This is a genomic window from Brevundimonas sp. P7753 (assembly GCF_013386595.1).
GTDB classification, from domain to species: Bacteria; Pseudomonadota; Alphaproteobacteria; order Caulobacterales; family Caulobacteraceae; genus Brevundimonas; species Brevundimonas bullata.
Genome location: NZ_JACARP010000058.1, coordinates 1 through 57,671 on the forward strand (window position 1 = coordinate 1; position 57,671 = coordinate 57,671).

Here is a 57,671-nt window from a genome sequence, read left to right on the forward strand (position 1 = left end):
TTAAGAGGGCAAGATAAAAGAGGGGCGTGTTCGCTTCGCTTTTGTCCTTTCGTTTCCACTCATTAGCGAGCGCTCCCGACCGGTTCTGCGACTTGTGACGACTTGCGGCGGTTGAGAGCGGCTTCGCTTCCCTGGGAGGCGTCGTCATGACCGTCCGCAGCATCATCGAAGACCGCATGTCCGCCTTGCCGGCGACGGCGGATGAAGAACTTCAGGTCCGTCTCGCGACAAGTCTGAAGCGCGACGGCTCTGTGCGGACATCGATGCTGAAGCGGCTCTCGTCGTCGATGCGGTTCAGCTACGGCGCGAGGGCGGGCGCGCTGAAGACGGCCGCGAAGCGATCCGGCAGCGCCTTCCGCATGGACGTGCGTCAGCGGGTCATCGTCAAGGCGCTGGTGTCGCGACACATGGGAAAAGGCATGGCGCGCGCCGGGGCGCTGGCCGCCCATGTCCGCTATCTCGGTCGTGAGGGCGCAGGCCACGAAGGGGAGGCAGGAACCTTCTTCGACCGGAACGAGGAGGCGATGGACGGTACGGAGCGCATCAAGGACTGGGCCGGGCATCGGCACCATTTCCGCTTCATCATCTCGCCGGAGCACGGCGACCGGATCGCCGACCTTCAGGACTACGTGCGCGACGTGATGGGCAGGGTCTGCGCCGATCTCGGCGAACCGGAACTCCCCTGGATGGCGGTTTGCCACTACGACACCGACCAGCCCCATGCCCATGTGCTCATGCCGGGACGTCGGGCGAGCGGACGGGATCTGGTCATTCCCCGCGACTATGTCGCCTACGGCTTCCGGGCGCGCGCCCAGGAGGCGGCGCAGGAACGGCTGGGCGACCTGTCACGGCTCGACGCGGAGCGCCGCGTCTGGCGCGAGACGCAGAGGGACGGCTTCACCAGCTTCGACCGGAGGCTGCTGGCGTCGATGGACGGGGAAGGGATGGTCGCGGACGCGGTGGGCGGCAAGAGCGCTTGGGCGGCGCTGACCCGGGGTCGGTTGGCCCATCTGGAGGCTCTGGGTCTCGCGGAGCGTCAGGGGCGGGGCTTCAGGCTCGACGAGGATCTGGAGGGCCAGCTGCGGCGGCTGCAGATTTCGAAGGACGTCATCCGCACCCTCAACCAGCGTCGGCTGGAGACAGGCCAGACCGCCGAGGTCTTCCGGCAGGGCAGGGTGACCGGAAAGGTGATGAAGGCTGGCTTCCACGACGAGCTCGGCGTTTCGCCGTTTGCGGTTGTCAGGGATGCCCAAGGCGTCGAGCATTATGCGCGGCTGGCGGTAGGGGCGGCCTTGCCGGCGGTCGGCGCCCCGGCGACGCTGGGCATGGACGCACGCGGCGTGGCGCAGGTCATCCCGGGCATGGGGCGAGGCGGGGAGGGCCTGGGGTTGTAAGCCGAAGCTGCGCCTCAGTCAGGGGCGGGCTTCTTCTCCATGGCGTGGCGCGCTCCAGTCGCCGGAGCGTCGGGGCTGGCTGGAGGACGAGCGAAGGGCCGTCAGCTGACTGCGCGCCCATTCATGCAGCTTCCGGCGCGGATAGTAGGGCGTGCGGCCCAGATGCATGCAGGGTGGGCCGTCGGATCGTGTGCTGAAGATCTTGGCCAGGGTGGCTGGCGAGCGGCGGATGCCCATGCGCAGCAGTTCGGTCGACGCCTCCTTGCGGTTCAGCAGGACGTCTTCCGTCTCTCCAAGGTATAGGCCAGTCATTGCGGGTGCTCCTCTGTGAGGGGCTATCCGGCGACGATTATCCACAGACCGTCAATGTGAGCGCTGGAGGACGATCACGGACCGGATCGTTTCAGGAATGTTCAGGAGGTTTCAGGCGGTTTCAAAACGTCCAATCCGGTCACGCGGTCTCTCGCGAACGTGATGGGAGGCAGCCGTTTGCGTCCACAGATCAGGCGGTCGTGGCCTTCGATTTGAGCTCGGCGATCCTGGACTGGCAGAGGTCGGCGACGAGGTCGCGCAGGATGCGGGCGCGGGCCGTCAGCCAGTCCAAGTCCTCGGCGGAGGCGTCGTACTGGTCGCTGTAGCGGGCCTCGACATAGGCGCGCTTGAGGAGTTCGAGGCGGCGGCGGTCTGTGCGCTGTTCGCGCGGCCAAGCCTCGACCAGGCGTGTGTCCACGTCCTCGGCGAGGGAGCGCAGGAACTTGATGTTGTGCGAGCGCGGGAAATAGAAGGTGTGGACCAGCAGGAAGCAGGCGTAGGCGGCTTCGACAGCCTGGTGGAGGCTGAAGGCCGCCAGCTTGCGGAAGCCTTCATCTGAGGCAGCCTTGAGCGTCTGGTATTCTGCCGTGTCGATCCATCTGGTGAGATCGGCAGCTTTAGCCCTGTAATGCCGGATTGCTATCTCGACAGCATCTTCTGGTGTCATCGGCTGCGGCGTCGCCAGCGAATGGCCGGGCACGCTGTAGAGCGAGACGCCGTCGTGCACGATGTCGGTCCAGAAGTACTCGCCGCGCTTCAGGGCATCGTTCACCTCCTGGAGGTCGTGAACGATGATGTTGACCGTCCGGCCGATGGCGGGATCACGCAGGATCTGATCCTCGGAGTTCCACCAGTAGTCGGCGATGTTGGTCATCTTGGCGTTGTTGACCACGATCAGCAGATCGAAATCCGATAGGTAGCCGTTTTCCGGCTCATCGACCCAGTCGCCGCGGGCATAGGAGCCGAAGAGGATGATCTTCAGCACCATCCCGCCGCGACGCCATTCCTGCGTGCCGCCTCCGCCGCCGTTCTTGGCGGCCTCGAAGCCGGCAAGCAGGGTGTCCCGCACGCGCTCAAGCTCGCGCTGCTGCCGCTCCGGGAGATGGTGCAAATCAGACCGCATAGGACAAGTCTAACCGAAAACCCCGGGGCTGCACCAACCAACGGTCAAGGTGGCGGCGCTTTAGGCCTGCGACGACTGCTTAGCGCCAAATGCGGACATCGGTTCGCGACCCGAACGCGGACGTCGGCCAAGCCCGCCGCGCATGGTCCGCTTCCGATCCGTCTCAGATGGCTTTCGACTATGGGCGCTTTGCGGTCGGATCGATGATCCCGGCGGCATCTTGGATTACGCGCTTGTCGTTCCATGCCTTTTGTTTGTGGCTGGCTCGGTGGGCGATGATTTCCGTAAACCCCGCAATGTCCGGAAGCCAGGAGACATCCTTCAAGACCTTCAGTCCGTAGAGGCTGAGCTTCCAATCCCGGTAGTCGGACCCGACTTCGTTGATCGTGCAAACGAATAGCTCGTCGCCGCCTCGCGTCAGGGTGATGTCGCCGTATCGGTCGCCGTGGCCATCCGGCGTGTAGCCGCGACCTTTGTCTAAAATCTCTATGCCGTAAGACTGGCTACCTATTGCAACCGTGAAGCCGTGGCGGCGGTGATTGTTCTCTAGGGTGACGGTCTTCTCGACCTCGGTAACCTCTATGCCTAGCCTCGGGAGATCGTCGAGTTCGCCCTTCTCCAGCCAACTCGGCCAATGCCAGGTCTCTCGAAGGATCGTGTTGAACATACGCTCGACGTCGGCCTTGCGCAGATAAGCTTGGGCCTTTTCAAGCCGCTTCTTCTTTTCATCTAGGCCAAGCTCCGCTTCCACCCTCGCACGTTCAGCGTCCATCCGCTTTTTCACCTCGCCACGAATGCGCTGGATGTCGTTGATCGTGGCGTCCGGAAATTCATCGGCCCTAGGTTTCGGGGTTGATTGTGCACTCGATGAGAACGCCGGTCCGGCCGGACGGGGCGGCTCGGTCGATCCGAAGACCCGGTCAAGAAAACCCTTAATGAAACCCATCGTTTCCACCTTTTCCGGCGCAAGGTAGCAGAGATCGGGAACGCGGGAAGTGGTAGCGAGCTCGCCGCTCAGGTTAGACCCGCAAAGCTTCGCTTTCATACCCTCCGACGCGATCCTCACTGGAAATGAGGGGCCTTACTTGGTTCGAGAGCAAGGGCTCGAGCCTAGAGCAGCGGCACGATAAGCCGACATTCGAAACCGCCAACGAGTCAGGAACTGTCATTGCCTTCGATCTCTCCGCGAAAAGCTGAAGCTGACTCATCCCTGACTTTCCCAAGGTCTGCTTCTGGGCGGTGAGCCGAAGTCGCTATTGGGCACCAGCGATGGCCGCTGCAACGACTGCGTCTTCGGCTGAAGTTCCGCCGGAAATTCCAACCGCTCCGACGACCCGGCCATCTACAACGATTGGCACGCCCCCACCGATGGCGACGAAGTCGTCTGCCGTCAGCAGCGCGTATCGACCATTGTTCACCTGCTCCTCCCGACTGGCCGTCGTGGTGCGGAAACGGGCGGAGGTTCGAGCCTTGGCCTGGGCGAGCGGGATGGAGCCGTAAGGGACGCCGTCCATTCTGGCGAAGGCGACCAGTTCTCCTGACGGCTCGACCACAGCGATAGCCAAGGGCAGGCCCCGGCGCGCGCCTTCTTCCAGGCCGCGCTGAACGATCGCCTGGGCTTGTTCGATGCCGACGGGTTCGCCGTAGACGCTTGGGATCGGAGGCGCCGATTGGGCAGCGGCCGGTGTTGAAAGCACAGTCAGGCAGGCGATTGCGATTAGCCACTTCATGGTCATTTCCGATTGCTGCTGGAAGGTTGTTCCGGCCCCGCGAACTCCGCGTCGGTCACGTGTTCAAGCCACTGCACCGGGGCGCCGTCGCGATCTTCCGACACGGCGACGTGGGTGAGACCGCTGGAGCGCGTGCCGCCGTGCCAGTGCGAGACGCCGGGCGGTGTCCAGATGACGTCGCCGGGGTTCATTTCCCGAACCGGCTCACCCTCGATCTGCGTCCATCCCTGACCCGAGGTGACGACCAGAAGCTGGCCATGCGGATGACGATGCCAGCGGGACCGTGCCCCCGGTTCGAAGGTGACTGTCGCCCCGCTAAGAGCGGAGTGGCCCGATCCCTCGAAGGGCGAGGTCACGGCCACGCGGCCGGTAAAGTTGCCGGACGGGGCGGTCGAAGCCGCACTTGCGGCGCTCCACTCGGGCACGGTTTCGAGAACCTCCAGCGCCCGCGTGACCCGAGGCCAGCCGACATAAAACGCCAGATGGGTCAGGGCTTCGCCGACGTCGGCCCGGGTCAGTCCGGCCGTGGAGGATTGTCGGATGAGGTCCGGTATCTGGTCCGCTTCACCAAGAGCAGTCAGCGCCGAGATCGTCACCAGCAGGCGATCGCGCGGAACGAGATCAGTGCGCCGCCAGAGGTCGTCCCGGATCACCGTGTCGGTGAGACGGGCGAAGGCCGGCGCGAAGGCGTCATCGGCGACAGGCGCCGGTCCCGTTGGCGTCGGACGCGCGGCGAACGGAGCCAGGGCGGCGGTGTCGACGTCGCGCGCCGTATAGACTTCGTCGAAGACGGCGAGCGAGACGACCGCGCTCGGCCAGCCTGCGTAGAGGGCGAGATGGGTCAGCACGCCTGATGCCTCAACGGGCGTGACGCCATTGTCTAGCGCCCGCCCGAGATGACCCCGAAGCTGGGCCGGCTTGTCGCTCGCGATGAGGGCGCTGATGACCACCAGGCTGCGGTCACGCTGGGACAGGCCTGGTCCGGGCCAGACCTGTCCGAAAAGAACCTCGTCCGTATAGGCGGCCATGCCGGGGGCGACGCGTTGCTGGACAGGCCCCGAAGGCCGGGGCTCGGCCTGCTGAGCCTGTGCCCCGGTCGTCGTCGTCAGGACCGCCAGAAGTCCGAGCATCATTCCCTTCATTCCTCAGGTCCTCGGCGGGGCTTCGACCTCGGAGTAGGCGAGGACGGCGTCGGGCAGACGGGCTCCCTTGATCTCGATGGCGTCGGCGGCGGCCGTGAACTCGGTCAGTTCCGCCGGCGTGAACCGGATGGCGGCGGCGCCGGTATTCTCCAGCATGTGCGCCATCTGGGTCGTGCCGGGGATGGGCACGATCCACGGCTTCTGCCCCAGCAGCCAGGCCAGGGCGATCTGCCCAGGCCGGGCGTCCTTGCGTTCGGCCCACTGTTTCACGAGGTCGACCAGGGGGAGATTAAGCGGCAGGTTTTCGGGCGAGAAGCGTGGCTCGATGCCCCGGATGTCGCCGGGCGCGAAGCGGGTGTTGGCGTCGATGGCGCCGTTCAGGAAAGCCACCCCCAGCGGGCTCCAGGGAACAAAGCCGATGCCCAGTTCCTCGCAGGCGCCGAGCACCCACTCTTCCGGGCCGCGCCAAAGCAGCGAATATTCGTTCTGCACGGCGGTGAGGGGCTGTTCCGCGTGGGCGCGGCGCAGGGTCTGCTGACCCATCTCGCACATGCCCCAATGCAGGACCTTCCCTTCGGCCATCAGCTCCTTCATCAGGCCGGCGACGTCCTCGATCGGCACTTCGGGATCGACCCGGTGTTGGTAAAGCAGGTCGATCCGATCGGTCTTGAGGCGCTGGAGCATGCCGTCGACGACGCGGCGGACGTGGTCCGGCCGGCTGTTGCGGCCCGGCCGGCGCTGGCCGGTTTCCTGATCGATGTTCCAGCCGAATTTGGAGGTGATCACTACCCGGTCGCGGATCGGCTCGACCGCCTCGCCGAGCAGGCGTTCCACGTCGTGCGGGCCATAGGCCTCTGCGGCGTCGAAGAAGGTGACGCCGGTGTCGTAGGCCGTGCGGATGATGTTGATCATCTCCGGCCGAGTCGGGATGGTCGTCTGATAGGTGCGCGTCATGTTCTGCACGCCTAGGCCGATGCTCGACACTTCCAGGCTGCCGAGGCGGCGGCGATCCGGCGGCGTGACCTGGGTCGTCCGGGCGGCCTGCACCGGCGTTCGCGCGCTCGCCGCCGTCGTCGCGAGGGCGGGCAAGGCCAGGCCTGCACCGAGCAGGCCCCGGCGTCCGACGCCTCTGGTCTTGTCATTGGTTTGCATGGTTCGTCTCCTGGGTGTGTGTGAGTCAGCGGCCGGTCTGGGCGAGCACGGCTTCGGGCAGGCGGTCGCCCTGGATCGGGATGGCGGCGGCGGCGGCGTCGATGGTCGACAGGTCGTCGGTCGTCAGGTCGACGTCGGCCGCTCCCAGGTTCTCTTCCAGCCGGTGTAGTTTGGTGGTGCCGGGGATCGGCACGATCCACGGCCTCTGCGCCATCAGCCAGGCCAGGGCGATCTGGGCCGGGGTCGCCCCCTTCTGCGCCGCGATGTCCTTTAGCAGATCGACCAGAGCCATGTTGGCCGCCCGCGCCTCGGTCGAGAAGCGCGGCGAGACCGAGCGGAAGTCGCCGGGCGCCAGTTCGGTCGACGCGTCGATCTTGCCGGTCAGGAAGCCGGCGCCCAGAGGGCTGAACGGCACGAAGCCGATGCCGAGTTCGTCGCAGGCGGCCAGCGCACCGTTGGTTTCGACGTCGCGGGTCCAAAGCGAATACTCACTCTGCAGCACGGCGACCGGCTGCACCGCGTGGGCGCGACGAAGGGACTCGACGCTTGGCTCCGACAGACCGAAGTGCCGGACCTTGCCCTCTTCGATCAACGCCTTCACCGCGCCTGCGACATCCTCCATGGGCACGGCCGGATCGACGCGGTGCTGGTAGAGCAGGTCGATATGATCGGTGCGCAAGCGCTTGAGCATGGCGTCCACGACGGCGTGGATATGGTCGGGTTTGCTGTTGAGGCCGCCGGTGCGGGCGCCGGTGTCCAGATCGATGTCGAAGCCGAACTTGGTGGCGATGACGACCTTGTCGCGGAACGGCTCGACCGCCTCGCCGAGCAGGGACTCATTGGCGAACGGCCCATAGGCTTCAGCCGTGTCGAAGAAGGTGACGCCGCGCTCGAAGGCGTCGCGGATCAGGCGCACCGCGTCTTGTGTGGGCGTGGCGTCGCCATAGGCCGATGACAGACCCATGCAGCCATAGCCGAGGGCCGAGACGTCAAGGCCGGATTTGCCGAGGATGCGCGTCTTCATGGGTGTCTCCTATCGATTGGCCTGGACGCCGGTGTCGGAGCCCAGCCATTCCGTAATCAGGGTGATCGTCCGACGTTCCTGGTCCGCCTCCATCACGAAGGCGTCGAGGATGCGCGCGCCGGGCGCGTGGCTGGCGAGGACGGACAGGCTGCTGCCCTGCCCGTAGCCGCCGTGGGTGATGAAGGGGCGCACCGTCTTGCCGGACAGGTCGTGCCGCCGCAGGAAGCTGCGGATCACTGGCGGCGCGGTCTCGCCCCAGATCGGGAAGCCCAGATAGATGGTGTCGTAGGCGGCCAGGTTCTGGACCTCGGCTTTCAGCGACGGCTCGAAGCCGGCGTCCCGCTCGCGCCGTGCCTGATCCACGTTCGCCTGATAATCCTCTGGATAGGGCTCTGCGGGCAGGATTTCGAACAGGTCCGCGTCCAGCGTGCGCTTCAACTGACCGGCGATAACGCGGGTGTTTCCCGAGCGCGTGAAATAGGCGACCAGGATGTTCGATGTCGGTCCCGCTACCGGTCGCGTCTCTTGGGCGCAGGCCGTGGTCGATCCAGCTATCAAGGCCATGGCTACAGGCGCCGACAGGGCTGCGCGCCGCGAGACTCCATGATCGCCGCCATCCGTCATCGCCCGACCCTCGCCTGCAAGTGCGTGGGATAGCGGTCGCCCCGAACCGTGATCTGGGCGAGAGCCGTCTCGATCTTCGCCCAGTCGTCGACCGTCAGTTCCACGTCGGCGGCCCCGAGGTTCTCCTCCAGCCTATGCAGTTTCGTCGTGCCGGGAATCGGCGCGATCCACGGTTTCTGCGCCAGCAACCAGGCCAGGGCGATCTGCGGCGGGGTGACGCCCTTGGCTGCCGACAGGGTCTGAAGCGCTTCGACCAGGGCCTGGTTCTGTCCCAGCGCCTCGCTGCCGAAACGGGGCACGACGCTGCGGAAATCGTCCTTGCCGAAGGTGGCATCCGCTGCGATGGCGCCGGTCAGGAAGCCCTTTCCCAGCGGGCTGAACGGTACGAAGCCGATGCCGAGTTCCTCCAGCGTCGGGATGACCTCCTGCTCCGGCTCGCGCCACCACAGCGAATATTCGCTTTGCAGGGCCGTCACCGGCTGGACGGCGTGGGCGCGCCGGATCGTGTCGACGCCGGCCTCGGACAGCCCGAAATGCTTAACCTTGCCTTCGGCGATCAGGTCCCGAACCGTGCCCGCCACATCCTCGATCGCCACGTCGGGATCGACCCGGTGCTGGTAGTAGAGATCGATCGCCTCGACCCGCAGGCGGCGCAGGGAGCCCTCGGTCGCCCGGCGGATGTCGTCCGGTCGGCTGGACAGTTTCTGCTCGCCAAAGGACTGACCCGGCTCGAAACCGAACTTGGTGGCGATGACGACCTGATCGCGGAACGGCTCAAGCGCCTCGCCGACCATCTCCTCGTTGGCTTCGCCGTAAATTTGAGCCGTGTCGAACAGGGTGACGCCGCGCTCCACGGCGGCCCTGATCAGGGCGACGCCGTCTTCCTTGGCGACGGCGCGGCCATAGCCGTGGCTCAGTCCCATGCAACCGAGGCCGAGGCTGGAGACTAGAAGGCCGCTTCGGCCGAGTTCGCGCTTGTCCATATCCATCTTCAACATCGTCGTTCGGACCATCGTGGGTCGTTCGGCTGGAAAGATAGTGCCAGCGGATAATGTTGATTAGGGTGGGCAATCCGCATGCTCTTGTTAGTCAGGCTTACAGATGGCTCAGCGTTTCGATGATCTCGCCGCCTTCACCGTCGTGGCGCAGGAGCGCAGTTTTACCCGCGCCGGGGCCAAGCTGGGCGTGTCGACGTCAGCTTTGAGCCAGACGATCAAAGCGTTGGAGGGCCGGCTGGGCATCCGCCTCCTGGACCGGACCACGCGCAGCGTGTCGCCGACGGAGGCGGGTGAACGACTGCTCAAGACCGTGGCGCCCCGGTTCGCCGACATCGAACAGGAACTGGCCGCTCTCGGCGACATGCGCGAAAGGCCCAGCGGCACGATCCGCATCAGCGCCGGTGAACATCCGGTGCGCTCGGTTCTCCAGCCGGGCTTGTCCCGGCTGTTGCCCGATTACCCCGACATCCGGGTCGAGGTGATCGTCGACTATGGCCTTATCGACATCGTCGCCGACGGGTTCGACGCCGGCGTCAGACTGGGTGAGCAGGTCGCCAAGGACATGATCGCCCTGCGTATCGGCCCCGACGTGCGCATGGCCGTCGTTGGGTCGCCTGGTTATTTCGAACGTCATGGTCGACCCGCCACGCCGCAGGACCTGACCGACCACAACTGCATCAACATGCGCCTGCCGACGCACGGCGGCCTGTTCCCTTGGGAATTCGAGAAGGATGGGAGGGAGTTGAAGGTGCGGGTAGAGGGACAGTTGACCTTCAACACCATCCGGCCTCGCCTGGACGCGGCCTGCCGAGGATTGGGTCTCGCCTATATGCCGGAAGACATCGTGGCCTCGCAGATCGCATCAGGCGAGTTGGTGCGAGCGCTGGAGGGCTGGTGTCCCCCGTTCCCGGGGTATCACCTCTACTATCCGAGCCGTCGCCATCCTTCACCCGCGTTCGCGCTGCTCGTGGAAGCGCTGCGCTACCGAGAGGGCGGCTAGGTCCATATTCGGGCCACAGGCCAATGACCGCTCCTGGCGCGTAGGCGACCCAACTCCCGCTTTCCAATCGTTCCTTCGACGTATGGCAAGCGGTCATGTTCGCTCGCCCTCAACGCTAACTCGAAGAGTATCGTTATGATTGAGGCGAGAGTAACAGCAGGCGCCGACGCCCTGTAACCGAGCATCGACTTGACGCAGTTGTCGGCATGGGGCTCGACGGCCTGTCAGTCGTCCGATTACCGGCGCATGAATCGGAAAAGCGCCGGGTCGAGGACGTCTGACATCGGCAGACCACGAGGGGGCGGCCCTCAGGCCGCCAGGGCTTCGTCGGCAGGGCCGAAGAACTCATAGTGGATGCGATCGGCGGACACCCCGATGGCGACCAGGTCGGAGACCAGGGCTCGCAAGAAGGGGCGGGGGCCGCACAAGTAGTAGTCGGCTTCTTTCACCGGTGTTTCCGAGGCCAGCCAGGCGCCTGAGATCCGTCCAGTTCGTTCGTGGTCGGCCAGGTTCGCGGCCTCCGGCACGCTTTCGTAGAAGACAGTGTTGCGGCTGGCAGGAATGGCCGCGGCGAGTCGGCGAACATGATCGCCCATGGCGTGGGAGGCGACATCGCGCGCGCCGTGAACATAGTGAACCCGGGCTTGTGGTTGTCGGGCCGCCAGCGCCTCCAGCATGGAAACCATGGGGGTCAGGCCGACGCCGCCGGACAGGAGCACGATGGGACGTTGCGGATCATCCGGCAGGAAGAAGTCGCCCGCCGGCGCGCCGACCTTGAGGATTCGGCCGGGGCGGGCGTTTTCGTGGAGCCAGGTCGAGGCGAGACCATGTGGCTCCCGCTTCACCGAGATCCGATAGGTCTCCCCGTTTGGTGCGGAGGAGATCGAATAGTTACGCTTGATCGGCGAATGCCCGGGTAGGTCAAGCCAGAACGTGAGGTATTGTCCAGGCTTGTGAGCCAGCACCGGGCCACCATCGACCGGCCGCAGGATGATGGAGGTGATGACCGTACTCTCGGGTTGAACTTCCGCCACCTCGAAGGCGCGCCAGCCGTTCCATCCGCCTTCGGCGGCGGCGAGATTCTCGTACAGGGCCGCCTCGCGTGTGATGAGGATGTTCGCGAGGAACCAGTAGGCCTCGCCCCAGGCGGTGAGAACGTCCTCGGTCGCAGCCTCGCCCAGGACGTGGCCGATGGCGCCCAGCAAGGCGCTGGCGACATGGGGGTAATGGTCTGGCATGATCTGCAGTCCGACATGGTTCTGCGCAATGCGTTCAACTGCGGCCGTCAGGGCGCCGAGATTGTCGATATTGGCGGCATAGGCGAGGATTGCGCCTGTGAGCGCGCGGGGCTGAGAGCCAGAATCCCCATGATGCGACTGATTGAAGAGATCGCGAATTTCCGGATTTTGGAACATCCGGGCGTACATCTCCCGGACAATGTCCAAGCCATGGGCCTGAAGGGCTGGAACTGTGGCTTTGACGATCGTGACCGTCCGCTCGCTGAGGGCTTGCGACATCAGTAGGTGTCCTCGGTAAACTGGAAACTGGAAAACGCGGTCGTTCAGGCCGCGGGATTGTTTGGCGGCGTGGCCAAGCCGGGTCAGATCGGTCGGACGCGCGCGGCGCTTCTTAGATGTCGACGCGCGTGAGGGGGCAGACGGTTCGGTGGAGACGGCGAGGCTTCAGGCCGCAGTCTTCCAGGTCGGCTCCAGCGCAGCGTGAGGCGGGCAGGGCGCCACGGCCTGGACCGGCAATCCCCCGAGTTCGTTGGCGTAGCCGTGGTTGACGTCCCGGTGGTGGGCCTCGTCGGCACGAACGACGAGGACAACGTCGCGCAGGGTCGCAGTGTCAGGAAGGTTCCAGTAGCGTTTGGCGATCTCTGGGGCCAGGACATTGGGCGAGCGCCCTTCGTCGATTTCGGCGAGGTAGTGGGTGTAGCTGATCACGGCTTCTTCCTCGAAATAGCCGACCACCCGGTGGGCCGTCTTGTTGGACACGAGATAGAGACCAAAGAAGAAGAGGTAGAAGACCCACTGGACCGAGACGATGACGAACCGCTCGAACAGCGTCGGTTTCGAGATCTCGATGAAAGTCATCAGGTGCATGCGTTCGTTTTCGGCCTCGTCCATCAGGGTCTTGATCCAGCCCCGATCGTCGCACATCCGACGCAGGCAGCTCAGATGGTTGATGGTGGCGCCCACCATGCCCGGCACAGCCGCGACCGTTTCCAGCACGACAGCGCGATGTCCGTATCGCTTGGCGAAGAAGGTATCCGCACAGAAGCGGAGCAGCTTGGTGAAGCCGAAGGCGACGCGGTCCGACAACCCTTTGGGTTGATGGTGGACGGAGAGATCGACGAGTGGGGCGCTCATGGCCTTGGTCCTTGAAACCGGGGAGTCCCGGGCCGGTTCGTCCGGCGAAAGAGGATGAGGCCGATGTAGAAGAGGCGGGCTGAACGCGGTATCCGGGTCTTGACCCTAGGGGGAATTCCGGAGGCGCGGCCCATTGGTGAACAAGGCTAGAAAGCGGACGATGCGCGTCTTTCATTCGTCTTCTCCCCTTGTGAGGCCCTCTTCGCCTTGGCTAGCAGTCGCCACGGTTCTGGTACTGATCCTCATGGGCGCTTGGGCGCGAGCAGGCCTGCCGTCCCTCTTCGACGCCCGGCTGTCCTTTCTGGTCTTTGTGCCGGCCGTGGTGGCGGGCTCAGCCCTGGGCGGCGTCTGGCCCGGCGCCCTGGCCGCCGGCCTGGGCGTCGCGACGGGACTGCTTCTGGGCGACGCTCAGCCGCAGGTGGCGGAGGCCGCGCTATTCCTTGTCGTCGCGGGCGCCGTGACCTGGGGCGGCGAGTGGTTCCAACGGGTTCTGAAGGAGCTTTCCTCCCGTGAGACCCATCTACGGTTGATCCTGGACACCGTGCCCGACGCCATGATTCTCATCGACGAGAAGGGGGCCATGCGAGCCTTCAGCCCCACTGCAGAACGGCTATTCGGCTGGACTGCGGCCGAAGCCATCGGGCAGAATGTCAGCCTGTTGATGCCCGCACCTCATCGCGAAGCGCACGACAGCTATCTTGAACGCTATTATCGAACCGGAGAACGCCGGATTGTCGGCGTAGGGCGCGTCGTGGTCGGTCGTCGCAAGGATGGGTCCGACTTCCCTCTGGAACTCGCAGTCGGGGAGATGCGGACCAAGGAGGGGCGTTTCTTCACCGGGTTTGTGCGGGATCTGACGGAACGCCAACAGGCTGAGGCCAGGATGCAGGAGCTTCAGGCAGACCTGATCCGGGTGTCGCGTCTGACGGCCCTCGGCGAAATGGCGTCAGCGCTCGCCCATGAGCTGAACCAGCCGTTGACCGCGATCACCAACTACCTGAAGGGCGCGGGGCGACTGCTTCGCTTGGAGAATGCGTCGGTCGATCGCGTCTCCGACGCCGTGGACCGGGCGGCTGACCAGGCGCTGCGCGCCGGCGTGATCATCCGGCGCCTGCGAGAGTTCGTCGCCCGGGGCGAGACTGAAAGGCGGATCGAGAACCTGCACTCGCTCATCGAGGAGGCCAGCGCCCTGGCGCTGGTCGGGGCGCGGGAGCACGGCGTTCAGGTGCGGTTCGCCCTCGATCCGTCCGCTGACCTCGTCATCGTTGACAGGGTTCAAATCCAGCAGGTCCTGCTCAACCTGATCCGAAACGCCATGGACGCCATGCAGGACGGCGGGACACGGGACCTGGCCATATCCGCCTCGACGCTGGATGAGGATCATGTCCAGGTCACGGTTTCCGATACGGGGGCGGGGATTGATCCCGATGTGGCGGTCCAGTTGTTCCAGCCCTTCATCACGACGAAGCGGGCCGGCATGGGGGTTGGGCTTTCGATATCGCGGACCATAATGGAAGCCCATGGCGGGCGCCTGTGGTTCGAGGCCAACGCCGCTGGAGGCGCGGATTTTCACTTCACGCTACATCGCGCCCGACTTGAGGAAGAGCTCGCATGACAAACGCTCCGATCATGCACGTCATCGACGACGACGCCGCTGTGAGAGATTCGATCGCCTTCCTCCTGAGTACAGCCGGATTATGCGTGCAAACCCACGAGTCCGCCGTCGCCTTTCTCGCCGTGAAAGACCGACATCCCGGATGCATCATCACCGATGTGCGCATGCCTGACATGACCGGGATAGAGCTGGCACGCCGATTACAGGCGGACGGTTCGGGGGAACCTGTGATCGTCATCACTGGCCATGCCGACATGCCGCTGGCTGTGGAGGCGTTGCGCGCAGGCGTGGTGGATTTCATCGAAAAGCCGTTCGACGACGAATTGCTGTTGGCTTCGATCCAGCGTGCGGCGGATCGAGCGGGCGAAACGGCGTCGGCAGAAGCCGAGAAGCGGATGCTGGTGGCGCGTCTCGACGCCCTGTCAGGACGGGAACGCGACGTGCTCGCAGGATTGGTTCAGGGCCACGCCAACAAGGTCATCGCCTATGATCTCGAGATCAGCGCGCGGACCGTGGAAGTCTATCGCGCCAACCTCATGGCCAAGATGCAGGCTGGAAGCTTGTCCGAACTCTTGCGGATGTACCTCACGGTTCATCCCTAATCGGACGCCTAACTAAAGCGGTTTCAGCGCTGTTGATGGGTTTTTGGATATCTCTAGCGCAGGCAGTACTGGGCCAAGGCTGAACGTGTCCTCTGGGGCGAAAGCGGTCCTGAGGTTGCCGACGGCCGGACGTCCGCTTTCGGGCCGCCAGGCAATGTCCGTTCATGGCGCGTTGCAGCCGTTGGCGACGACTTTTCCGCTGGCTTCTGGTAGCCTCTGTCGCGTGCTGGAAATCGCTGCGATTTCCGTCCCCGTGGTGACCATATGGTGACCATGGGCATCGGTCGGATTGACTGGTGTCGATTCTTATCAATGCTCTCAGGAGTTTATCGGCGCGGATAGGGCGGTTTCAGCTTCCTCTACTGGGACATCGAGCTGGAGCCGTAGGCGACCTGGCGGGGCAAGGGCCGGGCCGCCAGGACGGCGACAGCCTTGCGATCAAACTGACACGAAACTTCATCGTCTCTGACATGAGCGGTCCGTATAGCCACGCTCCGGCGGGGGGCGTTGCGTGTGATCGGTCACGAACAGGAGGTGGGGCGGACGCTGGCGGCGCAGAACCGGGTCCTGCTGGCCTATGTGCGGCGACGGCTGGCGACAACAGCGGGCGACGCCGAGGACGTGGCGCAGGAGGCGATCATGCGCGTCCTGGCGCGGGCGCGTGAGACCCTGATCACCGACCCGCTGTCCTACGCCATGCGCACGGCGCGCAATATCCTGATCGATCGCGGCCGCCGCATCGTCAATGTGCAGATCGAGGATCTGGAAGAGGCGGAACATCTCATCGACAGCGGGGCGACGCCGCTGGAGGCGCTGGACATGAGTGAACGACTGCAACTATGTCAGCGGGCGCTGGAGGCCATGCCGGCCTTGCGGCGAGAGGTCTTTGTGCGACGTCGTGCGGGCGAAGAGTCTTATGAAGCGATCGCTCGTGATCTGAGATTGTCGGTCGAGGCCGTGCAGAAACATTACAGCCGCGCAGCTCAGACGCTGCGCCGAACGGCGGAGGGCCGCCATGCCGACCAGATTTAACCGATCGAAAGATGATCGGGAGGCTGCGCTTTGGGCCGACGCCAGACGGGCGGCGACATGGTCGCCACAGCAACAGGCGGCGCTTGATCAGTGGCTGGAGGGGCGGCCGGAACGGGCGGAGCTGCTGAGGCGGCATGACGCCCTGATTTCCGACGCCGCCGTGATCTGGGCGACGCAGCGGGTGGCGCGGGCGCGGCCGGCGCCGCGGGGGCGGCCCTCGGCGCCGCGCGCCCTTGTCATCGGGGGCGGCCTGGCGGCGGTTTGCGGCGCGCTGGCGCTTGTGACGGTCCTCATGCCGCGAGGGGACCTGATTGTCGGCTCCAGGGGCGTCCCTCAGCCGATCGCACTGGCGGACGGTTCCGCCGTTCTGCTGAACGGTCTGAGCGAAGTTCGTGTCGAACTGGACGACAAGGAACGTCGGTTGCGCCTCAAGGGCGAGGGCTTCTTTGAAGTCGCGCCTGACAAGGAACGACCGTTCTCGGTTGAGGTCGACGGCGTGCGCGTCACGGCCTTGGGAACCCGTTTCAACGTGGATCAACGCCAGACCCCTGACGGCAAGGTGGTCGAGGTGGTGGTGTTCGAGGGCGTCGTGAAGGTGATGTCGAACCGGGGCATGTGGATGAAGGTGCGCGCGGGTCAACGCGCGACAGTCCTGGGCGGCGTGGTGGAGCGCGAGACGATGTTCAGGCCGGAAGCCAAGACCGATGTTCCGTCCTGGGCCAAGGGGTGGCTGGAGTTCAATGAAGCCACCCTGGCCAGTGTGGTCGAGGACCTGGAACGCGCCACGGGCGTCAAGGTCAAGCTGGCGGACCCGGGCGTCGGGCGGGCCCTGGTCAGCGGGCGTTTCGCCTATGATCGACCCGAAGACGCCCTGGCCGCCATGGCTGGAATTCACGGCTTCAAACTGACCCGTCAGGGGGCGGATCATTTTGAGATTTCCAAAGGTTAGGCGACCTTCAGGGCAAGTTTTCATGACAGCTGTCAGGACCTCTGCAGTCGCCGTCTAACCCCATAACGATCCGTATGATCGCAGGGGATTATCGAATGCCTATTCACAAGACCGGCCTGCTCACAGCGGCCGCCATCGCGGTTCTGGCGTCCGCGGCCGCGCCTGCCTACGCCTGGCAGGCGACGCCGGGAGCGGAGACGCGCGCCGCTATTTCCATTCCGGCCCAGGACCTGGGCCGGGCGTTGCAGGCCCTGTCGCGCGACACAGGCCTGCAGATCGTCTTTGATCCGAGCCTCACGCGGGGGCGGACCTCCAACGCCGTCACGGGGGCCATGACGCCGCGTGAGGCCCTGCGTCGCATGATCGCCGGATCGGGCGTCGAGGCGCGCGAGGTGCGCGGCGTCCTGACCCTGGTGCGGCAGTCGGCGGAGGCCAGCGCCACGTCGCCCGACGCCTTTGAGGTCGCCGAGGTCGAGGTGGTCGGCTATGCGGCGGGTCTGCGCCGGTCGCTGGACGCCAAGCGCAAGGCCGACTTCATCTCGGACGTCATCAGCGCCGACGACATGGGCGATCTGCCCGCCAACAACGTGGCCGAGTCCCTGTCGCGACTTCCGGGCGTCAACGCGGTGCGCAACCACACCACGGGCGAGGGCGACCGCATCACCATTCGCGGCCTGTCGACCGAGCTGAACAACTACACCATGAACGGCGTGCGCATGGGCGGCGCCGGTTCGCCGGGCGACAACTTCTATCGCGGCGTGCGCCTTAGCTTTCTGCCGCCGGAAGGCATCGACTCGATCACCGTCATCAAGAGCCTGACCCCGGACCGCGACGGCGACGCCCTAGGCGGCACCATCGACATCCGCACGCCGACGGCCTTTGACCACGACCCGGTCTATGGCGTCCTGTCGGTCTCGGCCGGGATGTTGGACAAGTTCGACGACGAGAAGTCGGGCGAGATTTCGGGCTCGTTCGGGCGCCAGTTCAACGACAACTGGGGCCTGTTCGTCACCGGCAGCTGGTCGCGGCGCAAGTCGCAGTTCGAGCAGAACGGCGTGGACGGCGATAACCAGCCGCCGGTCTGGTACGCCGACAGCGAGACCATGGGCTGGGACACCGCCAGCTTCGTCATGCGCGGCATGAACCTGGGCTTTGGCGAGACCGAGGTAGAGCGTCACGGGCTGAACGCCAGTCTCGATTATCGCGGCGTGGCTCACGACTTTCACCTGCGCGGTCAGTTCAACGAATACACACAGGACGAGTTCGGCAACCGCCTGAACTTCCGCAACGACACGGGCAAGAATTCGACGCGTCTGAGCCAGGTCGACAAGACCATGACGGGCCTGCTGCGGCCCGAGGACGCGGTGATCGGCACGGACGCCAAGCTGGGCCGGATCTACAGCTACACCACGGCCCAGATCGTGGACCGTGACAAGGACGGTCGGATCACCGACGCCGACCGTTCGGCGCGATCCTACTATACGCTGGACGGCGCCTCGGGGACCTGGGACCCGCAGGGCTTCCGCCTGCGTCGCTTCTGGGAGGGCTCGCGCGAGACCGGCACGGTGATGTCGCTGAACCTCGGCGGCGTCAGCCGCCTGGGCGACTTAACGGTCGACTATGACCTCTCCTACGCCAAGTCGGAGGACAATACCGACGACTCCTATGAGATGGAGTTCCGCAGCGACAAGTACGGCTGGCTCGGCAACAAGGGCGTCGATGTCGTCAACTTCGGCGACAGCCGCTTCCCCAAATGGGTGCTGAACGACGCCGGCATGGCGGCGATCCACGACAACAGCCAATACGGGTTCGCCGGACTGTCGGGCGAGATCGGCGGGGCTGAGGAAGAACTGTGGCAGGGCCAGTTCAACGTTGAATGGCGTCCGGTTTCGACCTGGCTGGAAGCGGTGAAGACGGGAGGTAAATTCTATAGCTCCAAGCGCTCGACCTATAGCGGCGAGTTCATGGATCTGGACGCCTCGGGCACCCTGGCCGACTTCTCGCGCTTCTACGGCAAGGAGGTCGCCAGCCTGTTCGACGGCGAGTATTCGGGCCTCTATCGTCTGGGCACGGTGATCGACAACGACGCCATGCTGGCCGAACTGCAGCGCGCCATGGCGGGGAACAGCGATTTCTTCGACGGCTTCGCCACCGATCCCGGCAATGCCGAGCTGAGCGGCGAGGACAGCTTCACCTTCCAGGAAGACATCTTCGCCGGCTACCTGATGGCCACGGCCCGTTTCGGCCAGGCGCAGATCCTGGGCGGCGTCCGGGTCGAGAGCACCAACAATACGATCGACGCCTATATCCTCGACGAGGTTCAGGGCGCGGGTTACGCGACGGACAAGAGCGACTTCATCAACGTCCTGCCGTCGATCCACCTGAACTATGATCTGGACGACCGGACCAAGGTGCGCGCCGCCATCTGGACCAGCTTCGCCCGCCCGGACATCGCTCGCATGTCCTCGGCGCGCGAGTACGGCTACGACAGCGACCCGGACGGCGACGGCAAGATCAATCCGAAGAACGAGTGGCTGCTGGTCGCCATCGAGCAGGGCAACCCGGACCTGAAGCCGATGAAGGCGATCAACTACGACCTGTCGGTCGAGCGCTACAACGGCGATACGGGGGCCTATTCGCTGGGTCTGTTCTACAAGGACATCGAGAACTTCCTTTACCGCTCCTCGTCGTCGAACATCCGCGACGGGACGTCGGGCGTGAACGTGGGCCCGGACGGCGTGACCGTCTCCAAGCCCAACAACGGCAAGTGGGCGCGGGTTTACGGCGTCGAGATGAGCGCTCAGCAGGTCTTCCACTGGCTGCCGGGTCCGCTGTCGGCGCTGGGCGCCAGCGTGAACCTGACGCTGCAGAAGTCGCAGGCCGAGACCGGCATTTCCTGGCACCCGCAGGGCTATACCCTGCCGCTGATGGAGACGCCCGAGGCGGTCGCCAACGTCCAGATCTTCTGGGCGCGCGAGGGCTGGGAGGCCTACGCCGCCTACAGCTATCAGTCGGAATTCCTCGAAGGCATCCAGGACTTCGGCAACAACCCCTATGAGCAGGACTACGAGTTCGTGGACCTGAACGTGCGGCGCAAGCTGTGGAACGGGGCGACGGCGTCGCTGCAGGTCCAGAACCTCTTCGACAACCACACCTACTGGTACACGGCCGGCGCCAGCACGAGCTCCAGCCGCGCCTATATCAAGAATGGGCGGTCGATCTCGGTCGGCCTGACCTACGTCTTCTGATCGGGGAGGGGAGCATGAAGACGACCCACGCCCTGATGCTCGGGGCCACGCTGGCGGCCCTGGGCGGACAGACGATGGCGCAGACGGCGGAGCGTCCGCTGCGTCCCGAACCCGCGCCGGTCCAGGCCTCGGACCGGCCCGTGGTCCCTCCGACCGAGCAGCCGGAACGGATCATCCTGAACCTGACCGCCGATCCGGCGCACGAGATGGCGGTGACCTGGCGCACCGCGCCGGGCGTCGTCGGCTTCGTCGAATACGCCGAGGCCCAGGACGGCCCCGACTTCATCCAGCAGGCGGTCCGTACAGCCGCTGTCACGGATGATGCGACCATCGCCGTCCGCGAGGCGCCCGAGTTCCGGGCGGCCTATCATTCGACGGTGCTGAAGGGGCTGAAGCCGGAGACCGTCTATGCCTACCGCGTCGGCGACGGGGCGCGGTGGTCGGAATGGCTGCAGTTCCGCACGGCGGCGACGACGGCCGAGCCCTTCACCTTCCTCTATATGGGGGACATGCAGAACAACATCCTCAGCGAGGCGTCGCGCACCATGAGGATGGCCTTCCGCAAGGCCGGGGACGCCGCCTTCGTCATCCATGCCGGGGACCTGATCAATCGGCACGACAGCGACAACGAGTGGGGCGAATGGTTCGCCGCCGGCGGCTTCCTCTATGCTCAGACGCCGCAGATGCCGACGCCGGGCAATCATGAGTACGGGCGCGGCCCCGTGCTGAATCCGCAGTGGCGGCGTCAGTACACCCTGCCGGAAACCGGCCCGGCGGGCGTCGAGAAGCTGAAGGAGACGGCCTGGACCGTTGACTATCAGGGGCTGCGCCTGATCTCGGTCGATGCGCCCCTGTTCCACGGCGACGAGGCCATGCGGGCGGAGATGGTGCGCTGGCTGGACGGGCTGCTGGCGAACAACCCCAACCGCTGGACGGCGCTGTTCCTGCACTTCCCCCTGTTCTCGATCGACCCGGATCGCGACAACGCCCGGGTGCGCGACGCCCTCAAGCCGTTGATCGACAAGTACGGCGTCGACCTGGTGCTGCAGGCCCACGACCATGGCTATGCGCGCGGCGCCATCGGAACCGGACCCATGCTCAATGCGGGGCCGGCGCGCCCGTCCGATCACGGCTCGACCTATGTGGTCTCGGTCGCCGGCCCCAAGATGTATCCGGTCGCCGATCTGGGCTGGGCCTCGCGCTCGGCCTCGCGGACCCAGACCTTCCAGACCCTGGATGTGTCGCCTGATGCGGTGGTCTATCGCGCCTTCACCGCGACGGGCCGCCAGCTGGACGCCTTCCGCCTGACCAAGGGCGCGGACGGCGTGGCGCGCGTGGAGACCCTGGCGCCTCGCCCCAACGAAGAATAGGGCGGCTCACCGTGAGGCCGGCTGTCGCGCCGGCCTCACGTCCCGCACCTTTGAGGTTCGGTCTTATCCCGCGGAGGCCGGCGGCGGCTTCGCCTCGGCGGGCGCCGAGCCCTTGGCCATGGCGGAGAGGCGTCGCCTAAGTCTGGTCACGCCCGCTAAAGTCAAGCTAATGTAAACTCACGTAAAATCATACACTTAGTTACATTTCTGGCGTGGCTATATCCGGTCGTGCGGGCTAGTTGCCCCGTCTTCGACCCATCGGGGGGCGATGCTGCGTAGATGGACGTCCGGGCTTCGGTGAAGCGCCGGCACGGAGCTGCGTGGTCATCTTGTCCGTCTCCCGAGTCTTCGGTCGAACCGGAGGCTCGTGACGTGTTGAAACTGCTGAAAACCTTGAAGCGCGTGGCGCTGCGTGTGGCCGCCATGGCTGCGCCCCTGGCGATCGCCGGCGTGGCCGGCGCTGCGGCCGCGTCTGACCTTCAGGTCTCCGCCTACACCTGGGCGCCCAACCCGGTGGCCAACGGCGCGCGTGCGACCTTCACCCTGCGGGCCACCAACAACGGGCCGGACCCGGTCAACGACGCCGTCGTGACCATCGCCGTGCCGTCGCACTTCTCGGTCGCGGCGGGGACCTTCCCCGCCTACTGCAGCCTGAGCGGCGCGGTCGGCGGCCAGACCCTGACCTGCGCCATGCCGCCGATGGCGGGCGGCGACGCCTCCGTCGTCTTCTCTGCGGATGCGACCAGCGCCGGATCACGGACGACGACGGCCAGCATCTCCAGCCTGACCAATGTCGACGGCAACGCAGGCAACGACAGCCTGACGGTTTCTCCGGCGGTTCGCGAGGGCGCGGACCTGTCGGTGGTCAAGGACGACGGCGAGCCGGATGACTCCATCCCCGCCGGCGGCATCCTGACCTATACCTTGCAGGCCAGAAACGCCGGGCCGGACGCGACGGCCGCGATCCGCGTGACGGACAACCTGCCGGCGGCCAGCAATTTCGAGTTCATTTCGGCGGCGGGTAGCGGCTGGACCTGTAACCGCAGCGGCCTGACGGTCGCCTGTAATTATAATGGAGCGGCCCTGATCGGCGATCTGCCGCCGATCACGATCAAGGGGCGGGTGCTGGCCACGGGCGGCACCATCACCAACAACGCCTTCGCCGGGCTGACCAGCCTGCTGGTGCTTGATCCGAACACGACCAACGACGTCGCGACGCCGGTGGTCACGACCATCGAGCCCGGTTCCGATCTGTCGGCGGAAAAGACCATGCCGGCCACCATCGTCCTGGGCGACAGCGCCGACATCACCCTGAAGATCCGCAACGTCGGGCCGACGACGGTCGACGGCGCCGTCATTGTCGATCAGATCGCGCCCGAGTTTGAAATTCTGACGCCCTTGCCTGCGGGTTGCGGCGTCGCGGGGCAGGCGCTGACCTGTACGGCCGGCGTCCTGACGACCGGGCAGGTCCAGACCTTCGTCATTCCTGTCCGCTCGCTCGCCGTCACGAGCGGCGGCGCGGTCAATTCCGCGACGGTGACGTCGCCGGCCGGGATTACAGATCCAATCCCGGACAACAACACGGCCAACGCCGGCTACAGCATCGTCGCGCCGAACGCCGACCTGCGCACGCGCAAGGTCAAGGGACCCAATCCGGTCGAGGCCGGCGAGGAGATGACCAGCACGATCACGGTCCGCAACCTGGGACCGTCGGTGCTGAACTATGACGCGGCCAATCCGCTGCGCATCGTCGATACGGTGACGGCGGACGAGACCTATGTCTCGGCGGCGGCGCCCTGGGTCTGTTCGCAGGCGGGGCTTGAGATCACCTGCGAACTGTCGGGGCCAGGCAGCCTGGCGGTCGGCGCCGATGCGGTGCTGTCGCTCAAGACCCTGGCGGGTATGGGCGCGGACCTGAACCTGAGCAACACGGCCTGTACGGCGGCGAGCGCTTTGCCGGGCGATCTCAACGGCGGCAACAACTGCGCCTCTGCGATTTCGCGTTCGACGCCGAACGAGGCCGATCTGGCCATCGTCAAGGAGGTCAGCCTGAGCGCGACGGGACCCTGGACCCAGACGCCCGCCCTGTCGGTGCCCTTCAACACCCAGGACTTCTACATCCGCTTCACGGTCAGCAACCTGAGCGGCCAGATCGCCCGCACCGTGGTCGTGACCGACGTCCTGCCGAACTTCATCAATGACGCCGGCAACGGCTTCGTCACCGGCTTCAACCTGGAAAGCGCCAGCCAAGGCGCGCCGGCCTACAGCGCGAGCAACGGCAGGATCAGCTGGACGGTGAGCGACCTGGACGTCGGCGACAGCGAGACCGCCGTCGTGCGCATTTCGCGTCCGGTCGAGAGCGGTCTGTTCGACAACGTCGCCGAGGTGAGCTCGCCGGACACGACCGAGGACCCGACGGCCCTGGCCAATAACCAGTCGACCGCCAGCTACGACATCGCGCCGATTACGGACATCACGCTGAACGCCAAGACGGTTTCGCCGAACCCGGCCAAGGTCGGCGTGCTGGCGACCTACAGCATCAGCGTGCGCGGCCTGGGGCCGAACCCGGCCTCGAACGTGGTGGTCGAGGACACCATCGACACGACGCGCTTCGAACTGGTCGGTCAGCCGTCCACCACCAAGGGCGGCGTGACCTGCGTCAAGAATGATGCGACCGGCAAGATCACCTGCCCCATGGGCACGATCAATCGTGGTCAGACCTATCAGATCAGCCAGCAGGTCCGGGCCCTCTTCCCGTTCGGCGGGGCGACCTCGGGCTTCCCGATCGACCACGTCAACACCGCGACCGTGACCACCTCGACCAACGAGACGAACGCCACCAACAACAGCGTCGCCCTGACGCACCCGGTGCTGGCGCCGACCATGGACCTGGCGATCACCAAGGAAGAGCCGAGCGCCGAATTCGACCCGATGCCGTTCGGGTCCGAGCTGGTCTATGACCTGCGCGCCTCCAACTATGGTCCCTCGCGCGCCGGCAATGTGGTCGTCACCGATATTCCGGCCGCGCCCGCCGGTTATACGATGGCCCTGTCCCGGTTCGAGGTGAACCCGGTCGGCGCTGACGGCGGGCTGACGCTCTACACGCCGCCCGCACCGAACTGCGTCACTGTGGCCGGCGGCCAGATCGAGTGCCGTCTGCATGACAGCGATCCGAGCCAGAACTTCCTGGATGAAGAGCGTCAGGTGATCTTCCGCCTGTTTATGGCTGTCACCGGCGCTCCGCCGACGGGTCCCATGACCTTCTCCAACGGCGCCGAGATCGTGTCGCTGGAACAGGACAATACGACGGTCAGTCAGGCGGACAGCCAGTTGGCCAACAATACGGCGGTGCAGACCACGACGGTCATTCCCGCGACCGATCTGGAGGTCGTCAGCAAGACCCGCGTCACGCCGTCGCCGGTGCAGATCAACCAGCCGGTCGAGTATCGGATCGTCGTGCGCAACAACGGCGTCTCGCCGACCACCCAGGTGCGCGTGTCGGATCAGCTTCCGTCGGGCTGGACGCGGGTCAACGTGGCCGGTCAGTACGAAGAGAGCTTCACCGTGGCCGGCGCGGCCTCGGTCTCGAACATGACCTGCTCAGGCGCGAACAAGATCACCTGCGTGCTGGACGGCGACTTCCCCGCCGGGATGGGCGACACCGTGACCCTGACGTTGTTCGCCAAGGCGGCCCATCCGTTTGCGGGCGCGCTGAACACGAACCTGACCAATACGGCCGAGATCAAGCCGGGTCTGGACGGTTCGGGCAAGGAAATCAGCCGCGACACGAACCCGGCCAACAACACCAAGACCGAAACCACCCAGGTCACGACGTCGTCGATCAAGGGCACGGTCTATCGCGACGACAACCGCAACGACGTGATCGACGCCAACGAGGGCATGACCGGCGTCACCCTGACGCTGAGCGGGACGGATGTGTTCGGCAACGCCATCGCCAACCGCACGACGACCACGACCGCGGGCGGCGCCTTCACCTTCGACCGCCTGCCGGCGGGGACCTATCAGATCGTCGAGACCCAGCCCTCGGGCACGTTCGACCGCAACGAGACCGCCGGCACGGCAGGCGGCGACGTCAACAACGCCGCCTATGGCAGCGGCGCGTCGAGCAATACGATCTCCAACATCGTCCTGCCGGCGACCACGGAGGCGACAGGCTATGTCTTCCAGGAAGTCAGCGCGGCCAAGGTGTCGGGCTACGTCTATCGCGACCTGAACAACAACGGCGTGCGTGAAGGCGGCAGCGGCGAGACGGGCTTTGCGCCCGCCGCCTTCGCCTCGACGCCGCACATCCGTCTGACGGGCACGGACTACGCCGGCGGCGCCGTGAACCTGACGGCCAACGTCAATGCGACGGGCTTCTATGAGTTCGCCTCGGTCCCGCCGTCGAACGGCGCGGACGCCTATACCGTGACGCAACTGGTCCAGCCGAACGGCGCGTCCGACGGCAAGGACGCCAACGGCGCCCTCGTGATCGCCAACTCCAGCGGCCGCACGGCGCCGGAAGGCTTCGACATCGGCGCGGTGGCGCCGGGCGCCGATCTGACCGAGCGCAACTTCGGCGAACTGCCGACCTCGCTGCTCAGCGGCATGGTCTTCCTGGACCCGAACGCCGATGCGATCCGCAGCGCGGGCGAGACCACGGGCCTTGCGGGCGCCGGTATTCGCCTGACGGGCCTGAACGACCTGAACGAGACCATCGACTGCCTGATCACCACGACGGCGACCGGACTCTACAGCTTCCCGAACGCGGCTTCGGCCACGCCGACCTGTCAGGTTCTGCGTCCCGGCGTCTATGCGCTGGAGATCACGCCTGCGGCCGGTCTGACCCACACGGGCGCCTTCATCGGCACCTCGGGCGGCGATTCCGGCGGCCAGAGCGGCGCCAATACGGCGGCGCCGGGCGAGGCCAACAAGATCGTGGCCGTCATCGTCGTCACCGCCGGCTCGTCGTCGATCAACTATGACTTCGGCGCCAGCGGCCAGGGCCTCAGCGGCTATGTCTATGTCGACAACAACGACACGGGCGTTCGCGACGCGGGCGAGGCCGGCATTCCGGGCGTGAGCGTCACCCTGTCGGGCACTACCGCGAACGGCCAGAACGTCTGTGACCTGATCGACTGCACGGTCACGACCGATGCGGCGGGCGCCTTCATCCTCCTGACGGTGCCGGGATCGGACGCGACGGGCTATACCCTGACGCAGCAGGCGCAGACCTCTGCGCCCCTGTCGAACTACACGGACGGCAAGGATGCGGCGGGCGTGGTCGGCGGCGTCGTGCGCGGCGCGGCGGCCAATGACGTCATCAGCGGCATCGTGCTGAACGCGGGCGAGCTGGGCTCCAACTACGCCTTCGGCGAGCTGGCCGGTTCGCTGGCCGGTCTGGTCTATGTCGACGGCAATGACGACGGCGTGCGTCAGGCCGGCGAGATCGGTCTGGGCGGCGTCGAGATCATCCTGTCGGGCACGACCGCCGATGGTCAGGACATCTGCGCCTGGCGCGCGGCCCTGGACCCGAGCCAGACCTGCACGGTCACGACGAAGGCGGACGGCTCTTACGTCTTCGACAACCTGCCGAAGGGGACCTATGCCCTGACGGAAACCCAGCCCAGCGCCTATGCCGACGGTCGTGAAGCCGCCGGTTCGGCGGGCGGCGCGGTCAACAACGGCGTCTTCGACGGCACGGCTGCGGCCAACACCATCGGCGGCATCGCCCTGGGCGCCGGCGTGGACGCGACCGACTATGTCTTCGGCGAGCGCGCCGTGGTCATCAGCGGCACGGTCTTCAAGGACCCGCAGCGCGACGGCGTGAACGGGGGCGGCGAGCCGCCTCTGGCCGGCGTGACCATCGAGCTGGTTCAGAACGGCGTGGTCATTGCGACCACGACGACCGGCCCGGACGGAACCTACACCTTCATCGACCTGCCCGCCGGCGACTATACGGTGCGCGAGGTCCAGCCTGACGGCTATGGCTCGTCGTCGCCGAACGAGGTCTCGGTCAACCTGACCCCTGGTCAGACCCAGACGGTCGACTTCGCCGACACGGTCAGCAGCATCGCGGGCCATGTCTTCGTCGACAGCAACAACGACGGCGTGCGTCAGGCCGGCGAGGCGCCAATTGCGGGCGTGGTCGTGACCCTGACGGGCACGGACGCGGCGGGCGGTGCGGTCAACCGCACGGCCACGACCAACGCCTCGGGCGAGTGGATCATCGACGACCTGCTGGCGGGGACCTATGTGGTCGTCGAGACCCAGCCGGCCAACTATTCGGACGGCCTGGACAGCGCCGGTTCGGTCGGCGGCGTCGTGACGACGCCCGGCGACCAGATCAGCGGCATCGTCCTGCCCGAAGCCACCGACGCGATCGACTATGCCTTTGGCGAGCGCGGTCAGGGCGTCAGCGGGAACGTCTATGTCGACGTGGACCTGAACGGCGTGAATGACGGCGGCGATCGTCCGCTGGCGAACGTGGTGGTGGAACTGCGCACCGCCTCGGGCGACCTGGTGGCCACGACGACGACGGGACCGGACGGGTCGTACAGCTTCGGCGACGTGCCAGCGGGCGACTATGTGGTCATCGAGACCCAGCCTGCGGGCTATGGCGAGGGGCCGGAGCATCCGACCAACCGCGTGCCCGTCACCGTCGTCACGGACGAGAAGACCGCGCCGATCAACTTCGGCGAGCGCACCGGCTCGCTGTCGGGCCTGGTCTACAACGACACCAACAACAACGGCGTCCGCGACGCCAATGAGCCGGTCATCGGCGGCGTCACCGTCGTCCTGACGGGCACGGATGCGCGCGGCGAGGCGGTCACACGCACCGTCGTGACCGGACCGGATGGAATCTACCGCTTCACCGACCTGCCGGGCGGGACCTATACGGTCACGGAAACCCAGCCGGACGGCTATGACGACGGTCTGGACACGCCCGGCACCTCGGGCGGCGCATCGGACGGCGGCGACGCCATCACCGGCATCGTCCTGGCCCCTGCGGCCGAGGCGACGGGCTACCTGTTCGGCGAGCGCGGCGACGAGGCCCAGATCTCGGGCTCGGTGTGGATGGACTCTGACCACGACCGCGCACGCGGCGGCGGCGAGGCCCCGCAAGCGGGCTGGACCGTCGAGCTGTTCCTGGGCGACGTCCTGATCTCGACGACCCAGACCGGCGCCGACGGCGGCTATGCCTTCACCGGCGTGGCCCCCGGCTCGGGCTATGGCGTGCGCTTCCGTCACCCGGACAACAACGCCGTCTATGGCGGGGCGCGTCCGAACGAGACCGGCGCGAGCTTCGTCGACGGCGTGACCTCGGCCTCCAATGCGGGCGGCGCGACCCTGAAGGATCGCGAACTGACAGGCATCACCCTGACGCCGGGCGCCGGCGTGGCCCAGCAGTCCCTGCCGCTGGACCCGTGGGGCGTGGTCTATGACGCGGTGCGCCGCACGGCCATTCCGGGCGCGACGGTCCAGATCACCGGACCGACCGGCTTCGATCCCGCCCTGCATCTGCTGGGCGGCGCCGGAAACGCGCGTCAGATCACCGACGCCCTGGGTCTGTACCAGTTCCAGCTGACGGCCTCGGCCCCGGCCGGCGCCTACAGCCTGTCGGTGACGCCGCCGAACGGGACCTACAACCCGAACCAGCCGTCGACGATCATTCCGCCCTGCGCGGGACCGCTGACGGTCAATGCGACGCCGGACCCCCTGCTGGTTTCGACCAGCAACGGCCCGCCGCCGCTGGGCACGGCTGAAGGCTGCCTGACGGGCGTGATGACCACCGGCTATGTGCTGAGCTTCAATATGACGCCGGGCGTCTCGGCCAACATCGTCAACAACAACATCCCCCTGGACCCGATCCTGGAAGGCGCGATCGAGGTCACGAAGACGACCCCGATGGTCAACGTCGTGCGCGGCGGTCTGGTCCCCTATGTCATTACGGCCCGCAACACCCTGGCCGGGACGCTGACGGGCCTGACCCTGACGGACCGCGTGCCCGCCGGCTTCCGCTATCGCGAGAGCAGCGCCCGTATCGACGGCGTGGCGGTCGAGCCGATCCAGAACGGTCGTCTGCTGACCTGGAACGACCTGACCTTCGCGGCGGGTGAAACCAAGCGACTGGAGCTGATCCTGGTGGTCGGTTCGGGCGTGGTCGAGGGCGAGCACACCAACGTCGCCTTTGCGGTGAACCCGATCGTCGATCAGGTCATCTCCAACCTGGCCGAGGCCACGGTGCGGATGATCCCCGACCCGGACTTCGACTGCACCGACATCCTGGGCAAGGTCTTCGACGACCGGAACGGCAATGGCGTTCAGGACGACGGGGAACCGGGTCTGCCGGGGGTGCGTCTGGCGACCGCGCGCGGTCTGCTGATCACCACGGACGCCGAAGGCCGGTATCACATCACCTGCCCGATGATCCCGAACGAGGACCGCGGCTCCAACTTCATCGTGAAGCTGGACGACCGGACCCTGCCGACGGGCTACCGCGTCACCTCGGGCAACCCGGAAACGGTGCGCCTGACGCGCGGCAAGTTCGCCCGCCTGAACTTCGGCGCCGGTCTGCACCGCGTGGTCCGTCTGGACCTGAACGGCGCGGCCTTCGACGGCGAGGCTCTGCGTCCGGAGTTCGAACAGCAGTTCGAGGGTCTGATCGCGACCCTGGCCGAGCGTCCCTCGGTCCTGCGTCTGGCCTATGCCGCCCAGGGTGAAAGCGCGGACCTGATCAAGGACCGCGTCGCCCAGGTCCGTCGTCGCCTCCAGGATCGCTGGAACGACGAGCGCGGCCGCTACCGACTGGTCATCGAAGAGGAGACCGTCGTCCTGTCCACTCCTCATGAGGGAGGCGTGCAATGATCCGCGCGTCGAACAAGCTGCTGACCGCCCTGCTGATGGGCGGATCGGCCATCGCCCTCGCGACCGGGGTTCAGGCCCAGGACGCCGCCGCCGATGATCGTCAGGTCTATTGCGGTCGCGACACGGATCGCCCCTGCGGTCCGGTGGCGGACGATGCGGCGGTTGAACGCCGCGGCGTCGGGAACAACCTGGAAGCCGCTGATCGCGGGGCGGCGCGTCCGTTCCGTGTCAGCGTCGATGGGGCAGGGGAGGACGGCGATGATCTGCGCGCCGACCGCCAGCGTCGTCAGGACCTGGCCCTGGCCGGGGCCGACGTGCGGGTTCAGGCCACGGCCTTCGACGTGCGCCCGGTGCTGAGCATCGTGGCGGAGCAGCCGGTGATCCGCGCCGGCGACGCCGTGCGCTTCTTCACCCTCAGCAACTACGCCGCCTATATCGACCGGGCCGAGGTTCGCATCTTCCGCGCCGATCAAAGCACCGAGGAAGCGCCGTTGACGGTCATCCCGGCGCGCTTCGGCCAACCCGTCCTTTGGACGACCGACCGGGATCAGCCGGGCGAGCATCGCTATCGCTATGTGCTGCGTGTCTATGACGGTGAGGGCCGCTACGACCAGACCTCGGCCCTGACGCTGGACGTGACCCATGCGGTCAACGTCACCAAGCCGGACATCCACGCAGGTCCCCTGTTCGAGAACATGCGCGTCGTTGACGCCATCTCGGTCAAGGGCGCGGCCGTCACCCTGAGCGGCGAGGTCGCTGACCCCGCCACCCGCGTCACCGCCTTCGGAACCACGGTTCCGGTGGATCGCACGGGCCGCTTCATGGTGCAGCAGATCGTCCCCGCCGACACCGCCGCCGTGGCGGTTCAGGTGGCGCGTCCCGGTCAGGTGCCGGTCGATCTGCTGCGCGAGATCGTCCTGCCGCGCACCGACCGCTTCTTTGTCGGCATCGCCGACATCACGGCGGGCAGCCGCAGCTTTGACGCCGCCAAGCATGAACTGCTGGGCGATGCAGGCGATCACCGCGACGACTTCGTCGACGGTCGTCTGGCCTTCTATTTCAAGGGCGTGGTTCGTAACGACTGGCGCCTGACGGCCTCGGCCGACACCGGCGAGCAGCCGCTGAAGAGCCTGTTCGACGGCTTCCTGGAGAAGGACCCGCGCTCGCTGCTGCGCCGTATCGACCCGGAGATGCACTATCCGGTCTATGGCGACGACTCGGTCACGGTCGAGGACGCCCCGACCTATGGCCGCTTCTATCTTCGCGCCGAGAACGAGAACACCGACGCCATGTGGGGCGTGTTCCAGAGCCGTCTGGGGGGCAATGAGCTGATCCGTCACCAGCGGACCCTGTACGGCGCCAATCTGGACTGGCGTAGCGACGCCGTGACCGCGAGCGGCGAGCGTCGCACCGAGATCACCGGCTTCGCCGCCGACCCCGGCACCGTGGCCAGCCGCGAGGACTTCGCCTCGACCGGGGGCTCGGTCTACTTCTTCCGCAACCGCGACATCGCGCCGGGGTCGGAGCGGGTCTTCCTGGAAGTCCGCGACAAGGATTCCGGCCTGGTGCTGGAGCGTCAGGAGCTGATCGCCGCCCGCGACTATGAGGTGAACTACCTTCAGGGGCGGGTCGTCATGCGCAATCCGCCGCCGATGACGGCGGATGCGAACAGCTTCGTGTCCCAGTCGTCGCTGGCCGGGAACCCGGTCTGGGTCGTGGCCACCTATGAGTATTCGCCGGGCCTGACGCGGCCTGAGGCCTTGACCACGGGCGGGCGGGCGCAGCACTGGCTGAACGATCGTCTTCGCGTGGCGGGCAGCGCCTATCATCAGGGCGAGGATCAGGCGTCGCAGGATCTGTTCGGCGCCGACGTCCTGTATCAGCACGCCCCCAACAGCTTCGTGAAGCTGGAGTTCGCCCAGGCGGACGGGCCGGGCGACGGCGCCTATCTGTCGTCCACCGGCGGCTATGACTTCACTAAGGTTCAGACCGAGGCCGACAAGGCCAATGCCGTCAGCCTGACCTTCGCCGGTCAGCTGGACGAACTGGGACTGGAGCGCGACGGGCGCTTCGGCGGCTACTGGAAGACGCGCGAGGCCGGCTTCTCGGCCCCCGGCGAGCTGACCTTTGGCGAGACCCTGGATCAGTACGGCGGCGTCTTCGACATGGCGCTCAGCGACACGGTCCGTCTTCAGGCCAAGGGCGACGTCACCGACGGCCGCCTGACCGAACGTCATGCGGTCGAGGTCGGCCTGCGTCGCGAGACGGCGGCGGGCTGGTTCGGCTCAATCGGCGTTCGCTCGGACAAGCAGCAGGGCCAGCGCACGCCCTACAGCCCGCTGTACGTGCCGCCGCCCAGCGAGGGCACGCGCACCGACGCGGCGGTCTCGCTCGGCTATCGCCACACGCCCGATCCCGAGACGCCCAACGTGGAGCAGCGTGACGCCCCCTGGGCTGTCTGGACCTTCGTCCAGGCGACGCTGGACCATGACGGCGGGCGGGAATCCAATGACCGTTTCGGCCTCGGCGGCGAGTATCAGGTCCACGACCGGCTCAAGTTCAAGGGCGAGGTCTCGGACGGAGACATGGGCTTCGGCGCCGATGTGCGGGCCGACTTCGCCATGACGGATCGCGGCAGCCTCTATCTGGGCTACGCCCTGGCCGGCGAGAACCCTGACGCCATGACCGGCGGTCGTCTGGGCCGCCTGACCGGCGGCGCGCGTCAGCAGATGGGCGAGAAGACCAGCGTCTTCGCCGAGCAACGCTATGACCACGGCGACGGCCCCACCGGCTGGACCCAGGCCTATGGCGTCGACTTCAGCCCCATCGAGGCCTGGACCTTCGGCGCCCGTTACGAGACCGGCTCTCTGGCCGACGCCCTGGGTCAGGAAATCGACCGCATGGCTATCGGCGCCACCGCCGATTATGGCAGCGACCGCCTGCGCTGGGCGTCAGCCCTTGAATACCGCAAGGACGAGGGCGACACGGTCGGCGAACGCACCACGGTCGCCACCCGCAACCAGGTGACGCTGAAGGCCACGCCATCGCTGCGCCTGTTCGCCAAGGCCAACATCTCCCTGTCCAACTCGGATCAGGCGATGGCGATGAACGCCGACTACTACGAACTGGCGCTGGCCGGGGCCTATCGCCCGGTGGACAATGACCGGCTCAACCTGCTGACCAAGTACACCTATCTGGCCGACCTGCCGTCGCCGGCCCAGGTGGACGCCCTGGGGCAGTCGCTGGACTATGCCCAGCGCAGCCACATCGCCGCAATCGACGGGACCTATCAGGTCACGCCGCGTCTGGCGGTCGGGGCCAAGGTCGCCTGGCGTCTGGGCGAACTGCGGGCCTCTCGCGACGAAAGCGCGCCCTGGTTCGACAGCGAGGCGACGTTCTGGGCCGTGCGCGCCGACTATCAGATCGTCCGCCGCTGGGACGTCCTGGTCGAGGTGCGCGAGCTGTCGATCAAGGAGGCGCAGGACAGCCGTCTGGGCGCCCTGGTCGGCGTCTATCGCCACTTCGGCGATCACGTGAAGCTGGGCGTCGGCTACAACTTCACCGACTTCTCGGATGACCTCGGCGACCTCAGCTACGACGAGCGCGGCTGGTTCGTGAACCTGATCGGCAAGTTCTGATCCACCAGCACCGACGCCGCCTTGCAGCGGCGCCGGTGCTGGGTTCTGGCTCTTGCTTACATCCCTGTATCTTGACGGGCAGCGAATGCTGGATGACAGTGTTCGTCAAGCTGCGCAGGTCCGGGGAGGGACCATGGGGAAGCGATCATTACAGGATGCGTCTCCAGTCGACCTGGAGACGGCTTGCCGCGACCACGCTGACGCCTTGCGCGCCATCACCCGCAAGGCGCGCGAAGACGAGGCGGATCTGGCTCAGGACGCCTGTCTGCGCCTGGTCGAGACCGCACAGCGAGAGACGGTCGGCGCTCCTGCCCATCTGTTGTACCGCATCGCCAGAAACCTGGTGATCGACCGCATGCGCGGCCGAGGTCGCGCCGCGCGCCTGTTTCAGGATCAGACGGCTTATGAAGAGCATCGATGTCCGTCGCCGGATCCCGAGCGGGTTCTTTTGGCGACCGAGCGGTTGCGCAGGGCGCTGAAGGTCATCGACGCCATGCCGGACAGGCGCCGTGAAGCCTTCCTGCTGCATCGGATCGACGGTCTCAGCTACCCGCAGATCGCGCGTCGCATGGGCGTCAGCGTCAAGGGCGTTGAAAAGCACATCTCCTCGGCCATGCTGCAGTTGTTGCGGGGCATGCAGGCGGAAGGGTTCGACGACTAGGGCGTGGCGCAGCTCATACGTCTATGATTGTATCTTCCCGTCCTCCCCGGTCGCCCGCTCTCCTGGTTCATGATGATTTCCGACGACATCGAGCAAGAGGCGGCCCGCTGGTTCGCCGCCCAGCGCAGAGGGCCTATGTCGCTGGACGAGCGACAGGCTTTTGACGCCTGGCGCGCCGATCCCTTGCATCAGGCGGCGCTCAACCGGATGCACGAGGTCTGGGGCGAGGTCTCGACGGTCGGAGAGATGGGCGTTGCGCTCAGAAGACGAAAGGCTCGACCTCATCGCGCGGCGATTGCGGCGGTGCTGGTTCTGGGTCTGGCGGTCAGCCTGGGCGGCGGCGTCTGGTGGAAGTTCGATCAGCAGAGCACCCGAACCGGGATTGGCGAACAGAGCAGTCAGGAACTGGCGGACGGCAGCATCGTCGCTCTGAATGTCGTGACCCGCGCGCGCTATGACATCAATGCTCGCGAACGCGTGGTGCATCTGAGCGAGGGCGAGGCGGCCTTCGTGGTGCGCAAGGACCCTGAGCGGCCCTTCCTGGTGCGGACGGGCGGATATGAAGTCAGGGCCGTCGGCACGGCCTTCAATGTCCGCAACCGGGATCAGAGTCTGGACGTCGCGGTCAAGGAGGGGGTGGTCGAGGTGCGCCGACTGTCCGGCGACGAAAAACCCATGCTGCTGCGGGCGGGACAGCGGCTGTACGTCAAGGACGCGGGGGCGTCCGCACGGACCGCGTACAAGGTTTCAGCCATCTCGACGAACGCCGTCGATGAGTGGCGCCAGCGCGTCCTGACCTACGAAGATGCGCCTATCAGCCAGGTCGTGCAGGATGTGAATCGCTTCTACGACCGTCCGCTGACGATCGACCCGGCCCTGGGCCGCCGTCATGTGACCCTCCGGCTGGTGATCGACGACCGGGCCGATACGGTGAAGCGGCTGGCCGCCCTGTTGGGCGCCGAGGTCCACAATATGGGGCGAGAAGACGCGCTGAAACCCTAACGATCACAGCGGTTCCAAGAATTTCTTCATGATCAGGTAGGGTGTTCGCATCCCGCCGCGTCTAACCCCCAAAACAAGAATCTCTTGGGAGGGAGGGGCTGATGATGTTGCGGTCTTCGTATGTTCGTTTTCCACGTCTGCGTATGCTTGCGGGGGCAGGGTGCGCCGCCCTGATGATTGCGGCGGCCATGCCTGCGGGCGCGGCGTCCCAATCTGCGGTGGCGTCGTTCAATATTCGCTCGGCCTCGCTGTCGCAGAGCTTGCTGGAATTCGGACGTCAGGCCGGAATTTCCATCGCCGCCGACCAATCCCTGACCGCGGGCCAGCGCGGCGCGGCCGTGTCTGGCGAACTGCCTGTGGGCGAGGCTCTGGATCGCCTGCTGGCCGGGACCGGGCTGAAGGCCGAGTTCGCCGGCCCCAACGCTGTTCGCCTGGTGCGCGTGGGACAGGGGGACGCCGGGGGAAACGACCTTCGACCGTCCGGCCAGGACGGGGGGCAAGAAGCGACGACCGTCGGAGACATCATCGTCACCGCCCAGAAGCGTGAGGAATCCATCCAGGACGTGCCCATCGCCGTCTCGGCCTTCTCGGCGGAAACCCTGGACGCGATGAAGATCGAGGGCGGCTCGGAACTGCTGCGGGCGATCCCGAACGTCAGTTTCTCCAAGGCCAATTTCAGCATGTACAACTTCTCGATCCGCGGGATCGGGACCAAGGCGGTTTCCGCCTCATCTGATCCGGCCGTGGCGGTCAGCTTCAACAACACCCCGTTGATCCGAAACCGTTTGTTCGAGCAGGAATACCTTGATGTGAACCGCGTCGAAGTGCTGCGCGGACCTCAGGGGACACTCTATGGCCGAAACGCCACGGCGGGCGTGGTCAACATGATCCCCAACCTGCCCGGCCCGGACTTCGACGCGATGTTGAAAGCCGAAGCGGGCAATTTTGGATCCATGCGCGGCCAGATGATGGTCAACATACCTTTGGCTGACACCTTTTGGGTGCGGGCGGCGGCGAGCCTGACCAAGCGGGAAGGATTTGATCACAACACCTTCAAGGATACCCGGGTGAATGGGCGTGATCTCTATTCCACGCGTCTGTCAGCGGCTTGGGAGCCCAGCGATCGGTTCAATGTCAATCTGATCTGGGAGCATTTCGGTGAAGACGACAACCGTTCTCGCACGGGAAAGCAGCTCTGCACGACCGATCCGGGCCCGACGCAGATCGGGTCCTATAAGATCACGAACCCGGAGTTGCAGGGGCGGCTGAGCCAGGGCTGCCTGCCGCGTTCGCTCTTTACCGATGCCGCCTATGGCACGCCGAACGGAATGGGCATGGCCCAGGTCGTCGCGGCCGGTTCGGTCGTCTATGGGCAAATCCTTACTGGCCCGAGGACTACGGCGACTGTCCTTGCGGTTGATATTGGTACGAATCCTTATGCTGGAGTCGTTCAATCTAAGGATTTGAGAGAGATAGCGACGGCCTATGATCCGAGGTTCGTCGTAAATAATGATGTCTATCAAATGAATGCCGTGTTTGATTTAACGCACAGCATTAAGATCACGTCTCAGACGGCTTATGCAAAAGATTACTTTTGGTCTACGCAGGACTATATGCGTTACCCGTCAAATGATATTTTCAATGACAGTAGAAATTTGTATGATAACCGGCGCAGGCCTATTGGCGACTCGTTGGCTTCTCCGGGTGGTGTCTATACAGATCCTCAGCTTGGCCCATCCCAAGGAATGTTGTCTGCTGATATAAGCAAATCTAAGAATGAACAGTTTTACCAAGAAATTCGTATTCAATCTAATTTAGATGGTAGATTCAATTTTAATCTAGGTGCAAATTATCTAAAATTTGATACACAAGATGATTACTATGTATTCAATAATTTATTCTCATTGATAGCTGAGTATAACTATAATAGTGCTTCCGCATCTAACGGGGCAAAAATAACGACAAAATGTTTGGACGGAAGTAAATCTGAATGTGTTTATGTTGATTATTCTCCTATTGAATCCATAGCTGGCGATGGCCATAACTATTTTCGCAGTAAAAATGTCGTTTCTACGCGTTCATGGGGCATTTTTGGTGAGGGTTACTTAGATATTTCCGATGATCTGAGTTTGACCTTGGGGCTTCGGTATACCGACGACAAAAAGACGTCTACGCCATATCCGACCCAGCTCTTGCTCGGCTCTAGCGATCTTTATGGATACGGATATCTGACGGGCGGCAGCGTGGTTCGAGGATTGCCGGCGTCTCCTGATGTTGTTCAGTCCTGGGGTGCGGTTACAGGGCGATTGGTCCTAGACTGGAAGCCATCAGATAATGTCATGGCCTACGCCTCATATGCCCGGGGGTATAAGGGGGGTGGGTCGAACCCTCCGCGTCCAGGGCTGGACCCTCGCGTAGTTCAGTATCAACCGCTCGCCTCGACGTTCGAGCCTGAGTATGTTGATGCATTTGAGGTTGGTTTGAAAACAAATCTATTTGACGAAAAAATGCGTCTCAACGCGACGGCTTTCTACTATGACTACAGCGACTATCAAGTTTCGCAAATTGTTGATCGTATATCCCTGAATGAGAACTTCGATGCGAAAAGCATGGGGCTCGAGTTTGAATTAACCTACAATATAACTCCCAGCTTCAGGGTTGATGCAAATGTCGGGTACTTAAAAACAAAAATTGACGACGGGGAAACGTCGATTGATGTCATGAATAGGACGCAAGGCAATGCGGATTGGATGCTTGTTCGTCCGTGGCTTCAGGTTCCTTCAAACTGCATTGCTCCCGTAAAGCACGTCGAAAAAATTATGACGAACGCCTTCCAAACTGAGGGCGTGAAGTTCCAGGCTATGCAGCTGCTATGTGGAGCTACAGAAAGACTGGGTTCGTTCGATCCGAGTTTCGGTAAAGGTCCACGTTACTGGCAGATGTTCGGCATCGACTATAATCCATTGAGAGATGCGCCGAATGGCGGGCGAGGCTTTGATGTTGATTTAGGCGGGAACGAGCTGCCGAATGCGCCGCGGTGGACCGCTAGCCTTGGGGCCCAGTACACATGGCAACTTGGTAGTTTTGATGCAACCCTGAGAGGGGATTACTACAGGCAGGCGGAAAGCTATTTCCGTATATACAACACGGAATACGACAAGCTTGAATCCTGGGACAACGTTAATCTGTCTTTATCTATAGAAAATATGGAGAGCAATTTTGTATTAAGCGCATACGTCAAAAACGTATTTGATGACTCGCCTATCGTTGATGCGTTCACAAATAGTGATGATACTATGCTTACAACAAACGTATTCACGCTTGATCCAAGGTTGTTTGGAGTCTCTCTTACGAAGAGATTCTGATGTTAATCATAAAATAAATTTGACTAATACGTAATTTGATATCAGTTTAATATAGCTAAACTATTGTGTTTAGTCTGATCAACGGAGAAGGTTTATGAAAAAGCTACTTAGCGTTCTGTCTTCCGTTGCATTGATTTCCGTTGCGGGCGTTTCTGCTGCTAGCGCTCAATCGTTTACTCCGGCTACGAGTACGTGGTCTCTTTCTGGTACATTGAATCTTCGTCAGACTTTGCCTTCGGCAGTTCCTTGCGATGTGCAATTGACGCTTGATATTGATGGCTCTGGGTCCGGGACTATTACTGGTGGTACCTTTGCTCCAGGCTTCTTCCTTTGCGGATCGGCTATTTATCCGCAGAATTTCTCCTGGCCGGTGACTGTGGTGTCGAGCACGCCTGGCGTTTCTGCCGTCCTTGATATTTATGTTGATGTCATTGCTGTGGGCGGGAATTGCACGGGTGTGCTGAGCGGCGTTCAGTTTGATATCGTCAATCAGACCATCGACGTGCCGGCGATCACCTATATTCCCGGATCGCCTGCTACCTGCGAGGTTGACGGTCTTCTCTATGTTGACCCGGTGACGGATCCGGCGCCTCTGGATGTGACCTAATATGAGCGGGTCCATACTGTTACTATATGGACCCGTTTCTTATTTCTGGTGAGGCGTAGTTCTCCACTACGCTTGTGTATACTTCCCGAACGTTTCCACGTTCCGACTTGGCCGGGCGCATGTCGCCCGGCCATTTTTCTTGAAGCCGTTCACCCGGCCTGCGACGCCTTCCAGCGCTCTAGGTATTCCAGCCGCCGCAGCAGCTTTGAGCCTGGGTCTAGCAGGATGTGGGCGCTGGCGGGCGCGATGAAGGTCGCGCGGCCGTCGGTCATGGGCAGGGTGCGGGTCTGGCCGTCCACCTCGACCTCGACGGGCAGGGGGAAGGGGCGGGCGGCGCCGGTCTTCCACTCCAGGGTCACGCGGTCGCCGTCGCGGGTCATGACCAGATCGGGCAGGGCGGCCTGATAGAGATAGGCGTCGAAGAACCAGCCGAGGTCGCGGCCGGTCACGGCGTTGACGATGGCGATGAACTCCGGCGTCGTGGCGTAGCGCGGCGCGAAGTTGCCGGGCTTGGGGTCGGGGCGCCCGTACACCAGGCGGCGCAAGGATTCGTAGAAGGCGTCGTCGCCGATGTAGAGGCGCAGGGTGTGGGCGATCAGGGCGCCCTTGTAATAGAGGTCCAGCCCCGGCCCGGTTTCGCCGTTATAGACCGTGCCCGCGTCCTGCGGCCGGCCCGACACCATGGGGAAGCGGTTGGCGAGCGTCAGCCGCATGGTCTGCAGCTCTGACTGCATGGCCCGTTCGCCGTTCAGCCAGCGGGCGTAGAGGGGCTGCATATAGCTGCCGAAGCCTTCGTGCAGCCACATGTCGTCCCAGTCGGCGTTGGTCAGTTGATTGCCGAACCATTCGTGCGCCAACTCGTGCTGCAGCAGCCAGTCGTAGCCCTTGCCGTCCAGCTTGTAGCCGTTGCCGTAGGCGTTGATGGTCTGGTGCTCCATGCCCAGGTGCGGGGTCTCGACCACGCCCATCTTCTCGTCGCCGAAGGGGAAGGGGCCGATGGTCGCTTCATAGAAGTCGAGCTGTTTGGGGAATTCGGCGAACAGGGCGGCGGCCTTGGCCGGATCGGTCGAGGTCAGGCGCCAGAAGCGCAGGGGCACGGTGTTGCCGAATCGGCTGGGGTAGTCGGCGGCCATCTCGACGAAGGGGCCGACGTTCAGGCTGATGGCGTAGGTGTCGGGCTGGCGCGCGGTCCAGTTCCAAGTGGTCGTGCCGTCGCCGTTGTCGGTCTTGCCCAGGAAGCGGCCGTTGGCGGGGGCGCTGAGGTCGGACGGGACGGTGATGTGCAGGTCGACGCGGTCCGGCTCGCCCTGGGGGTGGTCGACGCAGGGCCAGAACAGGTCGCAGCCCTCGCCTTGCACGGCGCTGGCGATCCACGGCTGGCCGTCGGGCGTGGTGGTCCAGACGAAGCCGCCGTCCCAGGGCGCGCGTTTGGCCTGATGGGGACGACCGGAGTAGGCGATGCGGACGGAGGCGGTCTGGCCGACCGACAGGGGCTGGGCCAGGGGGATGGTCAGGCGGCCCTCGGGGTTGGACCAGTTGGTAATGGACTGGCCGTCCACGCTGATGGCGGCGATGGTGAACAGGGCGTCCAGCTCGACGACCACGGCGGATGCCGGGGCGTTGGCGGTGAAGTCGAGGACGGCGACGCCTTCGATCGACTGGGTCTCGGGCAGCAGCCTGAACGACAGGTCGGCCTTGTCGAAACGCAGGGCCAGTTGTTCTGACGTGCGGGGCGTGCCGCTGGACAGGGTGAAGGGCGTCGAATCGCGAGCCGGTGCGGCTTCCTGTGCAAGCGCTGGGGCGCTGAGTAGGGCGGTGGTCAGGCAGAGGGCGGCAGTCAGGCGCAAGGCTTCGGCTCCGGCAGATGTCGCAGTGACCGTAGCGGGGCAGAGCCGCGCCGCAACCCTTGGCCGTCATCCCAGGCCGCGTAGCAGGACCCAGGCGGTGACGACAGGATGTCAGGCGTGCGGGCTTGGTCCGACGTCTGGGTCCCGGATAACGGCTTCGCCGTTTCCGGGATGACGGAGAGAAGCAGGTAAAGAAAAAGGCCGGTGTTTCCACCGGCCTCTTCAAATCTGGTCAGACGACGCCTGATTAGGCGGCGGCTTGCTCAGCAAGCTTGGCCTTGACCTGACGCTTGATGCGCAGGGCGGCGGTCGACAGCTTTTCGTCGCGAGCCTTGACGATGAAGACGTCCAGGCCGCCCTTGTAGTCGAGCGTGCGCAGGGCGGCGTTCGAGATACGCAGGGAGAAGGTCTGGCCCAGCGAGTCCGAGGCCAGCTTGACCGTCTTCAGCGACGGCAGGAAGCGGCGCTTGGTCTTGATGTTCGAGTGGCTCACATTGTGGCCGACCATCGGGCCGATACCCGTGAGTTCGCAACGACGCGACATCTTAAGATCCTCAAGGTCACATCCGCGATACGTGAGCGGACGCATGAAACAGGTGTTCGCAGCGGGCGGACCCCTGCGAGAGAGGTGGCCGTATAGATGAATGACTCGCGGGCCGTCAAGGCTGGAGTCGAGTCATGCCGGGGATAGAACCGCATGACCGCCGAGGGATCGCCTTCGTTCAGCCGGCGTTCAACGACCTGCTATATAGAGTATCGCATGAAGACCCATTGGAAGCTGCCGCCCATGAAGACGCTGCCTGTTTCGTTCGCCCCCGCGCTGAGCCGTGTTCTGGCCGTGGCCGCGCCCGTCGTCGCCGGCGCCGTCATGCTGGCCGCGCCCGCCGCCGCGCCCCAGGCCCAGACGGCGGCTGCGCCGCCGGTCCTGCCCGGCTATTGGGAATACACCACCAGCGCCCTGGGCAGCCGCGACACCGAAACCAAGTGCGTCCGCCCCAGCGAGATCAACCGCTTCTTCGGCGGGCTGTCGACCAACCGCTGGAAGTGCACCTATTCGACGCGTGAGGTCGGCAACGGCAATGCTCGCTTCGAGGGGACCTGTCAGGACAAGAAGGGCCGTCGCGTCAACGTGCGCCTGAACGGGACCTATCAGCCCGAAAGCTTCCGCTTCAACGGCGGCGCCCAGCTGCTGCGCGGCACCCCCTATATACCCGCCAGTATCACCGCGCGACGTGTGGCGGCCCAGTGCCCGGCGGGCGCCGAGTATTTCTGAGGATCTGGCCTCAACGCCAGACTGCGTTATTTGACCTGCACGGTGCTCCAGCTTGACTGCTAGAAAGGGGCGAACGGGTAGGGAGGGGCGCAGCGATGCGTATCAAGGGTTTGCGTGTGCTGGTCGTGTCATCGGGCGCGCTCGCGGCGGCGGGGTGCGGAGCGGTGGCGGTTGCGCCTGTTGAGGGGGGCGTCGGGGCTGACCCTCTGATCAGAGCGTTTTCCGCGCGTCTGGATGACCTGGATCGGCAGGCCGCGGGGGGCGACACGACGGCGCTGCTGGCTCTGTCTATTATCAAGGCTGAAGGCTTGCGGGGCGTGTCGGTCGATGCCGCCGCGGCCGCTGAGTTGAAGCGCAAGGCGACGGCCCGCGCGGCGCCCATCACCATCACCCAGTATATTCCCGGCATCAACGGCGCCCCGGGACGGACGGCGCTGCTCAACCTGCCGGGCGATGGTCAGGTTCGGCGGATGATCAGCGAGACCGAGGCCTGTGTTTCGATCCTGAAGACCCGACAGGGCGGCGACCTGACCCTGCTGGACGCCCTGATGGATGAACCGGATGGATTCGAGAAATATGAGAGCGCGCAGGCTGAAGCGCAGCAGGCCTGTGGCGGAGCGGAGCGTCTCGGCGTCCTGAGCGAACTCTGGGACGAATCCAAGCCTTGGGGCGATCGACCCCTGCCGTCTTGCGATGACGACGATCAGCGGTGCCGCGTCCTGGCGCAAAAAGTGGCGCGGTTGAACGCGCGGGATCCGGCGCAGGAGGCGCGAGCTGCCGCCGCGCGCGGCGACTTCCGATTGGGCTCCTTCAACCACATAGGCCCCATGCCGACCGGCTGGTCGCTGCCCGGTGTCAACTGTCTGCGCTGGAACCGCGAGCAGATCGGCAAGTGGCACGTCAATCAGGACGTGATCATGCCGGGCGATGGCGAACATACTGCCGCTTCGGTCGCCTTCATCGCCGCCTACAACCGCGCTCTGGCGGGGGATTCCGCCTTCCCCTTTGCCGATGTCTGCGCCGAGGGGCTGGTCAAGCCCGAGGCCAACTACGCCGGGCCGGTGAGGAACTGGGGGCAGGCCGTGCGCAGCGGCGATACAGCGCGGTTGACCGAGGTTCCCGTCGGGCAGGATATCAACGGCCGGGACATCCTGGGCCTGACGCCGCTCGAATGGGCGATGAGCAGGAACGACGAGGCGATGGCCGTAGCGTTGCTGGATGCGGGCGCCGATCCCGACCCGGAGCCGTCCGAGGATGTGGAAGCATCGCCGCCGCTGGCTCTGGCGCTCAGCCGCAACAAGGCGGATCTGGCGAGGCGGCTGATCGCGGCGGGAGCTTCCATGAAGGGGGCACCGGGTGTCTGTCGCTATGGACCTTATGATGGGCCGCCGGATCCGCGTCTGAACAATGGATGCTCATGGGCCGGGCTGCTGATCAAGGCCGGCGCCTTTGATCTTCTGGAGCACCAGGCGAGCGCCGAAGGCGGGCTGGACGCGATCGACGGGAGCGGCGAGTTGTCGGCCGCTTTCCTGCAGGCGGCGACGGCCCGCGATGAGGCGACGGTTGAGCGACTGCTGCCCCATGCAGGACGTCAGGTCGGGGGACGGGAGGGGGTGCTGGACGCCCTGTTCGAGGCTCGTCCCGATCTGGTCGCGCGCTATGTGCTGGCCCGGGGCGGCGGCGCAGCGCGGTCGGCGGCGGAGGAGGGCGTCTGGCGCGCGGCGGCCGAGGGCGGTCGTACGGAGGCGCTGGCCTTCCTGTGGGACTATGGCGCGGACCTGAACCTGTTGTCGGTCGACGCTCTGCGCGGCTGTGCAGAATCGGCGCGTGCGGGCGATGTGGAGGCCCTGCTGGGTTGTGTATCCGCCGCCGGCGAGCGCCGGCTTCAGTTGCAGGCGGCGATCCGGGGCGGCGACGAACCGACGTTTGAGCGGCTGACGGCGGATGCGGCTGACCTGCGGGAGAGGGGCAAGGCCACCCAGTTGGCGGTGGCGGTCGATAAGGGCGCGACGTCCATGGTGCGGAGGTTGCTTGATCGTGGCGCAGACCCTGTCCCGCCCTATATCCCGCACCGGGACAAGGCGGCCTACGACGGACCGTTGAAGCTTGCGGCGGATGCGGCCATGGCGGCCAATGACTATGGATCGACGCGGAAATCAGATCCTTCCTTGCTGGTCCGCGCCGCCGAGCGCGGCGATGCGGTCATGCTGCGGGCCTTGTCGGACGCGGGCGCACGCCACGCTGCGGCGCTGGCGTCCAGCATAGCCAATTTCGGCAATCCGCCGCCAGGACTGCGCGACAGTTCTTTTGAGCGAGGGGCCTCGATTGATAACGAGGGCCTACCCAATCGCGCAGTGGATCGCAACTTTGAAGCCTTCCGGCTGCTGGTCGCCGAGGCAGCGCGCGTGGAGGGGCCGCAAAGCCTGGAGCAGGCTTTCGCCAGCGGGGTTTACAGCGGCTATAACGACGGCCTTCAGGTCTTGCTCGACAATGGACTGGACCTGTCCAAGGCCAAGCAGCCCGAGCGTATTTGGAGCAATCTCACGTCGCTGGGAACGCCCTGCAAGCCATCGACGGCGCGCCTGTTGCTGGCCAGCGGCCTGACGCGATCCTACGCCGCCAATGCGTACACCCACTGGCCGCCGATCCACGCCTTCGCCGTATCCTGCGCGGATGCGCGGGTAGCCGAAATTCTGGTGCGGGAAGGCGGCATGGACGTCAATGAGATCAATACACTGGGTCAAACCGCTGTCGATGTCGCCGAGGCCTATGGTCGCCAGGCCAATCTAGAAGCGTTGAAGCGGTTGGGCGGACGGCCGGCCAGCGAAGTCGCACCTGCGGCTGATCAAGCTCGAAAGCAGACGCGTCGTGAAGAAGAGGACCTGGATCTGGTCCAGGGCGAGGTTCTCTAGAGAGCTTTGCCCAAAGAAAAAGGCCCGGCGTTTCCGCCGGGCCTTTGTCGTACCAGTCGGTCGCTTGGGATCAGGCGGCTTCGGCCTCGGCCTCGGCGGCGGCCAGTTCGGCGGCGGTCGGGACCGGCTTCTTGGCGCTCAGCGACTTGGCCAGCAGGGCGACGGCGGCGTCCTTGTCGATGCGGTTGGCGGCGGCGACTTCGCGGGCCATGCGGTCCAGGGCCGATTCGTAGAGCTGGCGCTCCGAATAGGACTGTTCCGGCTGGGTGTCGGCGCGGTGCAGGTCGCGGACCACTTCGGCGATCGAGATCAGGTCGCCCGAGTTGATCTTGGCTTCATATTCCTGGGCGCGACGCGACCACATGGTGCGCTTGACGCGGGCGCGGCCCTTCAGCGTGGTCAGGGCCTTGGTGACGGTGTCGTCGGCGGCCAGGGTGCGCAGGCCGGCGGTCTTGGCCTTCTTGGTCGGGACGCGCAGGGTCATCTTCTCGTGGTCGAAGGTCACGACGTAGACTTCCAGCGACATGCCGGCGACTTCCTGAGTCTCGATCGCGGCGACCTTGCCGACGCCATGGGCGGGATAGACCACCGCATCGCCAACCTTGAATTCCAGACCGGTCTTGCTCGTCATGTCATTCCTTTCCCGGAACAGGGGCGAAGCGAAGCGCTGAACGCAGCTGATGGTCGAAAACAACCCCGCCGCCGGAAACTGGTCCCGTCGGTTGGGTCGTCAGGTCACACATCAGAAACGAAAGCGGATCACCGAACCTCTGGCCGACCCCGCCTGTTCGGCGGGGGACTGTCGCAAACGCGGGCGGCGCGCATGACTGCGGAACCGCCCGTTTCGAATAGGGAGGAACCTATCATAAAATTAGGAAATCTCAAAACATCCACAGGACGACTGAGCGGTTCCGGCACTTTGTGACCGGATTGTGTCCAGAACTTAGGAGCCCTTGCCGGGTTTGGGGCTGAAGTATTTCTCGAACTTGCCGGTTTCGCGCTCATACTGTTCGCGGTCGGCAGGGGGCGTGCCCTTGACGGTGATGTTGGGCCAGGTCTTGGCGTATTCGGCGTTGACCTGCAGCCACTTGCCGTCGGGCTCGTCTTCGGTGTCGGGGACGATGGCGTCGACGGGGCATTCCGGCTCGCAGACGCCGCAGTCGATGCATTCGTCGGGGGCGATGACCAGGAAGTTCTCGCCCTCGTAGAAGCAGTCCACCGGACAGACCTCGACACAGTCCATGAACTTACATTTCACGCAGGCGTCGGTGACGATGTAGGTCATGGCGGTCGGGCGGGCTCTCTGGCGCAATCAGGGTCGAGGGCGGGCAAATGGCCCCGTCGGAACCAAGTGTCAACCGAGGGCGCTGTTCAGCGATGCGAGAAGCTTGACGGGCTCGAGGCGCGTCTGCATCCCATACGGTTGAAGATCATCGTTCAAAAAGGAGGTTCGCCCATGCGTTTCGTCGCTCGTTCCGCAGTCGTTCGTGTCGGCGCGGGGGCTGTCGCTCTCAGCCTTCTGGCCGGGGGCGCCGTCGTCGCCCAGGCCGCCCTGACCAAGGTCCCGTCCGAGGTTCAGGCCGGCGACTACAAGCTGGATTCCGCCCACGGCAAGATCACCTGGTCGGTCGATCATCTGGGCTTCTCGAAATATTATGGCCAGTTCGTCAATGTTCAGGCCGAGTTGAAGCTGGACCCGGCCAACCCTTCCGCCAGCAGCCTGACGGCGACCATTCCGCTGACCGAGGTGGATTCCAACTCGGACGGGCTGAACAAGCACCTGCAGACGGCCGACTTCTTCGACACCGCCAATCATCCGGTCGCCACCTTCCGCTCGACCCGCATCGTCGTTGATCCGTCGGAGCCGAACGAAGCCATGGTCTATGGCGAACTCACCCTGCGCGGGGTGACCAAGCCGGTGACCATGGAGGTCGAGTTCAACCAGGCGGGCCAGACGCGCGGCGGCTACAAGGCCGGGTTTGACGGCGAGGCCAAGATCAAGCGCTCGGACTTCGGCATCACCTTCGGCCTGCCGGCCCTGGGCGATGAGGTGGAACTGCACATCGAAGGCGAGTTCGTCAAGCCGTAGAGGGCTTCTTTCCTCCCCATTCCATGGGGAGGGGGACCACGAAGTGGTGGAGGGGGCGACGCAAACTTCAGCCGTCGAGACGCCCCCTCCGTCTCGTCGCCTTCGGCGTCGATCCACCTCCCCATCGCTGCGCGACAGGGAGGAAAGAGGTCAGGTCTCCGGCGCGTCGAGCGTCGCATAAAGGGCGCGGGCTTCCTCGGGAGGGCCGCGCCTTTCGCCTAGGTAGAGCACGCGTACGGTGATCAGCCGGCCCCCTTGCGCGAACAGGAGGTCGTCGCCGGGATGGACGCTGCGGCTGGGCTTGTCGAGGCGGGTCTGGACGCCGTGGTGGGTCAGGCGGATCAGGCCGCGCTGGACCATTGAGGCGGCGACGCTGCGGGTCCTGGCGAAGCGGGCGCGCCACAGCCACAGGTCGATACGGCAGCTGTCCTCGCCTCTGGCGGCGGGGGTCACGCGGAGGCGGCCTTGCGCCTCGGGCGGCGCTGGCGGCGGGGAGGCGCGGGCGGCTGGGTCAACTGAGCCAAGGCGGCGAAGGGCGAGTCCTTGGGCGGCGGGGCGGACTGGCCGGGGCGTGCCGCCTTGTCGGAGCGGGGCAGGCGCAGGGCGGCCTGCACGGCGCGGGCCTGTTCGGCGGTCCAGCCCAGTTCGGCCAGGCCCTCCTCCAGCAGCGGCGCCTTGCCCGCCGCGCGTGACAGGTCAGCGAAGCGTTCCAGCGCCTCCACCGGCGTGCTCCACGATCCGACGGCGCGACGCCCGAAGGCTGACAGCGCGCGGGGCGAGGGCGACAGCGATGGCAGGGGCGACAGGGCCTCTCCGCTGGGACGGAAAGGCTCGACGACAAAGGCTTGGGCCAGCAGTCGGGCGCGGGGTTTGAGCGCGCCGGGCAGCCAGACGGAGTGGGCGCCGACTCTGATCGCAAAGGTTTTAACCGTGCGTCGCTCGTGCTGGCTGAGCGCGGCCAGATCGCGTTCGACCTCGGCGCGGGGGATGACGCCGCCCGCCTCGATCAGGCGGAAGGCCAGGCCCCGCGGCAGGCCGGTCAGGCTGCCGTTGTCGAGCGCCTGTCGCAGGCGACGAAGGTCGCGAAGGGCGCGCCCGGCCTCGGCCGTCAGCCAGGCCTCGATGCGCCGCTGGGCCCGCTCGCGCGCCGGGGCCGGGCCGAGATCGCCCAGCAGCCGCACGCGCGGGGCGAAGGGATCGTCGTTGATGATCCGGGCCGTCAAGGCGCCCTGCCACAGCACATCGCCGCCGCCTGAACGCGGGTTGGGAATGAGGCTGAAGGCTTCGTCGGCCTCCGCCGCCAGCTTGCCTAGGCGCCGGGCGATCTCGGGTCCGACAGCGCGGGTCGCGGCCTGTCGCAGCGCCCGGTCGGCGAGGGCCGAGCCGCCTGCGTCGGGGGTGAAGTGGACCCCCTCCAGATGACCGACCACCTCGCCCTCGACCGTCACCTCGCCGTCGTCGGCCACGCCCGCCACGGTGTCGGAGCGCACGTTCAGCGCCCGCATCAGGGCCGTGGTGCGCCGGTCGACGAAGCGGGCGGTCAGCCGTTCGTGCAATACGTCGCTGAGCCGTTCCTCCAGCGCCTTGGTCTTGTCCCGCCACCCTTGCGCCTGATCCATCCAGTCCGGGCGGTTGGCGATATAGGCCAGGGTCCGCACCCCGGCCAGGCGCGCCGACAGCTGGTCGATCTGGCCGTCGTCGCGGTCCAGATCGTTGAAGCGCGGGGCGACCCAGTCCTCGGTCAGGCGACCGCGACGGCTGGTCAGGGCGGTGAAGATCTCCTTCGACAGGCGGGCGTGCTCGTCCAGGGTGGTTTTCTGGAAGTCCGGCAGCTGGCAGGTCTCCCACAGCCGCATCAGGGCGCCGCGCGAGCGGGCGATCTTCTTGATGTCCTCGTCCGAAGCAAAGCGCCGCAGCAGGGTCTCGTCCAGGGCCTGGGCCGTCAGCCGCAGGCCGAAACGCTCGGGCGACACCGTCAGCGAGCGCAGCAGGTCGGGCAGGGTGTCGAAGTCCAGCCGCCCGTGGCGCCATTCGGCGGCCTCGACCGGATCGAAGCGGTGGCTGACCACCTGTTCGAGGATATCCTCGTCCAGTTCCTCGGCCTCGCCCGTCACGCCGAAGGTGCCGTCCCGCAGGTGGCGACCGGCGCGCCCGGCGATCTGGCCGATCTCGGCGGCGTGCAGCCAGCGGGTGCGCGTGCCGTCGAACTTGCGAAGCCCGGCGAAGGCGACATGGTCCACGTCCATGTTCAGCCCCATGCCGATGGCGTCGGTGGCGACCAGGAAGTCCACCTCGCCCGACTGGAACAGCTCGACCTGGGCGTTGCGGGTGCGGGGGCTGAGACTGCCCATGACCACGGCGGCCCCGCCGCGCTGACGGCGCAACAGTTCGGCGATGGCGTAGACCTGCTCGGTCGAGAAGGCGACGACGGCGCTGCGGCGGGGCAGGCGGGTCAGCTTCTTCGATCCGGCGTAGGACAGGGTGGACAGCCGTTCGCGCGTGACGATCTCGGCCTCGGGGACCAGGGCGCGGATCAGCGGGGCCATGGTCCCGGCCCCCAGGAACATGGTCTCGAACCGGCCGCGCGCGTGCAGCAGGCGCTGGGTGAAGACGTGGCCGCGTTCCGGGTCGGCGACCAGCTGGATCTCGTCGACGGCCAGGAACTCGACCTGACGCTCCAGCGGCATGGCCTCGACGGTGCAGACGAAATAGGCCGGGCGCGGCGGGACGATCTTCTCCTCGCCGGTGATCAGGGCGACGGCGGCGGCCCCGCGCTGCTTGACGATCCGCTCATAGATCTCGCGCGCCAGCAGGCGCAGCGGCAGGCCGATCATGCCCGAGGCGTGACCCAGCATCCGCTCGACCGCCAGGTGGGTCTTGCCGGTGTTGGTGGGGCCCAGGATCGCCGTGACGCGCGATGGGGCCAAGCCTGCGGAACGATCACTCATGCTGTGACGAAGGTGGCGACTTCCGCGCCGGGGTCAAGCGCGGCGATGGCGGGCCGGGTGCGGCGCGTCGCTATGAGCTCGGTTTGATCGCAAGGGCGGGCGATGAGCGGGCTACGAGCTTGGCCATTCGTAAACGCTTTCGGCCAATGACTGGAACAGGGGCGAAACGAATCAGGACCGAATCGGCGACTCGCTCCGATTCAGGCTTTGTTCCCTACAAGATATTGTAGCTTAACGCGGATTAACCGCTAGGATTTTCTTGCCTAGTGGAAAACCCGGCCTGACCGTCTTTCCCTCGTCCCCGCGACCCGCTAGGGACGACCTGCGTGGCCCCGTAGCTCAGCTGCATAGAGCAAGGCTTTCCTAAAGCCGAGGTCGGGGGTTGGAGTCCCTCCGGGGTCGCCATGCTTTAAATCTTTATTTTAAATCAACGGCATGACTTTGGTTTGGCGTTGGGTTTGACGCTGCCCTATTCGTGCTTGGGTGGGGAGAGCGGGCATCGGCCCTCCTGAGGGCGGCTCGGGCCAGGGCGCTCCAATTGGAAACGCCCCGGAGCGATCCGGGGCGTTGGAAGCATGGCTCTGGCAGAACCCTATTCGAGTTCGGGACCATTTGCGGTGCACCGGCCCACGCGAACGTTTGCGTAGTAGGAGGTCGTCTGCCCATCGGTGTATTGGCTCGACCCTGCCCAGATCGGATTGCCCATACCGCCGTAGCAGACCCCGTAGTTGCGCCCGACCTCAACGGTGTGGGTCGCGTCGCTGTAGTAGACGGTGTCGTAGAGGATGATCATTGAGGTCTGAGCGATGGCTGCTGTGGCGGTGAGGCCCAGGCAAGCTGCCGCTGCGATGACGAGGCGTTTCGAGAACTTCATTTCACCCTCCAAAACCTTCCCAACGAAGGTTTTGGACACTCGCGTTACGCGGATTGTGGAGTCAACCTTAGATAGGTGTCGTAGGGCCGTTCCGGCGGCTGTCTCTCAAGCGTCCTAAGGTAAGAAGTAGACATAGGCAGCCTTGTGTTTGCTGGCCTGCATGAGGCCCAGCGACAGAATGTCATGCCGCCAAAGTGTGTATTCACATATCTGTGAGTTGCGCGCCCGGACCGGCTGTCATCTGCTCAGGTTCGCGTCGTGGTGGCGCAAGTTGGGAGGAAAGATATGTCGAAACACTTGAAGGCGGCCCTTGCTGTGGCCGGTCTGTTGACCGCCGGTATGGCCGGCGCCGCCCTGGCCAAAACCTATCTCGATCCTCAGATCGCCTACTCCTACGTCCTGTACGAGGACGCCGCCAAAACCATTGTTATCGGGTACGACTCCGATCGGGGCTGCGTCGTGAGCGGGCAGAACGTCTATGCCCAGCGCGTCCAGCTTCACACCCCCTACTTTGACGCCACGCCGATGTACCTCTGCACGGGCGGCGGCCCCTACCTCCCGCCTGAGTGGTGACAAGACGTCGGCTGAACGAACGCCACGCCCCGGTTGAGCGATCAGCCGGGGCTTTCGGTTCGCGGTGGCCGGGTTGCGAAACGCTGGGGTCGGTCCGGCTTGCCGATTCATCAGGCGATGGGGAAGGTCGGGGGCGGCAGGGTCAGTCGGGTGTCCTGGACGGCGTGCTCGCCGAAGAACTTGACCAGCAGGGTCTGGACCTCCGGGTGGGCCTCGAAGACGTTGTGGCCGGCGTTCTCGACCAGAACCTGAGCCTTGTTCTGAAACTGGGCGATGACCTCGGCCTGTTCCTCCAGCGGGGTGCGGCCGTCGAGGGAGCCGGCGACCAGAAGGGCCGGGGTCTCGATGCGGATCGGCTGACGGAAGTCGTCGCCCAGATCGACGCCGGGGATGGCGCCCAGCAGATGCGGCATGGGCAGGTTGAAGGCGTCGCCCAGAACCGCCGTCTTCGCCTCTTTCTCGATCAGCGCCAGGCGTGCGGGCGAAACGCCCGACGCCAGGTCCATCGCCTCCGGCATGCCGGAGAGGTTGAAGTAGCGGTGAGGCGGCGGGAAGAGAGGCGTCAGGACGTCAGTCTTCCCGGCGTCCAGCGCCAGATAAATTTTCGGCAGCATGGACAGTTGCGGCGGATTGGCGACCAGGGCGGAGGCCAGGAGCTGGACCCCGAAACCGCCCATCTTGACGTCGACGGGGCCGTTTTCACCGGCGAAGGTCAGGGTGGCCGGATCAGCCTCGAGCCGCTCATGCACGCGGCGCATCAGGGCCGGCATGTTCGGGATCGCCGCGCGGACGACGGGGTGGGCGCCCATCAGATGATCCACGCGGTCCAGGAACATGTCGATGTGGGCGGGCCGCTTGATGGTCTGATCCTGACCTTCGAGGCTGGCCAGGGCGACGCGGCCGATTGAATTCGGGTGCCGTTTCAGCACCGACAGGGCCAGGTGGGTGCCGTAGCTGATGCCCCACAGGTTGACCTTTTCCACGCCCAGATGGCGGCGCAGGTCCTCGATGTCGTCGGCGTTCTGTGCGGTGTTGTAGCCGGTCATGGCGATGCCGGCGCGGCTCCAGTCGATCCAGGCCTTCTGCATCTCTTCACGATACCAGGCGGTGACGCCGGCATGGGTCATGGCGGGGTAGGGCGTGGTGGCCGCGCGGTCAGGAATGCTGGCCGACAGGCCGACGCCGCGTTGATCGAAGGCGATGACGTCGGCCACTTCTCTCAGGGCCATGAAGATGGGGAAGCGCGGGCCCATGGCGGTGCGCACGCCGGAACCGCCGGGACCTCCGGCCAGATAGACGATGGGCGGGCCAGGGTTCTTGGCGGTCGAGGCGAAGCGCACATAGCCGAGGCGGATACGACGCGAACCGGGGATGCGGCGGTCCTCGGGGACCTCGAAGAAGCCGCGTTCGGCGTCGACTTCCTGGCCGTCGCCGGACTTGTAGCGGAAGGGTCCGGCCTGGGGCTGAGTCGCCTGAGCGCGGGCGGCGCTGGACAGGAACGCCATGCCAGGAACGGCGAGGCCGGCGGCGGCGATTATGGAGCGGCGGTTCAGGAAGGTGTGGGTCATGACGACGGTTGAAGCAGGGTTTTCGACCGTGTGGGGCGCGCTTCGGCGAACGGCGCCCCTGGTTCGGTGAACGGCAGCGCTTTCCGGTGAATGGCGATAGGGTCGCCGTCATGTGGCGGATTCTTTTCATCGCGATTCTCCTGATCTCGCTCCCGAGGACGCTGTGGGCGCAAGAACCGGAGTGGCAGGTCTGTCGCGCTGAAGCGGGAGCGGCGGCGCCCGTGGTGCACGACTGTCGCCCGGCGGGCGATGTCATCGACCCGCAAGGGCGGGAGCTTTGGCTTCGCTCTGTCGTGCAGCGCCCGCAGGGCGACGAGCCTGTCGCGCTCTATGTCGTCGGCGCCGCTTCGTCGGAGGCCTGGCTAAACGGGCAGACGCTCGGCCAGAATGGTCGACCGGGCGGGTCGTCCGCGACGGAAAGGCCCGGCCGATACGAGGCGACCTTGCCGATCCCCGAACGGATGTGGCGAGCGGCGGACAATGTCGTCGTGGTCCGCCTGTCGTCCTTCCATGGTCTGGTGCGCCTGGACGGGCCCATCGCGGCCATCATGGTCGCCCCCTATCCCTGGCCGTCGCGCACGGTGCTGGTGGCGATCGCCTTCCTCATCGCCGGCGCCCTGTTCGCCGCCGCCTTCGGCTTTGGCGTCATCTACAGCCTGCGCCGCACCCGTTCGAGCCTGGCGCTGGCGGGTTTGGCTGGTGTCGCGGGGGTGCAGGCGATGCTGGAGAGTCTGCGGGCGCTGGTTCCCTATGCCTATCCCATTCATGGTTTGCGGCTGGTCGGCATCTGGGTTCTGACCGCCGCCTTCGCGGTTCTGCTCGTCTCCTACGTCGTGTCGCGTTTCTGGCCCCAGGCGCGGCGTCCGCTGATCACCCTGACCGTGGCGGCCGTGGCGGCGACCTGGCTGGCTCCCGGTTTTGATCTGAAGACCGCTGCGGCCTTGATGGTCGGGCTGGCGCTTTCCACCCTGGCGGCGGGCGTCGGGGTGCGTCGCGGTGTGCCGGGCGCACGGCTGACCCTAGCCTATCTCGCCGCCTTCATCGCGATCGGGGTCCTCTTTCCCAACTGGCTCATCGACCTGTCCTACTTCCTGTTCGCCGCTGGGCTGGTTCTTCCTCTGCTCATGGCCGAGGTCGTGCGGCTGGGCCGCGACGATCAGGGACGCGAGGTCGCGCTGACCCGCGCCGCCGCCCGTCCCCACTGTCTGACGGTGGCGTCGTCGCGCGGGGTCGAGCGGGTGCCGCTGGCGGACATCGTCGCCGTCGTCGGGGCGGACGACTATGTGGAGCTACGGCTGACCAGGGGGCGGAAGATGCTGCACGCGGCCCGGCTGGATCGGCTCGAAACAGACCTGGCGGAGGGCTTTCTACGGGTCCACCGCTCGGTCATCGCCAACCTCGCCCATGTTCGCGGCTTCGAGCGGGATGGCGGCAGAGGTCGCCTGCTGATGGATGAAGGCGCGCCCCTGCCCATCAGCCGAAACCGTCTGTCGACCGTTCGCGACGTGCTTGAGGGAACATAATTATACGGAAACTGTCGCCCCGTTCGTCGTGCTATCGAATGGAGGGGGAGGCGGGGATGGACGATGATCGTCGAAGAGTGGTCGCCTGGGTGGGGCGGGACATCCTGCCGCACGAAGCGGACGTGCGCGCCTGGCTCAGGCGCAGCATGGTGCCGGTCAATGAGATCGAGGACATTGTGCAGGACGCCTATTGTCGGCTGGCCGGCATGACGGAGGTGGGCCACATCGCCAACCCTCGGGCCTATTTCTTCACGGTGGCGCGCAGCATCGTCGTGGACCGGATGCGCCGCGCGCGCGTCGTGCGCATGGAAACCGTGGCGGAAATCGACGCCCTGAATGTCGTTTGGGATGATCCTTCGCCCGAGCGGATCACCGCTGCACGCCGCGAGCTGGAGCGGGTGAAGGGCCTGATCGCGGGTCTGCCGGGGCGATGTCGGCACATCTTCGAGCTCCGCAAGATCGAAGGCCTCTCACAGCGCGAGATCGCCAAGCGGCTGGGGGTCACGGAAACCATCGTGGAAAACGATGTGGTGCGCGGGCTGCGGTTGATCCTGAAGGCGATCGCGGAAGGGGAAGGCGAGGCGGCTGAGGCCATAAGAACGGAGCGAAGCCATGGGCGAACGCGCGACCGCAAAGGTCATTGAGGATCAGGCTCTGGCCTGGGTCGCGCGGCTGGACCGCGAGACTTCGCACGCGGCGCTCGAAGCCGAGCTGAACGCCTGGCTGGAAGGCGACAGCCGCCGCCGCGGGGCCTTCTTGCGCGCGCAGGCGGCCTGGATGCAGTTGGATCGGGCGGGCGTTCTGGGGGTAAGTGAAGAGCGAGAGGCGCGGGTCAGGCCCAGCCGCCGCTGGCTGGTCGCGGGCGGGGCCGTCGCGGCGGCTGTCGGCGGGGTTTCTGTGTGGGGAGTGGCGCGGGGCGTGCTGGACGCGCGCATCCGCACGGTGCGCGGCGAGATCCGTCGCGTACCGCTGGAGGACGGCTCCATGCTGGCGGTCAACACCGAGAGCCAGTTGAAGGTGGCCCTGGATCGGACGATCCGGCGCGTCGATCTGGAGCGGGGCGAGACCTGGTTTCAGGTCGCCAAGGACACGGCGCGGCCCTTCGTGGTGGTCGCCGGCGACGTGCGCGTGCGCGCGGTCGGCACGGCCTTTTCCGTGCGCCGACATGAGCGGGGCTCGGACGTGCTGGTGACTGAAGGCGTCGTCGAGGTGTGGTCGGCGCACGCGCCGGAGCATGTCCGGCGCCTTTCGGTAGGGGACCATGCTTTCGTCAGCGAAGCCATGGGGCCGGGGATGAGTCAGAGCGCCGCCGCCGAGATCGACCGCCGGCTGGCCTGGCGAGACGGTGAGATCGTGCTGGACGGCGACACGCTGGGAGACGCCGTCGTGGAGTTCAATCGCTACAACACGCGCCAGTTGCGGATCGAGGGGCCCGGCCTGGCGTCCGAAGCCCTGGTGGGACGATTCCGCACCAATGAGCCGGAAGCCTTCGCTCGCGCGGTGGCGGTGACGGCTGATGCGCGCGTCCTCATGGACGACGAGGTGATCCGTATCTCCCGTCTCTGATCGCTGCGGACAGTAATTGACATGGATGTTTACGGAAGTCGGCGGGCCGAACGTCATCAATGATAAGCGCGAAAAACGCGCAGGGATCGGGGAGGATCTTATGGCCTACAGTTCAGAGTTTCGACACGCGCTGATGGCGACGACCGCCGTCGTCATGATGGCGGCGGCAGGCCCAGCCTGGGCCCAGACCAAGACGTTCAACGTCGCGGCCCAGGCCGCATCCAGCGGCGTAGCCGATTTTGCGCGGCAGGCGGACGTGCAGATCCTGGTCTCGGCGTCCGACGTGCGCGGGCGTCGCACCGCCGCCGTACGCGGCGAGATGGCGGTAGACGCCGGTCTGCGGCAGCTGTTGGCGGGCTCGGGTCTAACCATCACCTCGGGCGACGGGCGCACCTTCACGCTCGGCGTCGCCCCTCAGGTGCAGAGCGCCCTGCCGGAAGCCGCTACTGCGGTCGAAGACATCATCGTCACCGCTCAGAAGCGCGAGGAATCCATCCAGGACGTGCCGATCGCGGTTACGGCCCTGACGTCCGAGACTCTTGAAGCCATGCGGATCGACAGCGGCGCCGAGCTGCTGCGGGCTGTGCCGAACGTCAGCTTCTCCAAGAACAATTTCAGCATGTACAACTTCTCGATCCGCGGGATCGGGACCAAGGCTGTTTCGTCGAGC

Annotated in this window: 41 protein-coding genes and 1 tRNA gene (1 of these 42 running past the window's edge); 23 read left to right on the plus strand and 19 right to left on the minus strand. The window is 65.4% G+C overall.

Going from position 1 to position 57,671, the window contains the following annotated elements:
* Positions 1-146 precede the first annotated feature (146 nt).
* Positions 147-1,394 carry a DUF3363 domain-containing protein gene (locus HX774_RS11795; RefSeq protein WP_178826991.1) on the plus strand — a complete coding sequence of 416 codons (1,248 nt, stop codon included), beginning with the start codon at positions 147-149 and terminating at the stop codon, positions 1,392-1,394.
* A gap of 18 nt (positions 1,395-1,412) precedes the next feature.
* Here HX774_RS11795 and HX774_RS11800 read toward each other — a convergent pair whose 3' ends face one another.
* From HX774_RS11800 to HX774_RS11840, 9 genes are all read right to left on the minus strand, one after another.
* Positions 1,413-1,706 (minus strand): hypothetical protein, encoded by a 294-nt coding sequence (locus HX774_RS11800; RefSeq protein WP_178826993.1) that lies wholly within the window; start codon positions 1,704-1,706, stop codon positions 1,413-1,415.
* Between the two features lie 190 nt (positions 1,707-1,896).
* Positions 1,897-2,817, minus strand: a complete 921-nt coding sequence (locus HX774_RS11805; RefSeq protein WP_255500417.1) for a HEPN domain-containing protein — start codon at positions 2,815-2,817, stop codon at positions 1,897-1,899.
* A 190-nt stretch (positions 2,818-3,007) separates the two neighbouring features.
* Entirely contained in the window at positions 3,008-3,874 is an 867-nt protein-coding gene (locus tag HX774_RS11810; protein WP_178826997.1) for a hypothetical protein, read from the minus strand.
* 208 nt (positions 3,875-4,082) lie between these two features.
* Entirely contained in the window at positions 4,083-4,565 is a 483-nt protein-coding gene (locus HX774_RS11815; RefSeq protein ID WP_178826999.1) for a heme-binding protein, read from the minus strand.
* Entirely contained in the window at positions 4,562-5,692 is a 1,131-nt protein-coding gene (locus tag HX774_RS11820; protein ID WP_178827001.1) for a carboxymuconolactone decarboxylase family protein, read from the minus strand. The genes HX774_RS11815 and HX774_RS11820 overlap by 4 nt, the downstream gene beginning before the upstream one ends.
* Before the next feature lie 12 nt (positions 5,693-5,704).
* Positions 5,705-6,853, minus strand: a complete 1,149-nt coding sequence (locus HX774_RS11825; RefSeq protein ID WP_178827003.1) for an aldo/keto reductase — start codon at positions 6,851-6,853, stop codon at positions 5,705-5,707.
* Between the two features lie 25 nt (positions 6,854-6,878).
* On the minus strand, positions 6,879-7,877 hold the full coding sequence (locus HX774_RS11830) for an aldo/keto reductase (RefSeq protein ID WP_178827005.1): 999 nt from the start codon (positions 7,875-7,877) through the stop codon (positions 6,879-6,881).
* Between the two features lie 9 nt (positions 7,878-7,886).
* Positions 7,887-8,441: a flavodoxin gene (locus HX774_RS11835; RefSeq protein ID WP_218650400.1), complete on the minus strand. Its 555-nt coding sequence runs from the start codon at positions 8,439-8,441 to the stop codon at positions 7,887-7,889.
* Positions 8,442-8,497: 56 nt separating this feature from the next.
* Positions 8,498-9,484, minus strand: coding sequence for an aldo/keto reductase (locus tag HX774_RS11840; protein ID WP_178827084.1), 987 nt, complete (start codon positions 9,482-9,484; stop codon positions 8,498-8,500).
* A 118-nt stretch (positions 9,485-9,602) separates the two neighbouring features.
* On the opposite strand from HX774_RS11840, the gene HX774_RS11845 reads away from it, so the two are divergent.
* Positions 9,603-10,499: a LysR family transcriptional regulator gene (locus HX774_RS11845; protein ID WP_178827009.1), complete on the plus strand. Its 897-nt coding sequence runs from the start codon at positions 9,603-9,605 to the stop codon at positions 10,497-10,499.
* A 308-nt stretch (positions 10,500-10,807) separates the two neighbouring features.
* Here the strand turns inward: HX774_RS11845 and hmpA are convergent, their stop codons facing one another.
* Positions 10,808-12,016, minus strand: a complete 1,209-nt coding sequence (gene hmpA / locus HX774_RS11850) for an NO-inducible flavohemoprotein (RefSeq protein ID WP_178827011.1) — start codon at positions 12,014-12,016, stop codon at positions 10,808-10,810.
* Between the two features lie 165 nt (positions 12,017-12,181).
* Positions 12,182-12,871, minus strand: a complete 690-nt coding sequence (locus tag HX774_RS11855; protein ID WP_178827013.1) for an alternative oxidase — start codon at positions 12,869-12,871, stop codon at positions 12,182-12,184.
* A 244-nt stretch (positions 12,872-13,115) separates the two neighbouring features.
* Between HX774_RS11855 and HX774_RS11860 the strand changes: the two genes are divergently transcribed.
* The 12 genes from HX774_RS11860 (at position 13,116) to HX774_RS11915 (ending at position 39,828) form a co-directional block, all read left to right on the plus strand.
* Positions 13,116-14,486 carry a PAS domain S-box protein gene (locus tag HX774_RS11860; protein ID WP_255500418.1) on the plus strand — a complete coding sequence of 457 codons (1,371 nt, stop codon included), beginning with the start codon at positions 13,116-13,118 and terminating at the stop codon, positions 14,484-14,486.
* Positions 14,483-15,088: a response regulator FixJ gene (fixJ, locus tag HX774_RS11865; RefSeq protein ID WP_178827017.1), complete on the plus strand. Its 606-nt coding sequence runs from the start codon at positions 14,483-14,485 to the stop codon at positions 15,086-15,088. The genes HX774_RS11860 and fixJ overlap by 4 nt, the downstream gene beginning before the upstream one ends.
* 513 nt (positions 15,089-15,601) lie before the next feature.
* On the plus strand, positions 15,602-16,120 hold the full coding sequence (locus HX774_RS11870) for a sigma-70 family RNA polymerase sigma factor (RefSeq protein ID WP_178827018.1): 519 nt from the start codon (positions 15,602-15,604) through the stop codon (positions 16,118-16,120).
* The gene (locus HX774_RS11875) at positions 16,104-17,069 is read left to right on the plus strand and encodes a FecR family protein (protein WP_178827021.1); all 966 of its coding nucleotides are present in this window, start codon (positions 16,104-16,106) and stop codon (positions 17,067-17,069) included. Before HX774_RS11870 ends, HX774_RS11875 begins: the two co-directional genes overlap by 17 nt.
* 95 nt (positions 17,070-17,164) lie before the next feature.
* Entirely contained in the window at positions 17,165-20,317 is a 3,153-nt protein-coding gene (locus HX774_RS11880; protein WP_255500420.1) for a TonB-dependent receptor, read from the plus strand.
* 14 nt (positions 20,318-20,331) lie between these two features.
* On the plus strand, positions 20,332-21,687 hold the full coding sequence (locus HX774_RS11885) for a metallophosphoesterase family protein (RefSeq protein ID WP_255500421.1): 1,356 nt from the start codon (positions 20,332-20,334) through the stop codon (positions 21,685-21,687).
* Positions 21,688-22,059: 372 nt separating this feature from the next.
* Complete coding sequence (locus HX774_RS11890) at positions 22,060-30,555, plus strand: SdrD B-like domain-containing protein (RefSeq protein ID WP_218650401.1); 8,496 nt, start codon at positions 22,060-22,062, stop codon at positions 30,553-30,555.
* The gene (locus HX774_RS11895; protein ID WP_178827027.1) at positions 30,552-34,193 is read left to right on the plus strand and encodes an OmpA family protein; all 3,642 of its coding nucleotides are present in this window, start codon (positions 30,552-30,554) and stop codon (positions 34,191-34,193) included. Before HX774_RS11890 ends, HX774_RS11895 begins: the two co-directional genes overlap by 4 nt.
* A gap of 133 nt (positions 34,194-34,326) precedes the next feature.
* A complete protein-coding gene (locus HX774_RS11900) occupies positions 34,327-34,854 on the plus strand; it encodes an RNA polymerase sigma factor (protein ID WP_178827029.1) in 528 nt (175 codons plus the stop codon).
* 69 nt (positions 34,855-34,923) lie between these two features.
* The gene (locus HX774_RS11905; protein WP_178827031.1) at positions 34,924-35,856 is read left to right on the plus strand and encodes a FecR domain-containing protein; all 933 of its coding nucleotides are present in this window, start codon (positions 34,924-34,926) and stop codon (positions 35,854-35,856) included.
* 101 nt (positions 35,857-35,957) lie between these two features.
* On the plus strand, positions 35,958-39,221 hold the full coding sequence (locus tag HX774_RS11910) for a TonB-dependent receptor domain-containing protein (protein WP_255500422.1): 3,264 nt from the start codon (positions 35,958-35,960) through the stop codon (positions 39,219-39,221).
* Between the two features lie 94 nt (positions 39,222-39,315).
* Positions 39,316-39,828, plus strand: coding sequence for a hypothetical protein (locus HX774_RS11915; protein ID WP_178827033.1), 513 nt, complete (start codon positions 39,316-39,318; stop codon positions 39,826-39,828).
* Between the two features lie 149 nt (positions 39,829-39,977).
* On the opposite strand, the gene HX774_RS11920 is transcribed toward HX774_RS11915, so the two are convergent.
* Both HX774_RS11920 and rpmB read right to left on the minus strand, forming a co-directional pair.
* Complete coding sequence (locus tag HX774_RS11920; RefSeq protein ID WP_178827035.1) at positions 39,978-41,675, minus strand: M1 family metallopeptidase; 1,698 nt, start codon at positions 41,673-41,675, stop codon at positions 39,978-39,980.
* Between the two features lie 247 nt (positions 41,676-41,922).
* Positions 41,923-42,219 carry a 50S ribosomal protein L28 gene (rpmB, locus tag HX774_RS11925; protein ID WP_114817922.1) on the minus strand — a complete coding sequence of 99 codons (297 nt, stop codon included), beginning with the start codon at positions 42,217-42,219 and terminating at the stop codon, positions 41,923-41,925.
* A 216-nt stretch (positions 42,220-42,435) separates the two neighbouring features.
* Here rpmB and HX774_RS11930 point away from each other — a divergent pair, with 216 nt between their 5' ends.
* Positions 42,436-42,948 (plus strand): DUF3617 family protein, encoded by a 513-nt coding sequence (locus HX774_RS11930; RefSeq protein WP_255500423.1) that lies wholly within the window; start codon positions 42,436-42,438, stop codon positions 42,946-42,948.
* 95 nt (positions 42,949-43,043) lie between these two features.
* On the plus strand, positions 43,044-45,860 hold the full coding sequence (locus HX774_RS11935; RefSeq protein WP_178827037.1) for an ankyrin repeat domain-containing protein: 2,817 nt from the start codon (positions 43,044-43,046) through the stop codon (positions 45,858-45,860).
* Between the two features lie 70 nt (positions 45,861-45,930).
* Here HX774_RS11935 and HX774_RS11940 read toward each other — a convergent pair whose 3' ends face one another.
* A complete protein-coding gene (locus tag HX774_RS11940) occupies positions 45,931-46,491 on the minus strand; it encodes a CarD family transcriptional regulator (RefSeq protein WP_105564399.1) in 561 nt (186 codons plus the stop codon).
* 312 nt (positions 46,492-46,803) lie between these two features.
* A complete protein-coding gene (fdxA, locus tag HX774_RS11945; RefSeq protein ID WP_178827040.1) occupies positions 46,804-47,145 on the minus strand; it encodes a ferredoxin FdxA in 342 nt (113 codons plus the stop codon).
* Positions 47,146-47,316: 171 nt separating this feature from the next.
* On the opposite strand from fdxA, the gene HX774_RS11950 reads away from it, so the two are divergent.
* Entirely contained in the window at positions 47,317-47,949 is a 633-nt protein-coding gene (locus HX774_RS11950; protein ID WP_178827042.1) for a YceI family protein, read from the plus strand.
* 150 nt (positions 47,950-48,099) lie between these two features.
* Here HX774_RS11950 and HX774_RS11955 read toward each other — a convergent pair whose 3' ends face one another.
* Entirely contained in the window at positions 48,100-48,402 is a 303-nt protein-coding gene (locus HX774_RS11955) for an RNA-binding S4 domain-containing protein (protein ID WP_178827044.1), read from the minus strand.
* Positions 48,399-50,897: a helicase-related protein gene (locus HX774_RS11960; protein ID WP_178827047.1), complete on the minus strand. Its 2,499-nt coding sequence runs from the start codon at positions 50,895-50,897 to the stop codon at positions 48,399-48,401. Before HX774_RS11960 ends, HX774_RS11955 begins: the two co-directional genes overlap by 4 nt.
* Positions 50,898-51,225: 328 nt before the next feature.
* Here HX774_RS11960 and HX774_RS11965 point away from each other — a divergent pair.
* Positions 51,226-51,302 (plus strand) — tRNA-Arg (locus tag HX774_RS11965).
* 187 nt (positions 51,303-51,489) lie between these two features.
* Here the strand turns inward: HX774_RS11965 and HX774_RS11970 are convergent.
* Complete coding sequence (locus tag HX774_RS11970; protein WP_178827049.1) at positions 51,490-51,771, minus strand: hypothetical protein; 282 nt, start codon at positions 51,769-51,771, stop codon at positions 51,490-51,492.
* Between the two features lie 285 nt (positions 51,772-52,056).
* Here HX774_RS11970 and HX774_RS11975 point away from each other — a divergent pair, with 285 nt between their 5' ends.
* On the plus strand, positions 52,057-52,344 hold the full coding sequence (locus tag HX774_RS11975) for a hypothetical protein (protein WP_178827051.1): 288 nt from the start codon (positions 52,057-52,059) through the stop codon (positions 52,342-52,344).
* Positions 52,345-52,454: 110 nt separating this feature from the next.
* Here the strand turns inward: HX774_RS11975 and HX774_RS11980 are convergent, their stop codons facing one another.
* Complete coding sequence (locus HX774_RS11980) at positions 52,455-53,912, minus strand: alpha/beta fold hydrolase (RefSeq protein WP_178827053.1); 1,458 nt, start codon at positions 53,910-53,912, stop codon at positions 52,455-52,457.
* A gap of 110 nt (positions 53,913-54,022) precedes the next feature.
* Between HX774_RS11980 and HX774_RS11985 the strand changes: the two genes are divergently transcribed.
* The 4 genes in view from HX774_RS11985 to HX774_RS12000 are tightly spaced (at most 56 nt apart) and all read left to right on the plus strand, a layout consistent with a single transcriptional unit that may run on beyond the window.
* Positions 54,023-55,435, plus strand: a complete 1,413-nt coding sequence (locus tag HX774_RS11985; protein ID WP_178827055.1) for a LytTR family DNA-binding domain-containing protein — start codon at positions 54,023-54,025, stop codon at positions 55,433-55,435.
* Between the two features lie 56 nt (positions 55,436-55,491).
* Positions 55,492-56,079, plus strand: a complete 588-nt coding sequence (locus HX774_RS11990; RefSeq protein ID WP_114816209.1) for an RNA polymerase sigma factor — start codon at positions 55,492-55,494, stop codon at positions 56,077-56,079.
* A complete protein-coding gene (locus tag HX774_RS11995) occupies positions 56,048-57,001 on the plus strand; it encodes a FecR domain-containing protein (RefSeq protein ID WP_178827057.1) in 954 nt (317 codons plus the stop codon). Before HX774_RS11990 ends, HX774_RS11995 begins: the two co-directional genes overlap by 32 nt.
* A 25-nt stretch (positions 57,002-57,026) precedes the next feature.
* Positions 57,027-57,671, plus strand: the 5' end (the start) of a protein-coding gene (locus HX774_RS12000; RefSeq protein WP_255500424.1) for a TonB-dependent receptor. 2,649 nt of this gene lie beyond the right edge of the window; only the first 645 of its 3,294 coding nucleotides appear in the window; its start codon is at positions 57,027-57,029; its stop codon lies beyond the right edge, outside the window.

Coding starts and splice junctions, on each gene's coding strand:
- HX774_RS11830 (WP_178827005.1), bottom strand. CDS start 7,877: ATGAAGACGCGCATCCTCGGCAAATCCGGCCTTGACGTCTCGGCCCTC.
- HX774_RS11815 (WP_178826999.1), bottom strand. CDS start 4,565: ATGACCATGAAGTGGCTAATCGCAATCGCCTGCCTGACTGTGCTTTCA.
- HX774_RS11810 (WP_178826997.1), bottom strand. CDS start 3,874: ATGAAAGCGAAGCTTTGCGGGTCTAACCTGAGCGGCGAGCTCGCTACC.
- HX774_RS11900 (WP_178827029.1), top strand. CDS start 34,327: ATGGGGAAGCGATCATTACAGGATGCGTCTCCAGTCGACCTGGAGACG.
- HX774_RS11935 (WP_178827037.1), top strand. CDS start 43,044: ATGCGTATCAAGGGTTTGCGTGTGCTGGTCGTGTCATCGGGCGCGCTC.
- HX774_RS11840 (WP_178827084.1), bottom strand. CDS start 9,484: ATGGACAAGCGCGAACTCGGCCGAAGCGGCCTTCTAGTCTCCAGCCTC.
- HX774_RS11915 (WP_178827033.1), top strand. CDS start 39,316: ATGAAAAAGCTACTTAGCGTTCTGTCTTCCGTTGCATTGATTTCCGTT.
- HX774_RS11910 (WP_255500422.1), top strand. CDS start 35,958: ATGATGTTGCGGTCTTCGTATGTTCGTTTTCCACGTCTGCGTATGCTT.
- HX774_RS11940 (WP_105564399.1), bottom strand. CDS start 46,491: ATGACGAGCAAGACCGGTCTGGAATTCAAGGTTGGCGATGCGGTGGTC.
- HX774_RS11975 (WP_178827051.1), top strand. CDS start 52,057: ATGTCGAAACACTTGAAGGCGGCCCTTGCTGTGGCCGGTCTGTTGACC.
- HX774_RS11875 (WP_178827021.1), top strand. CDS start 16,104: ATGCCGACCAGATTTAACCGATCGAAAGATGATCGGGAGGCTGCGCTT.
- HX774_RS11835 (WP_218650400.1), bottom strand. CDS start 8,441: ATGGCCTTGATAGCTGGATCGACCACGGCCTGCGCCCAAGAGACGCGA.
- HX774_RS11930 (WP_255500423.1), top strand. CDS start 42,436: ATGAAGACCCATTGGAAGCTGCCGCCCATGAAGACGCTGCCTGTTTCG.
- HX774_RS11860 (WP_255500418.1), top strand. CDS start 13,116: ATGGGCGCTTGGGCGCGAGCAGGCCTGCCGTCCCTCTTCGACGCCCGG.
- HX774_RS11980 (WP_178827053.1), bottom strand. CDS start 53,912: ATGACCCACACCTTCCTGAACCGCCGCTCCATAATCGCCGCCGCCGGC.
- HX774_RS11995 (WP_178827057.1), top strand. CDS start 56,048: ATGGGCGAACGCGCGACCGCAAAGGTCATTGAGGATCAGGCTCTGGCC.
- HX774_RS11970 (WP_178827049.1), bottom strand. CDS start 51,771: ATGAAGTTCTCGAAACGCCTCGTCATCGCAGCGGCAGCTTGCCTGGGC.
- HX774_RS11825 (WP_178827003.1), bottom strand. CDS start 6,853: ATGCAAACCAATGACAAGACCAGAGGCGTCGGACGCCGGGGCCTGCTC.
- HX774_RS11985 (WP_178827055.1), top strand. CDS start 54,023: ATGTGGCGGATTCTTTTCATCGCGATTCTCCTGATCTCGCTCCCGAGG.
- HX774_RS11845 (WP_178827009.1), top strand. CDS start 9,603: ATGGCTCAGCGTTTCGATGATCTCGCCGCCTTCACCGTCGTGGCGCAG.
- HX774_RS11885 (WP_255500421.1), top strand. CDS start 20,332: ATGAAGACGACCCACGCCCTGATGCTCGGGGCCACGCTGGCGGCCCTG.
- HX774_RS11950 (WP_178827042.1), top strand. CDS start 47,317: ATGCGTTTCGTCGCTCGTTCCGCAGTCGTTCGTGTCGGCGCGGGGGCT.
- HX774_RS11855 (WP_178827013.1), bottom strand. CDS start 12,871: ATGAGCGCCCCACTCGTCGATCTCTCCGTCCACCATCAACCCAAAGGG.
- HX774_RS11895 (WP_178827027.1), top strand. CDS start 30,552: ATGATCCGCGCGTCGAACAAGCTGCTGACCGCCCTGCTGATGGGCGGA.
- HX774_RS11820 (WP_178827001.1), bottom strand. CDS start 5,692: ATGATGCTCGGACTTCTGGCGGTCCTGACGACGACGACCGGGGCACAG.
- HX774_RS11960 (WP_178827047.1), bottom strand. CDS start 50,897: ATGAGTGATCGTTCCGCAGGCTTGGCCCCATCGCGCGTCACGGCGATC.
- rpmB (WP_114817922.1), bottom strand. CDS start 42,219: ATGTCGCGTCGTTGCGAACTCACGGGTATCGGCCCGATGGTCGGCCAC.
- fdxA (WP_178827040.1), bottom strand. CDS start 47,145: ATGACCTACATCGTCACCGACGCCTGCGTGAAATGTAAGTTCATGGAC.
- fixJ (WP_178827017.1), top strand. CDS start 14,483: ATGACAAACGCTCCGATCATGCACGTCATCGACGACGACGCCGCTGTG.
- HX774_RS11905 (WP_178827031.1), top strand. CDS start 34,924: ATGATGATTTCCGACGACATCGAGCAAGAGGCGGCCCGCTGGTTCGCC.
- HX774_RS11800 (WP_178826993.1), bottom strand. CDS start 1,706: ATGACTGGCCTATACCTTGGAGAGACGGAAGACGTCCTGCTGAACCGC.
- hmpA (WP_178827011.1), bottom strand. CDS start 12,016: ATGTCGCAAGCCCTCAGCGAGCGGACGGTCACGATCGTCAAAGCCACA.
- HX774_RS11990 (WP_114816209.1), top strand. CDS start 55,492: ATGGACGATGATCGTCGAAGAGTGGTCGCCTGGGTGGGGCGGGACATC.
- HX774_RS11880 (WP_255500420.1), top strand. CDS start 17,165: ATGCCTATTCACAAGACCGGCCTGCTCACAGCGGCCGCCATCGCGGTT.
- HX774_RS11795 (WP_178826991.1), top strand. CDS start 147: ATGACCGTCCGCAGCATCATCGAAGACCGCATGTCCGCCTTGCCGGCG.